Consider the following 56,875-nt stretch of genomic DNA (forward strand, 5'->3'; position numbering starts at 1 on the left):
GACGCGCCGGCCCGGCCGACGTGGCGCAACCGCGCCACGTTCGACGGCGCGGGATTAACTCCCGCGCCGCGGCCGCCTGAGCGAAACAGACCAAAGATAACCTGCCGCTCCTCGTCACAAACCTCACCCGATCCGCCCGCGCCGCATTCCCCCCTCGCATCCGATACCGGCGAGCCCCGATCCAACCCCTTTTCACACCACGTAATCGCGTCCCCGACACGACAACGCCTCCGCCCCGGAACGCCCCCGCTCACGCGCCGTTCGTTGCCACCATGAGGCAAGCGAACCTGACCCGATACTGGCGCGACCTGCCCGACGTCCCGACGTGGCTCGGCGACGTCGGCATCGTCGCGCTGGCGGTGCTCACCGCGATCCTGCTCCACGCGGCGGGCTTCGCGCTGCTCGCGCGCGCCGCGCGTCGCGGGGACAGCGAGGGTGGCGCGACGATCATCGAGCGTTCGCGCGGACTGGCGCGCTGGATATTGATCGCGGTGGCGCTCGCCTCGATCCAGCCGCTGCTCCACCTCACCCGCTCGGAGGCGACATTGTGGGGCCGCGTCGCGGGGCTCGTCATCCCGGGACTGGTCGGCTGGTTCGCGGTGGTGACGCTCGGCAATGTCGTCGATATCCTGTCGCGCAAGGCCGACATCAGCGTCGAGGACAATCTGCGCGCGCGGCGCCGGCGGACGCGGCTGGGCATCCTGCAGCGCATCGGCGCCTTCGCGATCGTGATGGTGACGATCTGCATGATGCTGATGAGCATCCCCAGCGTCCGCGCGCTCGGCGTGACGCTGGCGGCATCGGCAGGCGTAGCGGGCATCGCGGTCGGCGCCGCCGCGCAGCCCGCGCTCAAGAACCTGATCGCGGGCGTGCAGATGGCGATCACCGAACCGATCCGGCTCGACGACGTCGTCATCGTCGAGGGAGAATGGGGGCGGGTCGAGGAAATCCGGCTGACCTACGTCATCGTCAAGATCTGGGACGAGCGCCGCCTGGTGGTGCCCGTGTCCAAGTTCCTGGAGCACAGCTTTCAGAACTGGACGCAGCAATCCGCCAAGCTGATGGGCAGCGTGTTCTGGTACCTCGATCCCGCCGCTGACATCGCACAACTGCGCGAGCAGGCGGGCGCGATCATCACCGCGAACCCGCGCTGGGACGGACGCTTCTGGAACCTGCAGGTGACCGACACCAAGCCCGACGGGTCGATCGAGGTGCGCGGGTTGATGACCGCCAAGGACGCCGCCACGGCGTTCGACCTGCGCTGCGACGTGCGCGAAGCCTTGCTCGACTACGTGAAGCGCGAGATGCCCGACGCGATCCTGCGCCGCCGCGCCGACGTTGCGATCACGCCGGCACGGTCGGACGCGCCTGCTTGAGCGCGTCGAGGAAGCGCGACGCCCACCACGTCACGTCCTCGCGCTGCACGCCGTCCATCAACGCCTGCCAGCGCTGGATGCGCTCCTCCTTGGGCATCCGCAGCGCCTGCTGGATCGCGTCGGCGATCTCCTCCGCGCTGTACGGATTGATCAGCAGCGCCTCGCCCATCTGCTCGGCCGCGCCGGCGAACTTGGACAGGATCAGGACGCCGGGATCCTCCGGGTTCTGCGCCGCGACATATTCCTTGGCGACGAGGTTCATGCCGTCGCGCAACGGCGTCACGAGCCCGATCTTCGCCGCGCGGTAGATGCCGGCCAGCACGTCGCGCGGGTAGCCCTGGTTGACGTAACGGATCGGCACCCAGTCGACGTCGGCATATTCGCCGTTGATCCGCCCCGCGAGCCCTTCCAGCGAGTTGCGGATACGGCGGTAGGTCTCCACCGACACGCGGCTGGGCGGCGCGATCTGGAGCAGGAACACTTCCTTGCGCTCCTCCGGATGCTCGATCAGGAAGCGCTCGTAGCCCGAGAAACGCTCCTCCAGCCCCTTGGAGTAATCGAGCCGGTCGACGCCGACGATCATGTCGCGCCCGTCGGCGGAATCGCGCATGCGCCGGTACGCGAGCCGCGCCTGCACCCCGGCGGACGCTTCGGCGAACTCCTTCGCGTCGATCCCGATCGGATCGGCGATCAACCGCACGCGCCGGTCGCCGAGCGTCGCGCACCCGTCCTCGATCGTCGCGCCCATCTCGTGCGTCGCGTAATCGCAGAACGACTCGAGCCATTCCTGCGTGTGGAACCCGATCAGGTCATACTCGAACATCGACGCGACCAGCGCCTGCGCCCCCGGCAGCGTGCCGAGCAGGCGGCGCGGCGGCCACGGGATGTGGAGAAAGAAACCGATCTGGTTCTGGCACCCCCGCTTGCGCAGCTCGGCGCCGAGCGGGAACATGTGGTAATCCTGTATCCAGATCAGGTCGTCGGGCTCGATCAGCGGGCGCACCGTGTCGGCGAAACGCTCGTTGGTGCGCTGATATCCGCCCGCGAACTCGCGCTCATATTCGGCAAGGTCGATGCGGTAGTGGAACAGCGGCCAGAGCGTCCGGTTGGCGTAGCCCTCGTAATATTCCTCGACGTCCTGTTCTTCCAGGTCGACCACCGCGGTGGTCACCCCCTGCTCGCGCTGGAAGTTGATCTGTCCGGTGAACTGGTCGGTCACCTCGCCCGACCAGCCGAACCAGATGCCGCCATTCTCGCGCAGCGCCGCCGCCAGCGCGACGGCCAGTCCGCCCTGCGATCCCGAATTCGACCCCTTGGGCGCGCTGACGCGGTTGGAGATGACGATCAGGCGGCTCTCGGTCGATCGCGTCATCGTATCGCACTCCACGGCTTGCTGAGCATCCCCGCGCAGTTGATCATGCCGACCAGCGAGTAGGTTTGCGGATAATTGCCCCACAACTCGCCGCTGACGGGGTCGATGTCCTCCGACAACAGCCCGGCGGCGGTGCAGCGCGACAGCATCTCCTCGAACAGCGCGCGCGCCTCGTCGTGGCGGCCGGTCAGGAACAAAGCCTCGATCAGCCAGAAGGTGCACACGTTGAACGCGGTCTCGGGCAGGCCGAAATCATCCTCGGTGTCGTAGCGCAGCATCGTCGAGCCGCGCCGCAGCCCCTTCTCGATTGCCTCCAGCGTGTCGACGAAGCGCGGGTCGTCGGCGGCGAAGAAGCGCAGGTCGAGCAGCTGCAATACGCTCGCATCCAGGTCGTCGCCCGAGAAGGTCGCCGACATCCGCCGCGTGTCCTCGCGCCACGCCGACCGCTCGATCACGTCGCGGATGGTGTTCGCGCGCTCCGCCCACAAGGTCCGGCGCTCGGCGAGCCCCAGCCGCTCGGCCGCGTTCGCCAGCCGGTCGCACGCCGCCCAGCACATCGCGGAGGAATAGGTGTGGACGCTCTGGCGCGTGCGCAGCTCCCACAGGCCGGCATCGGGCTGGTCGTAGAACTTCCACGCGCGCTCGCCGACGTGCTCCAGCCGCTCGAAATCGGCGGCGTCGGCGGGACGGAACAGGCGGTGGTCGAAGAAGGCGTGCACGCTGCACAGCACGATCTGCCCGTAGGCGTCGTGCTGGATCTGCTCCGCCGCCTGGTTGCCGACGCGCACCGGCCCCATCCCGCGATAACCCGGCAGCAGCGGCGCGACGCGCTCGGGCAGGTTGGGCTCGCCGAGCACGCCGTAGAGCGGCTGGATGTGGCCGTCGTCGTCGCCGTCACCGGCCGCATCGACGATGTTGCGCAGGTAGCCGAGATACCCCTCCAGCACGTCGAGCGCGCCCAGCCGGTTGAGCGCCTGCACCGTGTAATAGGCGTCGCGTATCCAGCAGTAGCGATAGTCCCAGTTGCGCTCGGACCCGGCGTGCTCGGGCACCGACGTCGTCAGCGCGGCGACGATCGCACCCGTTTCCTCGTGCTGGCACAGCTTGAGCGTGATGGCGCAGCGGATCACCACTTCCTGCCATTCGAGCGGAACGGCGAGCCCGCGCACCCACTGCTGCCACTCGCCCACCGTGTCGTGCAGCATCAGGTCGAGCGTGCTGGCGAACTCGCCCGCAAAACTCTCGTCGGGGCCGAGGAAGAAGTGCAGCGGCCGCTCGACGCGGAACGAGCGTTCGCCCTGCACCATGCCGATCGGCGCGTCGGTGGTCAGCCGCATCGCCATCGCGTCGAGCAGGAAGCGGACGTGGTTCGATCCGCCCACCTGCTCGCGGCAGGTGCCGCCCCAGCCGCAGGTCGGGCGCAGCCGCATCCGCAGTCGGGGACTGCCCGAGATCGGCTTGACGGTGCGCGCGAAGGCGACCGGGCGATAGGTGCGGCCGTTGCGCATGAAGCGCGGGCAGAAGTCGGTCACCTCGATCACGCCGCCGTGCTTGTCGGTGTGGCGCGACACGAGCACGGGTGTGTTGCGGATGAAATGCTGCTCGACCGACACCGAGTCCTCGACCGCAATGTCCCAGAACCCGCCTTCCGGTTCGTCGCCGCCGAGCAGCGCGGAGAACAACGGGTCGCCGTCGACGCGCGGCACGCACGCCCACACGAAGCGGCCGGCGCGATCGACCAGCGCGCTGACCTGGCAATTGCCGATCGGCCAGAGGTCGAGATCGCTCATGCCAGTGCCTCCGCGCCGGCGCGCAGCCAGGCGAGCGTGGCGGCCACGTCGTCCAATCGGTAGCGCGCGTGCGTCTCGCGCGCCGGGCCGACCAGGATACCGGCTCCACCAAGCTCGCGTGCGGCGGCGAACGCCGCCTCGTCGGTTACGTCATCCCCCATGAACACAGGACGCGTGGCCGCACGTCCGGGTTCCGCCATCAACGTCTTCAACGCGCTGCCCTTGTCCGCGCCGGGCAGGCGCAGCTCGGCGACCATCTTGCCGAGCTGCAGGTGCAGATCGTGCTCAGCGGCCAGTTGCCGTGCCAGCTCGCATGCCTCCGCCTCCTCGGTGGGCGCCTGACGATAGTGCAGCCCGACGCCGAACGGCTTGTCCTCGACCAGCACGCCCGGGCGATCCGCGGCGAAGGCGTTCAGCCGCTCCAGTGCCGCGTCGATCCCGGCGGTCCGCTCGGGCTTGACCGGTGGCTCGCCCGCCGCCGCGATCTCCAGCCCGTGACTGCCCGCGACCGTCAGCGCGACCGGGTCGATCAGCGCGCCGATCTCCGCCACCGACCGCCCGCTGACGATCGCGACGCGGCCACCCATGCGCGCGGACAGGTCGCGCAGCAGTTGCCGCAGCGTCTCGGACACGTCCACCGCGTCGGGTGTCGCGGCGATCTCGACCAATGTGCCGTCGAAATCGAGGAACAGGCTGGCATTCAGCAACAGGTCAGCGGGCGGCGGCGGCAGGATATCGGACATGCGCCGCGCCGTGGCGGCTTCGCGGGCGTGGTGCAAGAGGCGCCTGACCGCGCCCTTCTTCCCCCCCCTCCCTAGAAGGGAGGGGTCGGGGGTGGGTCGGCCCGACACGAAACATCACCGCCGCACTCTCAGCCCCTCATCAGGGGGAGCAGGTCAGCGTCTCGGGCCGATCAGGTCAGGCAGGCTCCGCGAAGCACAGGATGGAGAGGCCGATCGGCATCGGAACGCGCCCGACCAGGTGCCGCTCGACGCGGAAGACGCGCTCGAACAGCGCGTTGACCGGCGCGGCGGGGGGCGAATCGTCGCTGTCGTCGCGGCCCGTCAATCGCCCCGCGATCCGCGCGGCGGCCGCGAGCGGGAACAGGATCGAGTTGAAGTAACCGAGCTTGCGCGGGCGCAGCCCCGCCGCGCGGATCGCCGCGATCAACGTCTTCTTCGAATATCGCCGTTCGTGATGGTTCACGACGTCGTGCGCGCTCCACATCCACTGGTGCGCGGGCACCGCGATCAGGATCTTGCCGCCCGGTGCCAGGCAGTCGCGCATCGCCCTCAGCGCGCCGACGTCGTCGGCGATATGCTCCACCACGTCGAGCACCGCGACCATGTCGTACCTGCCCCGCTCGACGCCGGGCAGCACCGGCAGCGGCGCGTCGCCGACCGGCCGGCCGAGCCGGGCGCTCGCGATGTCGCGCGCGGCGGGATCGATCTCGATCGCTTCCACTTGCCCGAACTGCCCCAGCATCGGCAGATTGTGTCCGGTGCCGCAACCGATCTCCAGGATGCGTGCGTCCTTGGGCAGATGCCCCTCGCGCGTGACGTAGTCAGACAGGATGTCGCGGCGCGCGCGGTACCACCAATGGGTGGAATCATGCTCGGCCATGCGGTCGTAGACGCGGCGATCCATCAGACGAACACCAGATATTTGTTGAGCAGAAAGGTGACGATCGTCGCCAGCGCGACCGCGGGCAACAGCGGCACCCACGGGTCGAGCCCCATCAGCGCGGTGCCGATCCAGGTGACCAGCGCGTTCAGCGCCATGCCGCTCGCCTGCACGCAGAGGAACTTGGCCTGCTGCGCCGGTCCAGCGGACTGCGCGCCCTGGCCCCTGAAGCTCCACCGGCTGTGGAGGAAGAAGCCGCACGTCACCGCGACCAGGAACGACGGCGGCACCGCCCATACGGCCTGCGCGTGCGGCAATACCCACGCGGTCAGCGGCAGGTAGACCGCGGCGTAGATCAGCGTCGAGATGCCGCCGGCGATACCGAAGCGGATCAGTTGCAGCAGCGCCTCGCGCGATCCCGCGCCGCGCCCGTCCGATCCGCCGTCCAACCCGTTGTTCAACCGATCGATGCCCGCCGCCACCATCTTGCCCTTTGTGCATCCCCGCGTCAGGAGCGCGGCGGCGGACCTACTAGCTCCCGTCCGATGAAGGAAGCGTTTTGACCATCCTGCCCCGTGCGCTGCCGCCGCGCCTCGCCACCACGCTCGATCGCCGCTGGATCAACCTCACGTTGATCGCTTGGATCATGATCGCGGCCTGGTACGTCGGGCAGCGCTGGACCGCGATCCAGTGGCTCAGCCTGGGCGACACCGACGACAACATGCGGTTGATGCAGGTGCGCGGGCTGCTCGCCGGTCAGGGCTGGTTCGACTTGACCAACTATCGCCTCAACCCGCCCGCGGGCTTCAACATTCACTGGAGCCGGCTGGTCGACCTGCCGATCGCCGCGCTGATCCTGTTGCTGCGCCCCTTCGTCGGCACGCTCGAGGCCGAGCGGCTGGCGTGCGGCATCGCGCCGCTGATCCCCTTGTCGCTCGCATTACTGGGGCTGGGCGCGACCGTGCGGCGGCTAGTGTCGCCGCTCGCCTGGCCGCTCGCGATCGCGGTGGTGCTCGTCACCAACGTCGCGCTCGGCATGTACATGCCCGATCGGATCGACCACCACGGCTGGCAACTCGCGATGCTGTGCCTGACGGTCGCCGGGCTGTGCGATCCCCAGGGGCCACGTGGCGGGCTGATCGTCGGGCTCGCCAGCGCATACTCGCTCACCATCGGGCTCGAACTGCTGCCCTACGCGGCGATGGCGGGCGCGATCACCGCGCTGCGCTGGATGTGGGACAGGGGCGAGCGCACGCGGCTCGCCGCCTACGCGCTGTCGCTCGGCGGCGGCACCGCGGCGGGGTTCGCGGGCTTCGCCTCCTACGCCAACCGCGTGCTGCGCTGCGACGCGCTGACCCCGGTGTATCTCTCCACGGTCGTGGTCGCCGCGGCGCTGCTGCTCGCGCTCTCCGTCTGGTCGCCGCGCAGCCGGGGAGTGCGGATCGCCGCCGCACTCGCCGCCGGGGGCGTCGTCGCCACCTTCTTCGCCAACACCTACCCCCAATGCCTCGCCCGCCCCGAGCAGGTGTCGCCCGAACTCTACACCAGCTGGCTCGCCAACGTCCGCGAGGCGAAGCCGATCTACCAGCACCCCTTGCGCAGCGCGGCGCCGATCGTCGCGCTGCCGATCATCGGCCTCCTCGGCGCGCTGTTCGCCACTTGGCGCGCGCGTCGCACCCCTGCGCTGCTCGGCTGGACCTGCGTCGCGTTGTTCACCACCTTCTCGTGTCTGATGCTCTTGTGGCAAGCCCGCGCAGGACCCGCGGCGCAGTTGATGGCGGTGCCCGGCGCGGTAGCGCTCGCCGTCGCGATGCTGCCATGGATCGCGTCACCGCGCTGGTGGCCGGCGAAGCTCGCTGCGGCAGCGATGGCCTACGTGCTCGTGTCGGGCTGGTTCATGACGCTGGCGGTGCGCTATCTGCCGATCGATCGGCCCAACGCCTATGTCACGCGCGTCAACCGCGCGACCGGGCGCTGTTTGACGGTTCCTGCGATGGAGCCGCTCAACGCGCTTCCCCGCCAGACCGTGTTCACCTTCGTCGACCTGGGGCCGCGGCTCATCACGCTGACGCATCACGACGCGATCGCGGGTCCGTACCACCGCAACGGCGATGCAATCCTCGATGTGCAGCACGCTTTCAGCCGATCCCCGCGCGAAGCACGCGCGATCATGAAACGCCACGGCGCGACGTTGCTGCTGGTGTGCCCCAACATGGCGGAATCGACCAATTACCGCGCCAAGGCACGTGGCGGATTCTACGACCTGCTGGCGCACGGCAAGGCGTTCGACTGGCTCGAACCCGTGCCGTTGCCCGCCCGGTCGCCGTTCCGCGCCTTCCGCATCAGCTAGGCGGGTCGCGTCTTGCGGCCGTCACGCGCGCGGCTTATCGCCCCGGCATGACAGAAACTCGCGTACCCAGCCGCGTCTTCCCGCGCGCCAAGCAAGATGCCGACGCCGCCCGCCAGAGCGTCTCCACCCCGCAGACCGAGAGCCCCGCTTACTCCCTGGCATTCCAGGACATGGACTTCCTGCTGCGCGAGGACCTGCGTCCGGTCCGCTTCCAGCTCGAGCTGTTGAAAACGCAGCTGATCCTGGAGGAAGCGCACATCGGCTCGACCTTCGTCTTCTACGGCTCGGCGCGCATTCCCGAGCCCGCCAAGGCGCAGGCATTGCTCGACATGGCGACCGACGAGAAAAGCCGCCGCATCGCCGAGAGCCTGGTCGCCAAGTCGAAATACTACGACATGGCGCGCGAGCTGGCGCAGCTATGCTCCAATTTCCCGCGGGACGAGGAGGGGAAGCGCCACTTCGTCGTGTGCTCGGGCGGCGGGCCGTCGATCATGGAAGCGGCCAACCGCGGCGCGACCGACGTGCACGCGGAATCGATCGGGTTGAACATTGTCCTGCCGCACGAGCAGGCGCCCAACCCCTACGTCACCCCGTCCTTGTCGACGCAGTTCCATTATTTCGCGCTCAGGAAGATGCACTTCCTGCTCCACGCGCGCGCACTGGCGGCGTTCCCGGGCGGGTTCGGCACGTTCGACGAATTGTTCGAGCTGCTGACGCTGATCCAGACCGGCAAGATCGAGCCGATGCCCGTGCTGTTGTTCGGGCGCGAGTTCTGGGAGCGGGTCGTCAATTTCGACGCTCTGGTCGAGGAGGGCGTAGTGTCGGAGCGCGACCTGGGCATCTTCCGCTACGTCGAGAGCGCGGCCGAGGGTTGGGCCGTGGTGCAGCAATTCTACCGCGAGCGGCAGGAGAAGGCACCACAGACGGCGCGCTGAGCGCCGCGGGCGGGCCCCTCTCTGCCGCGGGAGGGGCGATGCTACCGGACCGGCTGGACCTGATCGTAGGTGGTCTGCGTCGTCAGCACGCCCGACTTGCCCATCAGCGATCCCGCGGTCCGGCTCGCCACCTCGGCGGGGACGATCGCGCCGCCCGGCATCGCCGCGTAGCGCGCGGTCGCGGTGATGTTCTGCACCGACGCGACCAGCATCATGCGGAACGGCTTGGTGGTGGTGAAGCGCACGCGCTCGACGAACGGCGTCGAGCCCCGCGTGTTGACGATCGCCTCCGCCTGCGCGTCGGCCGACGCGTCGTGCGACCCGATCTTCATCGCGCCCGCGGGCAGCCGCGCGAAGCGGTAGGTGGTGACGCCGTTCGCGTCGACGCGGGTGGCGGGGCCCGCGAACCATTTCGCGTTCTCGGCGTAGGACGGCACGCGATCGCGCTTGATCTTGCGCCATCCCGCCAGGTCCTTGGCCGTGGGCGCGCGCCCGTCGACCGAGACGAGCGACCAGCGCGCATCCGCGGGGCGGCGCGGGTCGAACTGCTCGACCAGAGTCTTGCGCGCCGCGCCGGTGCGCTCGACCGCCGTGGTCTGCCGGAACGCGAAGCCATCGGACCGGGTCGCGCGCATGTCCGCGAGCAGGCGCTCCTGCAACGCGTCGGCGCCGGAAACGCCAGGAAGCGCGAGCACGATCGCCGCACCAACGATGCGCCCGATCACCAAATTGGAGCGCATCAGCGGGGTCAGGGTGCGGCTCAGCGCTCGGCGGCGGGCGGAGTCACGCCCAGCGCCTTCTCGTCCTTGGCGTTCGGGTCCATAGACGGCGCGCCCGACGCGGGGGTTCCGGTGTTGGCGAGGTCGGCGGTATCGCCCTTCACCGCCTCGGTCACGTTGGCGACGGCGGCATCGTTGCCGGCGGGCTCCGCGCCCGGTGCGGGGGCGGCGGGCAGCGGCAGGTTCGATCCCTGCTGGTTCAGATAGGCGATCACGTTGGCGCGGTCCTCGGGGTTGGACAGGCCGGCGAAGGTCATCTTGGTGCCGTTGGCGAACTTGCGCGGGGACGTCAGCCACGCGTTCATGCGCTCGAAATCCCAGTTACCGCCGACCGACTTGAGCGCGTCGGAGAAGGCGTAGCCGCCCTTGCCCTGCGCGATCCCCTCGCCCAGCGTCGCGTACAGGTTCGGGCCGACGCCGTTCGCGCCACCCTGGTTGATCGTGTGGCAGGCGGCGCACTTCTTGAACACCTCGGCGCCCTTCGCCGGGTCCGCGGTCGGGAGCAGCGACGCGATCGGCACCGCCTTCGCCTCGGCACCGCCGCCGGCCTCCTCGACGCCCTCGATCGCGTAGCCCATCTTCTCCGGACGCTCGCCGTGGAAGATCATGCCACCCACGATCGAGAGCCCCAGCGCCGCACCGCAGCCCGCCAGCACCCAGCCCGCAATCGTGTTGTTCCGATCGTCCATGTCGTGAAACCGCCCCTAATTGTGGCCAACCCATAGAAAAGCGTTGGCGGCACCGCAAGCGCACTTGAGCGATGCGCCCTCGCCCCCTACCCGCGGGCCCCGAGCCCATGCAGGATTACGCCGCCCCCGCCCGCCCGATCGTCGAGGCGATGATCGCCGCCGCCGCCGCCGAGCCCGAGCGCGCGGTCTCGTTCCAGGGTGCGCCGGGCGCCAACAGCCACGTCGCGGTGGCCGAAGCGTTCCCCGACGCGCTGCCGCTGCCGTGCTTCGCGTTCGAGGACGCGCTGGACGCGGTGAAAGACGGCCGCGCCGCCCACGCGCTGATCCCGATCGAGAACTCGCTCCACGGCCGCGTCGCCGACATCCACTTCCTGCTGCCCGAATCGGGGCTCGTCATCACCGCCGAGCACTTCCTGCCGATCCGCCACGCGCTGATGGGCGTAGGCAGCCGCGACGAGGTGGCGGAGGCGATGAGCCACCCGCAGGCGCTCGGCCAGTGTCGCCACTGGCTGAAGGCGCACGGCATCCGGCCGGTCAATTATCCCGACACCGCGGGCGCCGCCGCGATCGTCGCCGAACTGGCGGACCCGCGCGTCGCCGCGCTGGCGCCGCCGGGTGCCGCCGCGCTCTACGGGTTGAACCTGCTGGGCGTCGACATCGCGGACGCGGACCACAACATGACGCGCTTCGTCGCACTCGCGCGCGGCAGCCGGCCGGCGGTGGGCGCGGACGCGTGGATGACGACCTTCATCTTCGAGGTGAAGAACGTGCCCGCCGCGCTCTACAAGGCGATGGGCGGGTTCGCGACCAACGGCGTCAACATGACCAAGCTGGAGAGCTACCAGCGCGGCGGCAGCTTCGCGGCGACCGAGTTCTTCTGCGACGTGGAGGGAAAGCCGGGCGAGCCCGGGTTCGACCGCGCGATGGAGGAACTGGGCTTCCACTCCAAATGGGTGCGCGTGCTCGGCACCTACGCGCAGGCGCGCCGCCGCGGCTAGACCGCGGATAAGGGAACGTTGCGCCGCCGCGGCTGAGGCGTCGGCGCCGCGGCGAGGCGCTTCACGGCAGCAGGAACGTGCCCTCGATCACGGTGACGCACGCGCCGCCGAGCACCACGCGGTCGCCGTCCAGTCGGCACGACAGCCGCCCGCCACGCGCCGACGCCTGGTACGCGCTCATCCGGTCGCGGCCGAGCCGCTGGGCCCAGTAGGGCACCATGACTGCGTGGGCGGAGCCGGTGACGGGGTCCTCGTCGATGTCGAACGCGGGGACGAAGACGCGGCTGACCACGTCGGTGGTCTCACCGGGCCCGGCGACGATGATGACGTAGGGACCGAGCGGCGCCAGCGCGCGCATGTCGGGCGCGCACGCGCGCACCTGCGCCTCGTTCTCCACGACCACCAGCGCGTAGCCCTTGTCGTGCCATAGCGTCTCCTGCACCGCACCCTCGGGCAGCTCCAGGCCGGCGACGATCTCGGGCAGCGGTTTCGGCTGCGGTACCCAGGCGGGCAGCGCCATCGCGTAGCGGTGCCCGTCGCGTGACACCTCCAGCACGCCCGCCTGCCGCGTGCGGAAGCGGACGTGCGCGCGGTCGGTGTCGGACGAAAGCACGACGTGCCCGCTCGCCAGCGTCGCATGGCCGCACAGCGCGACCTCGGCGCCGGGCGTGAACCAGCGCAGTTCGTAATCCGCCTCGCCGCTCGCGTCGGGGACGAGAAAGGCGGTTTCCGACAGATTGTTCTCGACCGCAATGGCGAGCAGCGTGTCGTCGTCCAGCCACTTGGTGAGCGGCATTACTGCCGCCGGATTACCCTTGAACGCTTCATCGGCGAAGGCGTCGACCTGGGTGAAGGGGATGCGCATGGGATGTCCTTACGGTCGCTCGGCGGGGAGGTGCTTGCCGCCGCTGACGGCTGACGAGTTTACAGCCGCTTGCCGAACCAGTGCGGCGTCGCGTCGGCCTCGACCAGCGGATTGTCGGTGTCCTCGTGCCCCTCTGGATCGAGGTGGATCAGCGTCTCGACCTTGGGAAAGGTGCGGCGGAGCGCGATCTCGACCGACTCGACGATGTCGTGCGCGTCGCGCACGGTCAGGTCGGGGTCGACCTCCATGTGGAATTGCGCGAAATCGTGGCTGCCGGCGCGGCGCGTGCGGAAATCGTGAATGCCGCGGATGCCGGGCTGGCGCGCGGCGACCTCCATGAAGGCGGCGCGCTGGTCCTCCGACCATTCCTTGTCCATCAGCATGTCGATCGCCTGGCTCGACGCCTGGAACGCGCCCCACACCAGCCACAGCGCGATCGCGATGCCGAACACGGGGTCGGCGCCCGTCACCCCGACATATTGGTCGAGCACCAGCGCCGCGATCACCGCCACGTTGAGCAAGACGTCCGACTGGTAATGGACGTTGTCGGCGAGGATCGCGACCGAGCCGGTCCTGCGGATAACGCTGCGCTGATAGGCGAGCAGCGCCAGCGTCGCGGCGATCGCCAGCACCGACACGCCGATGCCTAGCCCCGCATCCTCGTTGACCTGCGGATTGGAGAAGCGCTCCACCGCGCGCCACGCGATGCCGATCGCGGAGGCGGTGATCAACACCACCTGGAACAAGGCGGCGAGCGCCTCCGCCTTGCCGTGGCCGAAACGGTGGTCGTGGTCGGCGGGCTCGGCGGCGAGCTTGACGCCGTAGAGCGTGACCAGGCTGGCGAGCAGGTCGAGCCCGGTGTCGGCCAGCGAGCCGAGCATCGCGACCGAGCCGGTGGCCCAGGCGGCGTAGCCCTTCACGATCAGCAGGCTGAGCGCCATCGCGACGCTCGCCAGCGCGGCGCGCATCGCGATCGGCAGGACGCGGCGGCGTTCGCTCTCCGTCATGGGAACAGCAGCCCCTCGCTCCACGCGTCGCCCGCCCGGGTGAACAGGCGACGCTCGTGCAGGCGGTGCGCGCGGTCCTGCCAGAACTCGATGCGGTAGGGCGTCACGCGGTAGCCGCCCCAATTGGGCGGGCGCGGCACGTCCTGCCCCTCGAAGCGCGCCTTCATCTCGTCGAAGCGCGCCTCGAACGTGCTGCGCGCGTCGAGCGGGCGCGACTGGTCTGACGCCCAGGCGCCGAGCTGCGAGTCGCGGCCGCGCGTGGCGAAATAAGCGTCGCTCTCCGCGTCGCTGGCGAGGCTGACGGAACCGTCGATGCGTATCTGGCGGCGCAGCGACTTCCAGTGGAAGAGCAGCCCCGCCTGCATGTTCTCAGCAAGCGCCTCCGCCTTGCGGCTGCCGCGGTTGGTGTAGAACACGAAGCCGTCGGACCCGTGGCCTTTCAGCAGCACCATGCGCACCGACGGGCGACCCGCGGCGTCGGCGGTGGCGAGCGCCATCGCGCCCGGATCGTTGGGTTCAGTCTCCTTCGCCTCGGCGTACCAGGCGTCGAACAGGGAGAAGGGATCGTCGGCCATGCGGCATCCCTTAGCGCAAGTCGCGCCGACGCGGAACGACTCCTTCGCCCGCGATTTGAATCGCTTACGCAACGAGAGGGGTGGAGCATGGCCGCGCGCGCTTACTGGCAGGGGCAGATACGGCTCGCGCTGGTCTCGATCCCGGTGGAAATCTATCCAGCGACCAAATCGGGCGCGCAGATCGCGTTTCACCAAATCCACGAACCCTCGGGCGAGCGGATCAAGTACGAGAAGGTCGCGCCGGGCATCGGACCCGTTGACGCCGACGAGATCATCAAGGGCTTCGAGGTCGAGAAGGGCGAGTACGTGCTGCTGGAGCAGGAGGAGATCGACGCGGTGAAGCTCGAGTCGAAGAAGACGCTGGAGCTGACGCAGTTCGTCGACAGTAGCGAGATCGACGTCCTCTATTACGAGAAGCCGTATTTCGTCGTGCCCGCCGACGATCTGGCGGAGGAAGCGTTTGTCGTGCTGCGCGAAGCGCTCAGGCGGACCAAGAAGGTCGGCCTGGGGCAGCTGGCGATGCGCGGGCGCGAGTATATCGTCAGCCTCAAACCATGCGGGCGCGGGCTGATCCTGGAGACGCTCCGCTACGCCGACGAGGTCCACCGCGCGCAGGGTTATTTCCGCGACATACCCGACAGCAAGCCCGACGCCGAGCTGCTCGACCTCGCCGAGGCGCTGATCGACCGCAAGACCGCGGCGTTCGACCCGCAGGAATTCCACAACCGCTACGTCGACGCGCTGAAGGAGCTGATCGAGCGCAAGCGCAAGGCGAAGGGCAAGACCCGGATCATCGAGGAGAAGGACGAGGGCGGACGATCGGCCTCGAACGTCGTCGACCTGATGGCGGCGCTGAAGAAATCGATGGAGGGCAAGTCGGGCAGCGCGCCGGCGAAGAAGGCACCGGCCAAGGCGGCAGCGAAGAAACCCGCCGCCAAGAAGCCGGCGGCCAAGAAGGCCGCGCCGGCGAAGAAGCGCGCCTGATCCGACCATGTCCGAGGCCGACCCGCTCGCCCGCTACAACGCCAAGCGCAATTTCACGCGCACCGCCGAGCCGGCGGGGACGCTGGCGAGCGGTCACGGCAACAGCTTCGTGGTGCAGAAGCACGACGCGACGCGGTTGCACTGGGACTTCCGGCTGGAGGTCGACGGCGTGCTGAAGAGCTGGGCGGTGACGCGCGGGCCGAGCCTCGACCCGGACGAGAAACGGCTGGCGGTCAGGACCGAGGACCATCCGCTCGAATATGGCACGTTCGAGGGGACGATCCCCGCGGGCGAATATGGCGGCGGCACGGTGATGCTGTGGGACCGCGGCACCTGGTCGCCGATCAAGGGCAAGAGCGCGCGCGACTTGGAGGCGGGGCACCTGCACTTCGTGCTGGAGGGCGAGCGGATGCGCGGAGAGTGGCTGCTGATCCGCCTCAAACCGCGCGCGAAGGAGAAGCGCGAGAACTGGCTGCTGCGCAAGATCGGCGATGCGGAGGCGGGTGGCACCGACACGCTGGTCGAGACCGCGCTGACCAGCGTGTCGACTGGGCGCACGATGCAGCAGATCGCCGAGGGCAAGGCACCCGCGAAGCGGAAGCCTGCGCGCAGGAAGGTCGCCAGGAATGCCGCCCCGCCCGCCTTCACCGAGCCGCAGCTTTGCACGCTGGTCGACACGGTGCCGAGCGGATCGGCGTGGCTGCACGAGGTCAAGTACGACGGCTACCGCGCGCTGGTGGCGGTGGCGGGCGGCACGGCCCGGGTGTTCACGCGCAGCGGGCTCGACTGGAGCGACAAGTTCCCCGGCATCGCCGCGGCCGCGGCCGAGCTCGACGTGCAGTCCGCGCTGATCGACGGCGAGATCGTTGCGTTCAAGGACGGGCGTCCCGACTTCTCGACGCTCAAGGACGCGATCTCCTCGGGCGGCGACATGACGATGTTCGCATTCGACCTGCTTTCCCAAGACGGTGAAGACCTGACCGCGCTGCCGTTGACGACACGCAAGGCGCGGCTCCAGGCGATCATCGGCGACGACGCGCGGCTCCATTATGCCGAGCACGTCGTCGGCAGCGGCGAGCAGTTGCTGGACAAGATGTGCGCCGAGGAGCTGGAGGGCGTGGTGTCGAAGCGCGCCGACGCGCGCTACCGCGCCGGGCGCTCGTCCGATTGGCTGAAGATCAAGTGCACGCGGCGGCAGGAGTTCGTCATCGTTGGCTGGCTGCCGTCGACCAAGAAGCGCGGGTTCAAGTCGCTGCTGCTCGGCGTCTACGAAGATGGCAAGCTGCGCTACGCCGGGAAGGTCGGCACCGGGTTCACGCGAGGATTGATGAACGACCTGCGCGCGAAGCTCAACGCCCGCGCGCGCAAGACCGCGCCCGTCGAGGCGCCGCGCGCAATGGTGCGCGGGGCGCACTGGGTCCGCGCCGATCTGGTCGCGGAGATCGCCTTCACCGAGAAGACGCCCGACGGGCTGCTGCGCCACCCGAGCTTCCTCGGCCTGCGCGGCGATAAGCCCGCGCGCGAGGTGGTGGTGGAGCAGCCGCGCGCCGTTCCCGACACGCCCGCCACGGAGGTGGTCAAGATCACCAACCGCGACCGCGTCATCGACCCCGCCGCCAAAGTGACCAAGGGCGACTTGGCCGATTACTACACCGCGGTCGCCGCAATAATGCTGCCGTGGAGCGGCCACCGTCCGATCAGCCTGGTGCGCTGCCCGCAGGGGCGCGCGAAGCAATGCTTCTTCCAGAAGCACGACGCGGGCTCGTTCGGCGAGGCGGTGCACCGCGTCGCGGTCGAAGAGAAGGACGGGTCGAGCGAGGATTACCTGTGGGTCGACGACGCCGCGGGGCTGCTGACCTGCGTACAGATGGGGACGATCGAGTTCCACGGCTGGGGCTCGCGTATCGACGCGCTGGAGCGGCCCGACCGCATGGTCTTCGACCTCGACCCCGACGAGGGGCTCGACTTCGCCGACACGAAGAAGGCGGCGGAGTTCCTGCGCGACCAGTTGGGCGAGATCGGGCTCGCGAGCTTCCCGCTCCTGTCGGGCGGCAAGGGCGTCCACGTCGTCGTGCCGCTGACTCCGCAGGCCGAGTGGTCCGCGGTGCGTGACTTCGCCGAGCGGTTCGCGCGCGCGCTGGCGCAAGCCGAGCCGGAGCGCTTCACCGCGACGATGAGCAAGGCGAAGCGCAAGGGCCGCATCTTCATCGATTACCTGCGCAACGGACGCGGCTCGACTGCGATCATGCCCTATTCCGCGCGGGCGCGCGCCGGTGCGCCGGTGGCGGCCCCCGTCACGTGGAGCGAGCTGCGCGACCTCGACAGCGCGGCGAACTGGCACGTCGGCGACGCGGACGCGCTGATCGCACGCGCGAACGACCGCGCACTGTCGGGCTGGGGCATCGCCGATCAGGTGCTGCCCGACGTTTGAGGCCGGACGTGGTTTACCGCGTGGAAGTGGAAGGAACCGACGCTGCCGCCGGTGCCGCCGCCTGCCCCGGCGCGCCCGGTCCGCGGTAACGGTCGAACCAGGCGAGGATCGCCGACGCCTTCGCCGCCGACTGGCTCGGCCGGGCCGCGATGCCGCCGTGGCTCGCGCCCGGCACCTTGACCAGCGCGGTCGGCACGCCGCGGATCTGCAAGGCGGCGTAATATTGCTCCGCCTCCGACACCGGCGTGCGATAGTCCTCGCTGCCGACCACGACGAGCGTCGGGGTGCGCACGTTGCCGACGAGGCTCAAGGGCGAGTGACGCCAGTAATCCATCGGGTCCTCCCACGGCAGCTTGTTGAACCAGTAGCGTGAGGTGAACAGCGTCGCGTCCATCGTCAGCGCCTCGCTGATCCAGTTGATGACCGGCTTCTGCGTCGCCGCGGCCTTGAAGCGATTGTTCTTGCCGACGATCCACGCGGTCAGCACGCCGCCGCCCGAACCGCCGGTGACGAACAAATTGTTCGGGTCGGCGGTGCCGTCGGCGATCGCGGCGTCGACCGCGGCCATCAGATCGTCGTAGTCGGCGCTGGGGTAATCCTTGTCGATCAGATTGGCGAACTCGGCGCCGTAGCTGGTGGAGCCGCGCGGGTTGGTCCACAAGACCGCGTAGCCGTGCGCGGCGTAGAGTTGCATGTCGGTCGCGAAGCTGGGGCCGTAGGCCGAGTGAGGACCGCCGTGGATCTCCAGGATCAGCGGCACGCGGGTGCCCGGCTGCCAACCCGGCGGGGTGGCGAGCCAGGCGTCGACCGCGCGGCCGTCGGGCGCGGTCACCGCGAGCCTGCGGATCGGCGCCAGCGCCTTCGCCTCCAGCATCGTCGCGTTGAGGTTGGTCAGCCGCCGCTGCTTGCCGCCCGCCGCGACCCAGACATCGGCGGGTGCCTGGCCGTCGCCGCCGGTATAGGCGACCACCCCGCCGCGCGAGACCGAGAAGTCGCCGCCGGTGTACGGCCGGTCGAGCCCGCCGCCCTTCAGATTGTCGGCGAGCACGGTCATGCCGCCGCCGTCGCCGACGCGCGCGACCTTGCGCAGGCCGTGGTCGTCGAAGGTCGCGTAGAGCGTGTTGCCCGCCCACTGCACGTCCTCCACCGAGCGGTCGAGCGCGCGGGTCAGCGCACGCGCGTTGGCGGCGTCGCGGTCGCCGACCCAGATTTCGCTGTTCTCGTAGCCGCGGCGGCGGTCGTCGAAGCCGAGCCAGGCGACGCGCGAGCCGTCGGCCGAGAAGCGCGGGGAGGCGTCGGGGCCGTCGCGCGTGGTCAGCTGCGTTAGCGTGCCCGTGTCGGCGTCGACCGCGTAGAGGTTGCTGTCCATGACGCGGCGGTCGGCGTCCTTGCCGCGGATCGCCGCGAACAGGATGCGCGCACCATCGGCGCTCCACGACAGCGGGCCGGCATCGTCGTAACCGCCGAAGGTCAGCTGCCGCGCGGCACCGCCGTCCGCTGAGACGACGAAGACGTGGTCGCGGCCGGGCTTGATGTAGCCGGGACCATCGGCGCGGTAGGTGATGCGGTCGATCACCTGGAGCGGCTCGGCCCATTTCGCGCCCTCGGGCTTGTCGGGCGCGTGGCCGAGGCGCGTCCCCTCACCCATCACGGTCGCGGTAAAGGCGAGCCGGCGGCCGTCGGGCGACCAGCTGAGCGCGCCCGGGTCGCCGGGCAGCGCGGTGATCCGGGCACTCGCGCCGGTCGCCAGCCAGCGGACGAACAGCTGGCTGCCCTCGCTATCGGAGGCGGCATAGGCGATCCGGGTGCCGTCGGGCGACCAGCGCGGCGAGGAGCCGTTGGCGGCGAAGGGCGACTGGCGACCGGTCGCGACGTCGACCAGCCACAGCGACGATTGCATCCGGTCGGTCATCACGTCGCCCGAGCGGCGGACGTAGACGATCGTGCGCCCGTCCGGGCTGATCTGCGGATCGCTCGCCATCTGCAACCCGAACAGGTCGTTGCCGGTGAAGGCGGGATTGGCGGCGTCGGCGGCGGGTACGGGCCTGTTCTGCGCGAGCGAGGCCGAGGCGAGGGACACGGGGGCGAGCAGCAGGGCAGTGGTCGCGAGCGCGAGGGCGGAGATCGGGCGCAAGGGAGGCTCCATGATGGCGGCTGGCGCGACCATGCCCGAACCACGGCGACGTGCAAGCGCGGTGATGGAGGCCGCGCGGGGTGGTCAGCCGCGGCGAAAGGTGAGGCTAAGGTGAGGCCAACGCGCATCGCACGGCAATGCTGAACGGGTCGCGCCAGTCGGGGCGGGTCGCGATGTGAAAGAGCTTGCCGCACCCTAGCCCGAGAGCGACGCTGTAGGACAGCGGTCGCGCGGGTGATGCCTGGCCAATGCAAGTCGCGGCGGTGTCAGCCCTCGGCGCGAGCGTGGTCGGCGACTGCGCGCCAGGCCGCGACCTCGTCGTCGTAGCGGCGCAGCACCGTCACCTCGCCCGCGCGCTCGGCTGCGAGATCGACCTCGACCTCGCCGTCCCACTCCCAGGTGGCGTTGCCGTGGAGCGTGATCATCGCGTCGACCTCGGCGCGCGCGCGCACCATACCGCCGCGGTTGAGCACGGTGATCTCGCGTCCGAACTCGACGCGCCCGGTGACGCAGGCGGCGTAGGTCGAGGCCGCCATCGCGCTGCCGCAGCTATTGGTGAGGCCGACGCCGCGCTCGAAGGTGCGGACGAACAGCGTATCGGGCGCGCGTACCTCCACGAACGAGACGTTGGCGCGGTTGGGCAGCCAGTCGGGTGCGGCCTCGCACGCCTCGCCCACCGCGACGAGCTCGGCCTCCTCCACCGCGTCGACGAAGGTGACGAAATGCGGGTTGGGGATCGTCACCGCGGTGAACGCGCGCGCGCTCGGCAGGCCGGGGACGACCGCGTCGATCAACCGGTCGGGTACACCGCGGATCGGCCAGTCGGCGGTCGCGAGCGAGGCCGGGCCCGCGGTCTCCGCCACCGTGTACACGCCGGGTGCGAGATCGCCGACGTGCTCGACCTGCGCGTGCGAGGTCATGAGCCGCGTGGTCGCGGTCTCGGCACCCGTCGCGGCGAAGCCGGCGCGCGCGACGCAGCGCAGCCCGTTCAGGCACGTCTCCGCCTCCGAGCCGTCGCTGTTGAACATCCGCATCCCGAACGCCGCGGCGTCGTCGCCCGCGACCAGCGCGAGGATGCCGTCGCCGCCCACGGGCCCGCCGCGCGCGGCGAGCACGCGCGCGAGGCTCGCCCACTCGCCCTCCGAAAGCGACCAGTCGCGCGCGTCGACCAGCGGGAAGTCGTTGCCCGATCCGTGGCACTTGGTGAAGCGCACCAGCATCAGCGGACGGAATCGGTGAGGAACGGAGCGTGCATGACGCTTCCTATCGGCGCGAACGGTCGGTCGGTGCAAGCCGCCTCGGCGCGGCGGTCAGTTCACGGCAGGCGGTAATGGTCCGCGAGCCGGTCGAGCGCGAGGCCGAGCACCAGCCGACCGCTGCGCGCCGGCCAGCCGAGGTCGCGCTCGGCCGCGGGCAGCCCCTCGCCCGCGCAGATCACGCGCCACAGGATGTCGGACAGGCCGCGCCCGGCGCCCGCGATCGCCGCGTCGAAGCGGCGCTTGGCCGCGACCTGCCGCTCGATCGGGGAGAGGCCGTCACCCCCGCCGCCGTCGACGCGCGCGTCCCAGCGCATCGTGACCGCGGGCGTGATCGCCGCGCGTTCATAGTCCGCGCGCAGCCGCTCGCCCGCCTCGCTCTGCCGCGGCGTCACCAGCCCGCGCGCGGCGAGCCACGCCAGCGGCGATTCCGCGACGTTGACGCGGACGCTGCGCCCGCGCGGACGCGTGCCCGGCGCGGGCGTGCTGCGCCGGCCGTTCGCGTCGATCACCTGTTCCATCAATTCGCGCATGTCGCCTCCGCCTCGCTGTCCGGCCGTGCGGTGGCACGGGGACGGGCGTGTAGGACAGACGCGGGTCAATCCGCGCGCGGGACGACCGAGCCGTTCTTAATCACCAATTGCACGCGGCCGAGCGCGGCGAGATCGCGGGTCGGATCGCCCGACACCGCGACCAGGTCGGCGAGCAGCCCCGGCTTCACTGCGCCGAGACGATCGCCCTGCCGCATCCAGCGCGCGTTGCCCGACGTGGCGGCGATCAGCACCTGCGCGGGCGTCATGCCGGCCGCCGCCATCAGCACCATCTCGCGCGCGTTGTCGCCATGCGCGTAGACGCCGACGTCGCCGCCCATGCAGATCGGCACGCCGGCCGCGCGCGCCAGGCGGAAGCTCTCGCGCGCGGCACGGACCGCGGGTGGCGCGGGCTCCGCTCCGCTCCAGCCGCGGTAGCGCGCGCTGGCGTCGGCGGCGGCGAGCGTCGGGCACAAGGCGATCCGCTTCGCCGCCATGGCCGCGAAGACCGCGGGCGTCCCGCCATAGCCGTGCTCGATCGTGTCGACGCCCGCCTCCACCGCGCGGCGCATCCCCTCCGCGGTCGAGGCGTGGACCGCGACCGGTCGCCCGGCGTCGTGCGCGGCGGCGACCGCGGCCTGCATCTCCGCCAGGCTGAGCGTCGCGCGCGCGTCCTCGCCGCTGCGCCAGCGGTAGTCGGCGTAGAGCTTGATCCAGTCGGCACCGGCCGCGATCTGGCGGCGGACCGCGGCGACCATCTGCTCGGTTCCCGACACCTCCTCCGCGCCCTGCGGGATCGTGACGCCGGGTTCAAAGCCCTTGGGACCGTAGGCGCCGAGCGCGACGATCGCGCGCGTCGCGACGCTCAGGCGCGGCCCCTCGACGATGCCCTGGTCGATCGCCTGTTTCAGCCCGACGTCGGCGTAGCCCGCCCCCTCCGTGCCGAGATCGCGCTCGCTGGTGAAGCCGGCGCGCAGCGTCGCGCGCGCGTTGGCGACCGCGCGCGCGGTGCGCAGCGCGAGCGGTTCGTGCAGCACCTGATCGTCCCACGTCGCCTCGTCGTACGGGTGGAGGAACAGGTGGCCGTGCCCCTCGATCATGCCGGGCATCAGCGTGGCGCCCGCGAGGTCGATGACGCGCGCGCCCGCGGGTACGGCGAGCGCGGGGCCGACCGCCGCGATCCGGTCGCCGCGCACCAGCACCTGCCAGCCGGGGTGGACCTGCCCGTCGACCGCGTCGAACACGCCGGCGGGGCGCAGCAGCAGCGGCGCGGGGTCGGCCGGGGGAGCGGTCGCGCCGCCCAGCAGCAGCGTCGCCGCGATCAACAGCCAGCGCATGGTCATCGCCCCTTCCCCGTCCTAGACCGTCGGACATGGATAGGCTCCTTCGCCGCGCGCGCAATCCGCTGCTTCTCGCCACGCTGGCAATCGCGACCGCGGCCGCGCCCGACCCGGAGCTGGCGCGCTGGCGATCGCAGGCCGCGCGGGTTACGATCACGCGCGACGATTGGGGCATCCCGCACATCCGCGGGCGCAGCGACGCCGACGCGGTGTTCGGCATGAGCTACGCGCAGGCGGAGGACGATTTCGCGCGCGTCGAGGCCAATTACCTGACCGCGCTGGGACGCAGCGCGGAGGCGGACGGCGAGACGGCGATCTGGGCCGACCTGCGCCAGCGATTGTTCGTCGACGAGGGTGAGCTGCGCCGCCAATATGCTGCCAGCCCGGATTGGCTGCGCGCGTTGATGCAGGCGTGGGCGGACGGGCTCAACTTCTACCTGGCGACGCACCCGGCGACGAGGCCCAAGGTGCTGACCCGGTTCGAGCCGTGGATGGCGCTGAGCTTTACCGAGGGCAGCATCGGCGGCGACATAGAGCGGATCTCGCTGTCCGAGCTCAAGACCTTCTACGGGCAGCCAACCCCGCCGACGCCCGAGGAGCGCGGCGCGAGCCCGCGCGAGCCGTCGGGATCGAACGGTATCGCGATCGCGCCGAAGCTGACGCGGAACGGCCACGCGCTGCTGCTGATCAACCCGCACACCAGTTTCTACTTCCGGTCCGAAGCACAGGTGACGAGCGACGCGGGGCTGGACGCCTACGGTGCGAGCACCTGGGGGCAGTTCTTCGTCTATCAGGGGTTCAACGCGCACGCCGGGTGGATGCACACCTCGTCCACCGTCGACAACGTCGATCAGTTCGCCGAAGGCGTGACGCGCCGCGCGGGCGGCTGGGCGTATCGCTACGGGCAGGAGACGCGTCCGCTGGTGCAGCGCATCGTCACCGTCCGCTTCCGCCGCGCCGACGGCGGCATGGGGGAGCGCCGCTTCACCACGTGGCGGTCGCACCACGGGCTGATCGTCGCGGCGAAGGACGGGCGCTGGATCGCGACCGCGCTGATGTGGCGACCGATCCCGGCGCTGGAGCAGAGCTGGCTGCGCACCAAGGCGACGAACCTGGCCGATTACCTGACGGTCGCCGAGCGGAAGGCGAATTCGTCCAACGACACGTTGTTCGCCGACGACCGCGGCGAGATCGCGTTCCTGATGCCGCAGTTCATGCCGGTGCGCGACGACCAATTCGATTATACGCGCCCGGTCGACGGCAGCGATCCCGCGACCGATTGGCGCGGGCTGCACACGCTGGCGAGCCTGCCGAGCGTCGCCGACCCGCGCGTCGGATGGGTGCACAACACCAACGACTGGCCGTGGAGCGCGGCCGGGCCGGATAGTCCCAGGGCGAAGGATTACCCGCGCTACATGGACCAGGTCGGCGGCAACGCGCGCGGGGAGCACGCCGACCTGCTGCTGACGGGCAAGCGCGGCTGGACGGCAGAGCGGCTGCGCGCGGCGGCGTACGACCCGTACCTGCCCGCGTTCGCGCGGTTGCTGCCGGGGCTCATTGCCGCGTGGCGCGCGCTGCCGCCGGGCGATCCGCGGCGGGGGCGGCTGGCCGCGCCGATCGCGGTGCTCGAGCGGTGGGATCATCGCTGGAGCTATGCTTCGGTCGCGACCAGCCTGGCGGTGTTCTGGGGCGACGAATTGTGGCGCGAGGTCGGCAGCTTCGCGCAGGCCGAGCGGATGAACGTGGCCGATTACATCGCGACGCGGGTCGATGCCGCGACCAGGCTCGCCGCACTGGACGCGGCGGTCGCGCGGCTCACGCGCGATTTCGGCGATTGGCGGACGCCGTGGCGCGCGATCAACCGATTCCAGCGGCTGGACGACGCGATCCAGCCGCACTTCGACGACGCGCGCGCCTCGACGCCGGTGCCCTTCACCTCCGCGCAATGGGGCAGCCTCGCCTCGTTCGGCGCGAAGGCGTGGCCGGGCACGAAGCGCTATTACGGCACCAGCGGCAACAGCTTCGTCGCGGTGGTCGAGTTCGGCCAGCGGGTGAAGGCGAGCGCGGTGATGGCCGGCGGGCAGAGCGGCGACCCCGCCTCGCCGCATTTCGCCGACCAGATCGACCGCTACGCCACCGGGCGGTTGCGGCCGGTCTATTTCTACCCCGACGAGCTCGCCGGGCACGTCGAGCGGCGATATCACCCCGGCGAGTAGCGCGTCAGCGGCGTTCGGCGTCGGTCTTCGCGCGCTCGGCGAGGAACGGCTCGGACGCGTTCCACGTCGGCCAGCGCGTGCTCTCCGCGATCTCGCGGCCGAGCGCGTAGGCGACGCTGCCCTCCTGCGCCGCGCCGGTCATGTCCCAGCCGGCGTCGAACTCGTCGCAGGTCTGATGGTAGCACTCAGCATTGTAGCGCGCTCGCTTCCGCTCGCCCGCCGCCTTGCCGCCGTTCACCAGATCGCGGCCGGCACGGAAGTAGACGCCGGGCACGCCCTTCTGCGCGAACGCGTAATGGTCGGAGCGATAGTACCAGCCCGCCTCGGTATTCTCCTCGGGCACGATCCTGAGCCCCTGCGTCGCCGCGACGCGGGCCAGGTCGGCCTCCAGCGGCGTGCGCCCGACGCCGATCAGCTCGAGGTCGCGCGTCCGCCCGAGCACGACGTGCGGGTCGAGGTTGAACTGCGCCGCGGTGGTGGCGAGCGCGCGCGCGGGATGGTCGGCGTACCAGCTCGCGCCGAGCAGCCCCTTCTCCTCCGCGGTCCACAGTGCGAACACGACCGAGCGGCGCACCCGCGGCGCGTTGGCGAACGCGCGCGCGATCTCCAGCAGCGTCGCGGTGCCGGTGCCGTTGTCGACCGCGCCGTTGCGGATTCGGTCGGCAGGCGGGTCAAACGCATTCTCGCCGTACGCGTCCCAGTGCGCGCCGTAGAGGATGCTCCCCGCCTTCGGGTCGGTGCCCGGCAGCACGCCGACGACGTTGTGGCTGGTCGCGCGATCTAGGCTGGTGCGCACCTCGGCGGAGAAGGTGACGCCCTTCAGCTCCACGCCGCGGAACGTCGCCGCCTGCGCGGCGCGCTTCGCGGCGGCATAGTCGAGCCCGCCCTGCCGCAGCATCGCGACGCCGACGTCGCCCCGCAGCGTGCCGCGAATACCGAACGCGGGCGGGACGGTCCCGGTGTCGAGCGCGTAGCCCGGCACCGCGTCGCCCTTGGCGAGCTGGAGCCACGGGTAGCTCGACGGGAAGGTGTCGTGAATCTGGAAGAACGCCGCCGCGCCGCGCTTCTGCGCCTCGGCCAGCTTGGTGCGCGCGGCCGGGCTCGACGCGCGGCCGCCGAAGCCCAGGTCGCGCCCGGCCTCCACATCCGGATCACCCGCGAGCGCCACCACCACCTTGCCGCGCACGTCGAGCCCACGATACGGATCGTAGCCGAGCCGGGGTTCGACCACGCCGTAGCCGACGAACACGACGGGCGCGCGGTCGAGCGTGGTGGTGCCGACGATGCGCGACGAGGCCGCGATCTCGGCACCGGGCTCGAGCGCGCGCGTTTCGCCGTTCAGCGACACTCGGAACTGCGCGGCGTCGCGCGTCCAGCGCAGCAACGGCACCGTCTGGCGATACCCCTGGTCGCCCGCCGGCTGGAGCCCGAGCGCCTTGAAGCGCTGTTCGAGGAACGCGAGCGTGACGGGTTCGCCCGGCTGCGTCGGTCCGCGGCCGTGGAAGTCATCGGCGCTGAGCGTCTTCACGTCCGCCTTGATCCGCGCGGGCGAGAGCAGCGGCGCGCGCGGATCGGCGGGGGCGGCCGGAGCGGTCGCGGTGGTGGCGAGGAGCAGGAGCGGGAGCCAGCGGATCATGCGCGCAGCGTGACGCGTCGCGCTGCTCGGCGCAAGCGAGCCGCCCAGCATCGCGCTGAAAAAGCCGCGCGCCTTGCCGTTGGGGCAAGGCACTTGGCACCCACGCGGCGCAGGCTATTGTGAGACAATGTTTCATCATCCTCGATCCACCCCGGCCAATCCGGCGAATGATCCCAGCGCGCGCTTCTTCGGCAGCATCGGCATCGCGCCGGGTGCGCGGGTGCTCGACGTGGGTTGCGGTATCGGCGACCTCAGCCGCTACGTTGCAGCGCTGGCGGGACCGGACGGCGAGGTCGTCGCGATCGACCGGAGCGACGAGGCGCTGGCCGCGGCGCGCGCGAGCGAGGCGGACCCACGCGCCGCGCCGATCCGCTACCGCGCGGTCGACCTGTCGGGCGACCTGCCCGTGCTGGGCCGGTTCGACGCGATCGTCGGGCGGCGCGTGCTGATGTACCTGCCCGACGTGGCCGCGACGCTGGCGCGGCTGGCGGCGATGGCGGCGTCCGGCGGCATCGTGGCGTTCCAGGAGCACGCGCGCGCCGATCTTCCCGCCGCGCCGGGCGACCTCCCGCTGCACCGCCGGCTGTACGATTGGAACTGGCGCACCGTCGCGGCGGAGGGGGGCGACGTGACGCTGGGATTCCGGCTCGCCGAGATGATGCAGCGGCTCGACCTCGACATCGCGGAAGCGCGGGCGGAGGCGATCCTGCTCCACGCCGACCAGCCGTCGTTCGTGCCGATCCTGGCGCAGGCGATGCTGCCCCGCATCGTCGCGCGCGGCGTCGCGACGGTGGCGCAGGTCGAACCCGACACGCTGGCACAGCGGATCGCCGACGAGCAGCGCGCCGCGGGCGGCGCGATCGTATGGGATCTGGCCTTCCTGGTGGCCGCGCGCGCCGCGTCGATTCAGCGCGGCTAGGCGCGCGACCCGAGCATCAGATCTTCAGCCGAAGCGTCGCGCGCGCCGTGCGCGGCGCACCGGGCATGACCCACACGCGCGAGTAGCTGTTGGCGTAGTAACGCTCGTCGAACAGGTTGGTAATATCGCCCGACAATTGCACCCGCTCGGTCAGGTCGATCGCGCCGTGCAGGCGCACGTTGGTGTAGGCCGGAAGCTCGAAGAACGAGCCGTCGGGAAAGCGATAGCCGGTCTCGCCCAGGCGCCGCCCGACGTAGGTGACGCCGGCGCCCAGCGTCAGCGTGCGCGCACCCAGCGCGACGTCCTTGAGCAGCAGCGCGGAACCGCTCGTCTCGGGTATGTTGATCAGCGGATCGCCGACGCGCAACGCGAATCCGAAATTCGGCTCGACCGCGGCCTCGCGGACCTCGGCGTCGATATAGGCGAAGGTCAGCGACACGCGGAAGTCGGCCGGCAGCGACAGATCGGCGTCCGCCTCGATCCCGCGGCTGCGCGCGCGCCCCAGCGAGCGCGAGAAGCCCGGGTTGAGCGGATCGGCGGTGAGCACGTTGGTCTTCCTCGTCTGGAACGCGGCCAGCGTTCCCGTCAGCCGATCATCGAACGCGGCGAACTTCGCCCCGACCTCGTAGCTGTCGGTGTATTCGGGCGCGAACAGCGTGGACGCGCCGTTCGCGTCGGGTGCGCCGGTGCCGGTGTTGGCGCGAAAGCCCTTGCCGTAGCTGGCGTAGAGCGTGAGCGGCGGCGCCACCTCCCACGACAGGCCGACCTGCGGGCTGAAGCGGCGGTTGTCCCGTTGCGCGGCCAGCGGCGTTCGCCCGGCCGCGTCGCGGATGCGGAAATCGACGCGCCGGTCGAGGTGGTCGAAGCGCCCGCCCAATCGCAGCTTGAGCGTTCGTGTCAGGTCGATCAGGTCCTGCGCGTAGATGCCGTAGCTCCACTGCCGCTCGCGCTGGTCGGTGAAGGGAGCGACCGCGGGCAGATTGCCGTAGACCGGATCGAAGACGTCGATCGCATTGCCTGCGCGCAGCTGTGCGGGCGTTGCCGCCGGGGTGAGCGCATTGGCGCTCGCCGCCGGGCGGACGCGGTCCTCGCGCCGGTCGAGCACGAATTCGTTGTAGTCGGCACCGAGGAGGATGTGGTGCGTGAGCGGTCCGGTATCGAAACGCCCGCTCAGCTCGCCGCGTAACACCAGATCGTCGGTCCGATAATCGCGCAGTCGCCGCTGCCGCGACAGGATCGGCGTCGTCAGGGTCGCGTTGTTGCTGAAATACGGTTGGCGCGCGTCGGCATTCTCCGCCTCGGTCGAGTAGCCGCCGAAGCTGGTGTCGCGGTAGGACGCGCCGAGCAGCAGCGACCAGCGACGCGAGAAGTCGTGCTGGAGCTGCACTTGATGGCCGAGCGCGTCGACCGTCACGTCGCCGTCGCCCGGCTCGCCCAGGAAGCGCGAACGCGGCAGCCCGCGCGCACTGCCGTTCACGCTGGCCACGCCGCGGTCGAACGGCAGTTCCTGACGGACATATTCCAGTTCGTACGACAGATTGGTGTCGGGCGCGGGATGGAACAGGATCGACGGGGTGACCGTGTACTTCTTCGTGTGGACGAAGTCGCGGAAGGTGTCGCCTTCCTCGAACGCGCCCGTGACGCGGATGCCCAGCCGGTCGCTCAACGGCGCATTGACGTCGACCTCGCCGCGGAAGCGGTCGAAGCTGCCGTAACCGGTCGTCGCCGCCGCGGCGAAGCGGTCGAGCAGCGGCTTCTTGGTGATGATGTTGATCGTGCCGCCCGGCTCGCCGCGCCCGAACAGCGCGGAGGCGGGGCCTTTCAGTATCTCGATCCGCTCGACGTTGGAGGTGTCGCGCGCGCCGCCGTAACCGCGCGACGCATTGAAGCCGTTCAGCAGGTAGGCACTGGACGTGTTCTCGTCGCCGGCGAAGCCGCGGATCGCGAAACTGTCGAACAGCCCGCCGAAATTGTTCTGCCGCGACACGCCGCTGGCGAAATCGAGCGCGTCGTCCAGCCGGGTCACGCCCGCCTCGGCGAGCTTCTCGGCCGACAGGACCTGCACGCTCTGCGGCAGTTCGCGCAGCGGCACGTCGCCGCGGTATTGCTGGCGCAGGCCGGTGACGGTGATGTCGCCGTCGGCCGTCACCACGTCGGGCGCGTCGCCCAGCGCCGCGTTGGCGGTCTGCGCCCGCGCTGCTCCGGGGGGCAGGAGCCCCGCACCAGCGAGCGCCATCCCGGTCAGCGCGATGCCGCCCAGCGCACGCGCGCGCACCACCTTCTTCATGTTCATGCCCCCAAGATTACGTGACGCAACCGCCGCGATGCGGGATACAAGATCTCATGACAGACCATCGTCGCGTGGCCCTTGGCGGAACACGCGCAGCGACGCAAACGAAATGTTACACTATATCGCGAGCGTTGGTGTAGCAGCGACCAGAGCCGATCACCCGCAACCAGCGGACAACAGGAACTGACACCGTGCGACCGACCAATCCCCACCGCTCCGCCTTCCTGGCCGCCGTCACAGTCGCGCTCGCCAGCCCCGCTCCGGCGCAGCAGGTGCCCCCAGGCGCCCTGTCGCAGGCGATCCTGCCGCCCGCGCTGCCCTGGTCGGGCGCGAGCGAGGCGTTGATCGTGCCGGCGGGGGACGCGTGGATCACACCGGCGGAGGCGTCGAACTTCGCCACCACGCCCCGCTACGCCGAGGTGCGCGCCTGGCTGGAGCGGCTCGACGCGGCCTCCCCGCTCGTCAGCGTGGAAACGTTCGGCCGTACCGCGGAGGGGCGCGAGATGATCTACGTCCGCGCCAGCAAGGATACGGCCAAGCGCGGTGCGAGGAAGCCGGTGGTGCTGGTGCAGGGCGGCATCCATTCGGGCGAGATCGACGGCAAGGATGCGGGGCTGATGCTGCTGCGCGACATCGCGCTGCGCGGCAAGGACAGCCTGCTCGACCAGGTCGATCTGGTGTTCGTGCCGATCTACAATATCGACGGGCACGAGCAGATGAGCCCGTACAATTTCCCGCACATCCGCGGCCCCGCCAACAAGGGGCGCGACGCCAACGCGCGCAACATCGACCTGAATCGCGACTATGCCAAGCTCGACGCGCCGGAATCGCGCGCGATGGTGGCGCTGATCCGCGCACTCGACCCGATCCTGTACGTCGACTGCCACGTCAGCGAAGGCTTCGACATGCAGTATGACGTGACCTTCACCTATGCCGGCTGGGGCCGGTACGCGCGGCACCGCGCGACCGCGGGGTGGCTGGAGCAGCGCTTCGGTCCGGCGGTGTCGCGCGCGCTGACCGCGGCGGGGCACGTGCCGACGATCTATCCCAGCCCGGTCGACACGCGCCATCCCGAGCGCGGCATCCGCTACGCGCCCGAGGGGCCGCGCTACTCGACCGGCTACGGCGACTTCATCGGCGTGCCGACGGTGCTGGTCGAGAACCATATGCTCAAACCCTATCGTCGGCGCGTGCTCGGCACCTACGTGCTGCTGGAGGCGGCGCTGAGGGTCGCGGGCACCGACGCCGCGCGGATCGCCCGCGACAAGGCGACCGACCGCGCGAGCCGCCCCGCCGAGCTGCTGACGCGGTGGACGCCCGCCGCGACGCCGATCGGCTGGATCGACGACTTCAAGGGCGTGGCGTTCGACACCTATCTGTCGCCCGCGTCGGGCAGGCAGGAGCAGCGCTGGACGGCGAAGCCGATCACCTTTCGCATGCCGATCATCGGGCAGACGCCGACCGAGCAGGTGCGCCTGCCCAGGGCGTGGTGGGTGCCGCGCGAGCAGACCGAGGTGATCGAGCGGCTGCGGCTGCACGGCATGGCGTTCGAGGCGATCGCTGCGCCGCGGACGCTCGCCGTCGACCAGGTGCGGCTGATCGACCCCGAGCTGTCGCGGCCGATCGAGGGCCGCTACCCGATCACCGCGCGCGTCGCGCACGCGCGCGCCGAACAGGTGATGCCCGCGGGCAGCGTGCGCGTGCCCGCCGACCAGCCGCTCGGGCTGCTCGCGGCATCGCTGCTGGAGCCGGAGAGCCAGGATTCGTTCCTCGCCTGGGGGTTCTTCCCCGAGATGCTGGCACCGCCGCCGAGCACCGACGCCTTCGTACTGGCCGCACTCGGCGAGCACGTGCTGGCGACCGATCCTGCGACAAAACGTGCGTTCGAGGCCAAGCTGCGTGCCGAGCCCCCCTTCGCCGCCGACCCCGACGCGCGCCTCGCCTGGCTGTACGCGCGTGCGGGGCCGGGGCATCCCTATCCGCTGCGCTACCCGATCACGCGCGAGGTGGACTGAACGGCGCGGGTGGAGATGGGTGAGAGATCTGCACCCGGTCCGCGGATGGTGGGCGCTGACGGGTTCGAACCGCCGACCTACTCGGTGTAAACGAGCCGCTCTACCAGCTGAGCTAAGCGCCCGTCGCCATCGCGACGCGAGCCGGGCGTGTACGGCGGCGCGGCCATGTTCGCAATAGCCGCGGAACGTGGCACGCCGCGGTGTCGTTGATGGCGGACACGCCAGATAAGGATCCGAGCGCGATGAACGACGACGCGAACAAGCCGACGACGGAGACCGAGCGTCCCAATCTGTCGACCGAGCATCAGCGCGGCGGCGACGCGCGCCGGCCGAGCGACACGCTGGACAAGGGACAGCCGAGCCAGGAGACGATCCCGCGCAAGTCGTCGCTGCTGGGCGAGGACTGACGCGCGCGCGCCGTTCATCGTTCGATCGAGCGATGCGGCGTTGAAGGCCCGGTGATCTCAACGAGAGCGTAAGGCTTTACTGGCATCAGGCTCCTTCAGGAGGAGCCGGTGCGACTTTCCATTGCAGCACGCGTGTCGATCGCCTGCGGCGCCGTGATCGTGATGGCGATCATGGTGCTCGCGAGCGGTTTCGCGGTCAGCGACGCGATCGTCCGCGCGGAAGCGCGGATAGTGCGGCTGAGCGAGACGCTGCACGTGCTCGACCGGCAGGATCAGGCGCAGCAGCGACTGCGGCTCGCGATCGGCGAGGCGACGCGCGCGGCGGAGCGCGGCGTGGCCTTGTCGCCCGCGCGCTGGGCGGCACTGACGCGCGAGGCGGATGCGTTCGCCCGGAGCGCGCGCGAGGCCCTGCCGCTGTCGGCGGGCGACGTGAACAGCGCCGAGGCGGCATCGATGGCCGAAACGCGCAACGACGCGCGCGCGTTCGCCGCGGCGGCGACCCGGCTGCTGGTGGTCGCGCGCGACCGGCCTTCGACGATCGGGACCGGACTGCCGCCGTTCGTGACCGCGTTGAAGGCATTGGAGGTCAGTCGCGGGCGGACGCGCGATGCCCTGATTCGCGCGATCTGGCAGGCGGCGGCGCGCAACGGGCGCGAGAGCCAGCGCAACACGCTGGCCGTGCTGCTGGGCGGCGTGGCGATCGCCGCGATCATCGCCGCGCTGAGCGCGTGGCTGCGGCGGCGCGTGCTGACGCCGATCACGCAGGTCGCGGCGCGGTTGCGCGAGTTTCGCGCCGGCGGCAGCGACGATGACGTCCCCGGCCTGTCGCGCGACGACGAGCTTGGCGACCTGGCGCGCGGCCTGTTCGAGTATCGCCGCGCGGTGGAGAGCCGCCGGGCGGCGGAGCGTCGCGCCGATTTCCTGGCGCACCACGACATGCTGACCGGGCTCGCCAATCGCTTGTTGTTCGAGAACCGGCTGGCGCACGAACTCGCCCGCAGCGCGCGCACCGGCGACACGGTGGCGGTGTTCGCGATCGACCTGGACGGCATGAAGGCGATCAACGACCGACTGGGTCATGCCGGCGGCGACCGGGCGTTGCGCCGCGCGGGCAAATTGCTGTCGCGCTGCGCGCGCGGCGACGACCTGGTCGCGCGCGTCGGCGGCGACGAATTCGCGATCATCCAGGTCGCGCGCGCGCAGCCCGCGGCAGCCGAGGCGCTGCTCGCGCGCATCTACAAGGAGGCCGAGGCCGGCGACGCGGACGACGACGAGGCGGCGCTGCGGATGAGCGTCGGCGTGGCGCTGTCCGACGCCGCGCGATCCGACGCGGGTCAGGGTGACGCGGGGCAGAGCGGCGAGCGCCTATACGAACTGGCCGATCTCGCCTTGTACCGCGCCAAGAACGACGGGCGGCACACCGCGCGCTTCTTCAACGACCGATTGAAGGCGGAGGAGAGCCTGCGGCTGCAGCTGTCGCGCGACCTGGAACAGGCGATCGCGGGCGATCAGCTGTGGCTGGCGTTCCAGCCGATCGCGCAGCTGGATGCGCGGCCGGGCGTAGACGCGCGGCCGGACGCGTCGCGCGTGACCGGTTACGAGGCGCTGCTGCGCTGGCATCACCCGGCGCTTGGCGAGATCGGTGCCGAGACGCTGATCCCGATCGCCGAGTCGACCGGGCTGATCGCGCCGATCGGCCAGTGGGTAATCGAGCGCGCGCTCGCCGAGGCGTCGACCTGGGCACCTGATCTGTCGGTCGCGATCAACCTGTCGCCGCTGCAGTTCCGCGCGGGCGACCTGGCCGCCGACATCCGGCGCGCGGCGGCGCGGCACGGCATCGCGCTGGAGCGGATCGAACTGGAGGTGACGGAGAGCGCGACGCTGCTGGAATACCAGCGCGACGACGTGCTGGCGACGTTGAAGGCATTGCAGGCGGACGGCGCGCGCGTCGCGATGGACGATTTCGGCACCGGCCACTCGTCGCTGAGCAACCTCAAGGATTTCTCGTTCAACAAGATCAAGATCGACCGCAGCTTCGTCGCGGCGATGCGCGACCACCCGCCCTCCGCGTCGATCGTCCGCGCGATCATCGGGCTGGGCAAGAGCCTGAAGCTGACGATCGTCGCGGAGGGCGTCGAGACCGAGCAGCAGCTGGCCGATCTGCGACGCTGGGGCTGCGATCAGGTGCAGGGCTATCTGATCGGGCGCCCCTGCGCGCACGTATGCACCGACGGCCGCCCGGCGGCAGCGGCGCAGCGGGTCGGCTAGGCGGGCACCGTCCGACGAGGCGGCGGGCGACCGAGATCGCCCCCCCTCGCCCCACCGCACGCGCCGGCCCGTCGCGAACGGTTACGGCCCGACGTCGGTGGCACCGCTCTCGACGCGGAGCGCTCGGCCAGCCTTGAAACCGAGCGCGGTGCCGACGCGGTCGTCCCAGCCGTAGGGATCGTTGCGCACGATCGGCTCGCCCGCGTCGTCGAACAGCACCGTCTGGTAGAGCATCCGGACCGGGATCTGCCTGGGCAGCTTCACGAACGTTTCCTCGCCGGTCCCGCGCGCCTGCTGCCACTCGCCCGTCACGCCATTGTCGCGTGCCAGCATCTCGGCGAAGCCGAGCGCATCCTCGACGCGGACGCAGCCGTGGCTGCGCTGGCGCTGGATCATCGCGAACAGCGCCTTGGCCGGGGTGTCGTGCAGGTAGATCGCGTGGTCGTTGAGCATGTCGAACTTGACGAGGCCGAGCGAGTTCTTCGGGCCGGGCTGCTGGACGATCCAGCCGTCCTCCCACTTCATGTTGTTGGCCTTGAGATAACCCGATCCCTTGTTCGCCAAGTCCTTTTCCTGGATCGAGCGCGGCACCGTCCATGTCGGGTTGGCGACCAGCCGGAAAATCGGCGAGCCGAGCTGCGGCGTCTCCGTGTCGGGTTCGCCGACCACCACCTTGCGGCTGTCGGCGATCTTGCCGTCGCGCCAGTAGGTCAGCCGCGCCTCGGCGAGGTTGACGTCGATCCGGGTCGCGGGCGGCGTGCGCTCGAGCCAGCGCAACCGCTCCATCGCGACCGCCACCGCGCGCGCGCGGTCGACGTCCGACATGTTGAGGATCGCCAGCGCCTCGCTGCCGATCACGCCGTCGGGCTTCATGCCGTAATCGGCCTGGATGCCCTGCACCGCCTTGACCATGGCGGGGGTATACTGTTGCCCCTGCGCCGCGCCCCCATCGAGATAGTCGAGGATCACCAGCTCGCGCGCGATCGTCGGGATGCGTGGGTCGGTCGCGCCGGGCTTGATCGCGTCGCCGGTCACCGGAATGTTCGCGTGCCGCGCGGGCGGATCGGTGCGCAGCGCGACATAGGCCTTCGACAGGCGCTTGTAATTGTCGTCACCGGGCGTGAGGCTTTCGAGCCAGCCGCGCACGTCGCCCGCGCGCAGCGCGCCCGCCAGCCCGGCGCGCAGGTCCGGGTTCGGGCGCGGCACGGTGTAGACCTCGTACAGCTTGGTCGGATCGGTCGCGCCGCGCGCCAGTGCGCCGGCATAGGCCAGCGCCTGCTTGGTCAACCCGGCCTCGTCCTTGGCCGAGGCGTCGAACGCCATCTGGTCGAGCCCGTGCGCGCCGCGCGCGTTTATCGCGTCGCGCAACTGCTTGGCGGTCGCGTCGCTCCAGCGCGCCGGTCCCGCTGGCTCGCTCGCGGTCGCGGCGGCCTGGTTGTCGGGTGCTACCTCGACGCTGCATCCGGCCAGCAGCAGAACCATTACCGAGGCTTGTCCCCAAGTTTTACGCACACATTACTCCCGTTCTCAAAGAGATCGAACGCGTCGCGGCGCGAACCGCTCCGCCGCGCGGCATCCGAGACCAGTGCGGCGCGCGTGGCAAGCACAATCGGGGCGGCGCATCGGCGCCGGCGACGATTGCTGTTACCCGGACCGAGCGCGCTTGCTACAGGTTATGCAACAACGAGCCGGGAGCAGGCATGGCAGGCGAGGACGGGGAGGACGGCAGGACCGGCGGCATCACGAAGCTGGCCGATGGCCCGCTGCGCACGCCGCGCGGCACGGGTCGCCGTCTGCACGGCGCGATCGCGCACAAGCTGGGCACCGCGATCGTGTCGGGCGAATATGCGCCGGGCGACGTCCTGACCGGCGAGGTCGCCTTCTCCGAAGCGCTCAACGTGTCGCGCAGCGCGTACCGCGAGGCGATGCAGGTGCTCGCCGCCAAGGGCATGGTGGAGAGCCGGCCCAAGGCGGGCACGCGCGTGCTGCCGCGCGAGCGCTGGAACCTGCTCGACCCCGACGTGCTCGGCTGGGCGTTCGCGGGCGAGCCCGACGTGAGTTTCGTCCGCTCGCTGTTCGAGCTGCGCGCGGTGGTGGAGCCCGCCGCCGCGGGCTTCGCGGCGGAGCGGCGCGGCCGCGGCGACCTGAAGGCGATGAAGGACGCGCTCGACGCGATGCACCACCACACGCTGGCGACCGACGCCGGGCGCAGCGCCGACCGCGACTTCCACGCCGCGGTGCTGCGCGCGACGGGCAACGACGCGCTGATGGTGCTGAGCGCCAGCATCGGCGCGGCGGTGAACTGGACCACGCAGTTCAAGCAGCGGCAGCGCGCGCTGCCGCGCAATCCGCTGCCCGACCACGTCAAGGTATTCGACGCGATCGCCGCGGGGGACGCCGCAGCGGCGACGGCGGCGATGCGCGTGCTGGTCGAGCTGGCGCTGGACGACACGCGCAGCGCGATGGCGCGCTGAGCCGCCCCGCGCCGCTACCCCGCCCGACCCGCGTCAGTCGGTGAAGGCGTCGACCTGCACCTGACGGCAGCGCAGGAACGCGTCGGCGACGAGGCGCAGCGGCGTCCGGTCGACGTCGGAGCGCCCTTCCCCGATCAGCCCGGCGAAATGCGCGTAGAGCGCGGGATACTCGCCGCCCGCGCCGACCGGGCGCGCGGTGCCGTCGATCGCCAGCTGCGCGCCGCCGTGCGACAGCGCCATCGTGCCGTCGTCGGTGTCGACCGTGATGTCCCAGGTCTGCGGCCCCTCCTGCCGCCAGTCGAACACCGCGTTGACGGGCGCGCCACCCACGGTGACCATGTCGAGTTCGGCCGCGATCGGCGCGGCGCGGTTGGCGGGCACCTCCAGCGTGCCGTCCCGCAGGAAGAACAGGTCGGGGAGGATCCGCGTCGCGATCGACAGCGCGTTGATGCCGGGATCGAACACGCCGAGGCCGCCCGGCTCCCAAATCCACTGCTGCCCGGGATGCCAGCGGCGGACATCCTCCTTCCACACGATCCGGACGCGGTCGATCCGCCGCTCGGCCAGCCAGGCGCGCGCGTCCGCGACGCCGGATGCGAAGCGCGAGTGCCAGGCGGCGAACAGCGTCGTGCCGGCGCCTTCCGCCAGCCCCACCAATGCCGCCACCTCGGCGAGCGTCGTGCCGGGCGGCTTTTCCAGTAGCACGTGCTTGCCGGCGCGGATCGCCTTGGCCGCGGCGTCGAAGCGGACCTGCGGCGGCTGGCACATCGCGACCGCGTCGAACGCAACGTCCGAGCCGAGCAGGTCGTCGACGTCCCGGAACATCGCGATTCCGGGATAGCTGCCCGCGTGACTGGCACCGGCGACCAGCGCGAACGCGTCGGAGCCGAGGATCGCGGGGATATGCTGGTCGTTGGCGATCTTGCCCAGGCCGACGATGGCGATGCGGAGCGTCACCGCCTAGATCGCCTTGACGCGGACGTTGGCCGCGGCGGCGACGTCGGTCGCGCGGCCGATCGGATTGCGCACCGGCAGCGTGAAGGGCGCGGCCTCGATCTCGAACACGTCGCCACCCTGCGTGCGCACCTCGTCGCTGAACGACAGGGTTGCGGTGCCGAAGAAGTGGACGTGCAGGTCGCCGGGACGGCGGAACAGCGCGTACTTGAAGTGGTGGTGCTCCAGATTCGCGATTGCGTGCGACATGTTCGCCTCGCCCGACACGAACGGCTTCTCCCAGATCGTCTGCCCGTCGCGCACGATGCGGCTGGTGCCCTCGACGTGCGCGGGCAGCTCGCCCAGCAGCAGTTCGGGGCCGAGTGCCGCGGGGCGCAGCTTGGAATGCGCGAGCCACAGGTAATTGCCGCGCTCGGTTACGTGGTCGGAGAATTCGTTGGCGAGCGCGTAGCCGAGCCGCACCGGCGTGCCGTCGGCGGCGATCAGGTACACGCCTGCGATCTCCGGCTCCTCGCCCGCGTCGAGCGCGAAGTCGGGTGACGGCAGCGGCTCGCCGGGTGCTACCAGCGAGGAACCGTCGCCCTTGTAGAACCACTCGGGCTGCGCGCCGACCGCGTCGCCCGCCGGCTTGCCGCCCTCGACGCCCAAGAGGAACATCTTCATCGAATCGGTCTGCTGCGCGGCGTCGTTGATCGCGCGGTGCATCTTGTCGCGGCCTTCCGCCGAGCCGAGATGGGTGAGGCCGGTGCCGGTCAGCAGCAGGTGCGCGCTGTCGGGATGGTCGACCGGCGCGAGCAGGGTGACGCCCGCCAGGTCGATCGGCGCGCCCGCGGCGGCCTGCGCGGTCGCCGCCAGCGTTCGCTCGTCGGCGAGCGCGCGCTCGGCCAGCGCGAGCACGGTGTCGGCGCCCGCGACCACGCGCGCCGCGCCGTCGTGCAGCAGCGCGACCCCGCGTGCGCCATCGGGAGCGCGGAACTGAACCAGCGACAAGGTCATCTTCTCATCCTCTCCCATTCACGCCGGCTCTAGCGGCCGGACCGTGTCAGGCCTGCGTCATGGCTCCGTCGACCCGACGCGCGACGCCGTAAGGGTTGTCGCTGCGCAGCGCGGGCGGGAGCACGCGGTCGGGCAGGTTCTGGTAGCAGACCGGGCGCAGGAAGCGCGCGATCGCGAGCGTGCCCACCGAGGTGGTGCGTCCGTCGCTGGTGGCGGGGAACGGCCCGCCGTGGACCATCGCGTGGCTGACCTCGACGCCGGTCGGCCAGCCGTTGCCGAGCACGCGGCCCGACCGTTCGGCGAGCAGCGGCACGATCTCGGCGACCAGCTCCTCGTCCTCTTCGTCGAACAGCACGGTGGCGGTCAGCTGTCCTTCCAGCCCGCGGATGATGCGCTTGACCTCGTCCATGTCGCGCGCGCGCACCACGATCGAGGACGAGCCGAACACCTCGTGGCCGAGCACCGGATCGCTCGCGAACGCCTCGGCGCTGGCGGCGAAGATTGCGCCCTGCGCCTGGTTGACGCCCTCTCCCACCGGGCCGCGCGCCACCGTTTCCACCGCCGCGTGCGCGGCGAGCGCGTCGACGCCCTTGCTGTAGAGGCCGTGGATCGCGGGGGTCAGCATCTGCCCGGCGGGCGTTTTGCCCATCGCGGCGGCGGCCGACGCCTCGAACGCGGCGAGGTCGCTGCCCTCCAGCGCGATGACGAGACCGGGATTGGTGCAGAACTGCCCGGCGCCCTGCGTCAGCGAGGCGACGTAGGCCTCACCCAGCGCCGCGCCGCGCGCCTTGGCGGCGGCGGGGAACAGCACCACGGGATTGACGCTCGACATCTCGGCATAGACCGGGATCGGCTCCGCGCGTTCGCTCGCGATCTTGACCAATGCGAGGCCCCCGCCGCGCGAGCCGGTGAAGCCCACCGCCTTGATCCGCGGGTCGGCGACCAGCGCGCCGCCCAGCTCGTTGGTGGTGCCCGGCAGATAGGAGAAGACGCCCGTGGGCAGCCCCGCCTTGGCGACCGCGGCGCGGACCGCGCGCGCGACCAGCTCGCCGGTGCCCGGGTGCGCGGGGTGGCCCTTGACGACGACCGGGCAGCCGGCGGCGAGCGCGGAGGCGGTGTCGCCGCCCGCGACCGAGAAGGCGAGCGGGAAGTTCGACGCGCCGAACACCGCGACGGGGCCGAGCGGAACGTTCACGCGGCGCAGGTCGGGGCGCGGCAGCGGCGCGCGGTCGGGCATGGCGGGGTCGATCGTCACGTCCATCCAGCTGCCCTCGCGCAGCACGGCGGCGAACAGCTTCAGCTGCCCCATCGTACGCCCGCGCTCGCCCTCCAGCCGCGCGCGCGGCAACCCGCTCTCGGCCATCGCGCGGACGATCAGGTCGTCGCCGATGGCGGCGATCTCCCCCGCGACACTTTCGAGGAACGCGGCGCGCGCCTCGGGTGCGAGGTCGCGAAAGGTCGGGAACGCCTCCGCGGCGAGCGCGCAGGCGGCGTCGACGTCGGCGGGTGAGGCCTCGTGGAAGGCAGGCGACAGCGTGTCACCGCTCGCCGGGTCGACGGCCTGGAAGGTGGTGCCGCCGGTGCGGTCGTCCGCGCCCACCATTATCGCGCCCGTGATCTGCATCGCTCACCTATTTAGTCGGACAAGTAGTGCGCGCCGGTTCGCACGTGCCGCCCGACGCGTCAAGGAAGCTGCGCCCGTCCGGCGCCCGGCCGTACGTCGGTTCAGCGCGCGGGTGCGTGCGCGCCCGACACCACCGGCTTCGACCCCCAGAGCGCGTAGAACAGGATGTAGAGCTCGCACAGCGCGGTCAGGATGAACGATTGCTGCAGGCCGTAGGCGTCGGCGAGCCAGCCCTGCACCGCGACCAGCGCGCCGCCCGCGATCGCCATGATGAGCAGCCCCGAGCCTTCCTCGGTCAACGGGCCCAGCCCCTTGATGCCGAGCGTGAAGATCGTCGGGAACATGATCGAGTGGAACAGCCCCACGGCGATCAGCGACCACATCGCGACCGGTCCGCTCGCGACCACGGTCACGCCCATGACGACGAACGCGCCGACCGAGAACACCGCCAGCACCAGCCCCGCGTCGACCTTCTGCATGATGGCGGAGCCGACGAAGCGGCCGACCATCATCCCGCCCCACAACAGCGTCAGGTAGCGCCCGGCCTGCTCGGTGGTCATGTTGCCGATGTCGGGGCGGCTGACGAAGTTCACGAACAGATTGCCGACGCCGATCTCCGCGATCAGGTAGATGAAGATCGCGGGGATGCCCCAGACGAGATTGCGGTGGCGCCACAGCGAGTGGCCGCGCCGCTCCTCCTTCGCCAGCCGGCTGGTCGCCGCGCCCATCGCGGGCAGCGGGAAGCGCGCGATCACGACCGCGAGCACGATCAGCACGCCCGCGACCAGCGCGTAGGGCAGCATCACCGATTGCGCGTCCGCCAGTCGCTCGGCCGGGGTCAGCACGGTGCCCGCGACCGCGGTGCCGCCCTTCGAGCGGCCGAGGATCAGGTAGGCGCCGAACAGCGGCGCGAGCATCGTGCCCGCGGAGTTCATCGCCTGCACCAGGTTCAACCGCGACGAGGCGGTCTCGGCCGGGCCGATCACCGCGACGTACGGGTTCGCCGCGACCTGCAGCAGCGTGATGCCGCTGGCGATCACGAACAGCATGAACAAGGTGACGCCGTAGGACGGCAGGCTCGCCGCCAGGATCATGCCCAGCGCACCCGCCGCCATGACCAAGAGCCCCGTCACCAGAGATTTCTGATAGCCGATCCGCTCGATCAGCTTGGCCGAGGGGATCGAGGCGACGAAATAGGCGATGAACCACACGCTCTCGATCAGCGCGGCCTGAAAATAGCTCAGCTCGAACACGCTGCGCAGGTGCGGCAGCAGCGTGCCGTTGATGACGGTGATGAAGCCCCACATGAAGAACAGGCTGGCGAGCAGCGTCAAGGCGGGGCGGTAGCTCGCCGAACCGGCGGGGTCGGACGTCGCCGCACCCCCTGCGGTCGACACGGCGGTTGGCGTGACTGCCATGAACCTCTCCTGAGAACATCGCGTGACCGGCGCCAACTGGCGGTTGCTCCGGCGGTATTTGTCCGACTATATAAAGCCCAAGCGGCGCGTCAACGCCGTTGGAGGGGACTTTCTATGCGCCGACACGCACGCCTGACCACCCATTTCGTCGCCGCCGCGTGCGCGCCCGTGCTGGTGGGCGGGTTCGTCTCCGCCGCTGAGGCCGCGACCGCGAAGCGCGAAGCGTTCGGCGCCTTGTCCGACGGTACCCGGATCGACGCGGTGGTGCTGACCGGCAGGAACGGCGTCAGCGCGCGCGTCATCACGCTGGGCGCGACCTTGCAGGCGCTGAACGCGCCCGACCGCGCCGGGAAAGTCGCGGACGTGACGCTCGGCTACGACGACGCGGCGAGCTACATCGACCGGCCCAACTTCTGGGGGCAGACGGTCGGGCGCTACGCCAACCGGATCGCGGGCGGGCGCTTCACGCTCGACGGCAAGCAGTTCCAGCTGCCGCTCAACGACAAGACCAATTCGCTCCACGGCGGGACCACCGGCTTCGACAAGCGCGTGTGGCGGATCAGCGACGTGTCGGAGAAGAACGGGGTCGCGCGCGTCGCGATGACGCTGACCAGCCCGGCGGGCGACCAGGGTTATCCCGGCACGCTCGCGGTCACCGTCACCTACATGCTGGACGACCGCGGCGCGCTGACCATCGACTATGACGCGAGGACCGACGCGCCGACGATCGTCAACATGACCAACCACGCGCTGTTCAACATGGCGGGCGAGGGACAGCCGGGCGCGCTGGCGCAGCGGATGACGATACCCGCGAGCCGCTACACCCCCGTCAACGCCGCGCTGATCCCGACCGGCGCGCTCGCACCGGTGGCGGGCACGCCGTTCGACTTCCGCACGGCCCGCGCGATCGACGAGGTGGTGCGCGACGGGCGCGATCCGCAGATCGTCATCGGGCGCGGGATCGACCATAATTTCGTGCTCGACGGCGGGCGCAGCGCCGAGCCGAAGCTGGCGGTCCGGCTGGAGGACCCAGGCTCGGGCCGCGTGCTGGAGGTGTTGACCGACCAGCCGGGGGTGCAGGTCTACACCGGCAACTTCCTCGACGGCGCGCTGGTGGGCAAGAGCGGGCACCTCTACCGCATGGGTGACGGCGTCGCGCTGGAGCCGCAGCTGTTCCCCGACACGCCCAACCAGCCCGCGTTCGGCTCGGCGCGGGTCGATCCGGGCAAGCCGTACCACCACCGCATGATCTACCGCGTCTCCGTCGCGCGCTGATCCGCACCGTTTCACGCGAGAATATTCTTCGATGACCGACAAGCCCGTCACCAAGCTGCGTTCCCGCGCCTGGTTCGACAATCCCGACAACATCGACATGACGTCGCTGTACCTGGAGCGGTACCTGAACTTCGGGCTCAGCCTGGAGGAATTGCGCTCGGGCAAGCCGATCATCGGCATCGCGCAGACCGGCAGCGACCTGTCGCCGTGCAACCGCCACCACCTGGTGCTGGCGGAGCGCGTGCGCGAGGGCATTCGCGAGGCGGGCGGCATCGCGCTAGAATTCCCGGTCCACCCGATCCAGGAAACGGGCAAGCGCCCGACCGCCGGGCTCGACCGCAACCTCGCCTATCTCGGGCTGGTCGAGGCGATCTACGGCTACCCGCTCGACGGCGTGGTGCTGACCACCGGCTGCGACAAGACGACGCCCGCGCTCTTGATGGCGGCCGCCACCGTCAACCTGCCCGCGATCGCGCTGTCGGTCGGGCCGATGCTCAACGGCTGGCACAAGGGCGAGCGCACCGGGTCGGGCACGATCGTGTGGAAGGGCCGGCAGATGCTGGCGGCGGGCGAGATCGACGACGAAGGCTTCATCAAGCTGGTCGCCTCGTCGGCGCCGTCGACCGGTTACTGCAACACCATGGGCACCGCGACGACGATGAACAGCCTCGCCGAGGCGCTGGGCATGATGCTGCCGGGCTCCGCCGCGATCCCCGCACCCTACCGCGACCGGCAGGAGGTGGCGTGGCGCACCGGCAAGCGCATCGTCGACATGGTGCACGAGGACCTGAAACCCTCCGACATCATGACGCGCGAGGCGTTCCTGAACGCGATCGTGGTCAATTCGGCGATCGGCGGGTCGACCAACGCGCCGATTCACCTGGCGGCGATCGCGCGCCACGTCGGCGCGGAGCTCGCGCTCGAAGACTGGCAGACGCACGGCCACAAGGTGCCGCTGCTGGTCAACCTGCAACCCGCGGGCGAGTATCTGGGCGAGGATTACTACCGCGCCGGCGGCGTGCCCGCGGTGGTCGCGCAGCTGATGCGTCACGGGCTGATCCACGAGGGCGTGATGACGGTCAACGGCCAGACTATGGGCGACAATTGCCGCGACGTCGCGATCGAGGACGAGCGCGTCATCCGCCCGTTCGAGCAGCCGCTGGTCGAGGAAGCCGGCTTCATCGTGCTGCACGGCAATCTGTTCGACGCCGCGGTGATGAAGACCAGCGTGATCGGGCCGGAGTTCCGCGAACGCTACCTGTCCAACCCCGACGATCCCAACGCGTTCGAGGGGCCGGCCGTGGTGTTCGACGGACCGGAGGATTACCACCGCCGCATCGACGACCCCGCAACCCGCATCACCGCGGACACGCTGATGTTCATGCGCGGCGCGGGGCCGATCGGCTATCCGGGCGCCGCCGAGGTCGTCAACATGCGCCCGCCCGCCTATCTGATCCGCGAGGGGGTTCACGCGCTGCCGTGCATCGGCGACGGGCGGCAGTCGGGCACCTCGGCCTCGCCGTCGATCCTGAACGCCAGCCCCGAGGCGGCGGCGGGCGGCGCGCTGGCGCTGATCCGCAGCGGCGACCGCGTGCGGATGGACCTGAACACGGGCACCGTGAACGTGCTGATCGGCGACGAGGAGCTCGCCGAGCGGCGGCGCCGGCTGGAGGAAGCCGGCGGCTTCGCCTACCCGGCCTCGCAGACGCCGTGGCAGGCGATGCAGCGCGCGGTGGTGGGCCAGATGAACACCGGCGCGATCCTGGAAGGCGCGGAGCAGTTCCAGCGCATCGCGCAAACCGCCGGGCTGCCGCGCGATAACCACTGATCGTTGACCTGGCCGCGCGACGCGGCATCCATTGCGTCGCGCGGCGAAGCCTCGCATGATGCTGGCGCAGGGGGGGACGGAACATGCGGGAGATCTGGGCGGGCGCGATGATGCTGGCGTGGCCGGTGGCGGCGGACGCGCAGCAGCCGCCCGCGACCGTTCCGCCGCCCGCCGCCGCACCCGGCGCGAACAGCGCGCAGGGAGATTTGTCCGTCGCGATCTACAACAACGACGTCGCGCTGATCCAGGACGTGCGCACGCTCAACCTCGCCAACGGACGCGTGCGGCAGGACTTTCCCGACGTGTCGGCGCAGATCCGCGCGGAAACGGTATCGCTGTCGGTGCCCGACGCGACGATCGTCGAGCAGAATTTCGACTACGATCTGCTCAGCCCGACGAGCCTGATGGAGAAAGCGGTCGGCGAAACGATCACCATGATCCGCACCAACCCCGCGACCGGCGCGGAAACGCGCGAGCGCGCGCGGGTGCTGGCGGTCAACGGCGGCGTGGTGCTCGACATCGCGGGCCGGATCGAGGTGCTGCGCGACGACGGGCTGCCGGTGCGCGCGGTGTTCGACCGCGTGCCCGACAGCCTGCGCGCGCGCCCGACGCTGTCGGTGACGCTGGCGAGCACGCGCAGCGGCGCGCGGCCCGCGCGGCTGTCGTACCTGAGCCGAGGGCTGGGCTGGAGCGCCGATTACGTGGCGCTGTTCGACGACAAGAGCGGCCGCGTCGACGTGCAGGGCTGGGTGACGCTGCGCAACACCAGCGGCACAACGTTCAACGATGCGCGTACCCTGCTGGTCGCGGGCGAGGTCGGCGGGTCCGACGACGGCGACGATTACCGCCCGCGCCCGCGCCGTCCGGTCAGGATGCAGGCGGGCACCGAGGCGTCGTCGCGCGAGCAGCTCGGCGACTTCTACCTCTATCCGCTAGCCGAGCGGACCACGATCGCGGACAAGCAGACCAAGCAGGTCAGCTTCCTCGACGTGAAGGGTGCGGCGGCGAGTTCGGGCTACCGGTTCGAGAACGCGTGGCTCGGCAGCAGCGACGAGCCGCGCGGCGCGCAGAGCGTGCTGCGCTTCGCCAATTCGGGTGCGGCGGGCCTGGGTGATGCGCTGCCCGCGGGTGTGGTGCGCGTCTACGTCCGCGACGCGCGCGGGCAGCCGCAGTTCATCGGCGAGAACCGCATCGACCACACGCCGCAGGGCTCGACGATCGCGCTGCCGACCGGCGACGCGTTCGACGTCAAGGTGCAGCCGACCACGTTGTCGCGCACGCGCCAGGGGAGCGGGCGCTGGCGCACGCAGGTCCGCTATCGCCTGACCAACGCGCGGGCGCGCGGCGTCACGGTGGAGCTGGTGCAGAACGGGCTCGACTGGGCCGACACCCGCGTGATCGAGGAGAGCCGACCGAGCGAGCGCCCCAGCGCGGGTAGTGCGCGGTGGCAGGTGCCGGTGCCCGCCAACGGGGAAGCGGTGGTGACCGCGACGTTCGACACGCGCTACTGATGCGCCGGCTGCTCGCGCCGTGGCTGTTCGCGGCGGCCTGGCCCGGCGCCGCCGCGGCGCAGGCGGTGGTGACCTCGCCCGCGCCCGACCGCGTCGCGCTGACCGTGTACCGCGCGCCCGATGCCCGCGGCGCGATCGACCTAGGCCAGCTCGGCGGGTTCGCGCTGGTCACCGAGCTGCGGCGCGTGCGGCTGCCGCGCGGCCCCGCGGTGCTGCGGCTGGAGGGCGTGGCCGACGGGATCGTCCCGGTCAGCGCCTTGGTCGAGAATCTGCCCGGCGGCGTGGCCGAGAAGAACCGCGACGCGCGGCTGCTGTCGCCCGCCGCGCTGATCGACGGAACGCTCGGGCGGCAGGTGACGCTGACCCGCACCGACCGCGCCACGGGAGCCGTGACCAGCGAGCAGGCGACGATCGTCGCCGCGCCGGCGAGCGGTGCGGGGCCGCGCACCAGGGTCGGCGGCGTGGTGCTGCGCACCGCGGCGGGCATCGAGACGTTGCGCTGCGCCGGCCTGGCCGAACGGCTGAGCTTCGCGGGCGTGCCGGCGGGACTGTCGAGCAAGCCGGTGCTGAGCGTCGCGACGAACAGCCCGCGCGCGCGCACCGTGACGGTGCGGGTCAGCTATCTGGCATCGGGGTTCGACTGGCGCGCGAGCTACGTCGCGACCGTCGCCGCGGACGGCCGCGCGCTCGACCTGTTCGCGTGGCTGACGCTCGCCAACGGAAATCCGGAGACGTTCGCGCGCGCCGAGGTGTCTGCGGTCGCGGGGCGGCTCAACCGTGTCGCCCCGCCGTCGCTGCGGCGCGCGATGGAGACGCTGTCGCTGCGCTGCTTCCCGCTCGGCACCACTACCTCCGACCTGCCCGAGGAGACGTTCGAGCCGGCGGAGGAGATCGTGGTGACGGGCTCGCGGATGGCCGCGATGTTCGCGCCGCCGCCACCTCCCCCGCCGCCGGCACCGCCACCGCCCCCGCCACCCGAGGACCTGGGCGACCTCAAGCTGTACCGTGTGCCGGAGGCCGTGACGGTGTCGCCGCGCGGGCAGAAGCAGGTCGCGCTGCTCGCGCGGACCGCCGTGCCGTTCGAGCGACGCTATCGCCTGCATGTGTTACCCTATCAGGCGATCGCGTCGTCGCCGACCGCGATCGTGCTGCGCGTGCGCAACAGCGAGGACGACCGACTCGGTATCGCGCTGCCATCGGGCAGCGCCGCTACCTACGCGCAGGGGGGCGGCGAGCGGCTGCTGCTCGGGCTCGGTGCGCTGGGCGACCGCGCGGAGGGCGAGACGTTCCGCCTCGCGGCGGGCACCAGCGCACAGGTGCTGGTCGAGCAGGTGACCACCGCGCCCAAGGAGGCGGTGCTGCGCGCCAGCAACGCCGGCCGCGCACCCGCGACGCTCGACGTGCCGATCGGTGTCGCCGGGCAGAAGATCACCAGCGACGACTCCGGCCTCGCGCAGGTCGACGGGGTCGCCACCTGGACGGTGACGCTGCCGCCGGGCGGTCGCGCCGAATTGCGCTACCGCTTTTGACGATCGAGGCGAGAACCACGCGGCCTCTGGATCGTTGAGCGCGCACCAGGCGAAGCGGGGAGTGACGATGGACTATACCAAGCTCGGCCAGACCGGCCTCGACGTGTCGCGCCTGTGCCTGGGGTGCATGACCTTCGGCGTGCCCGATCGCGGCAACCACGCCTGGACGCTCGACGAGGAGGCGAGCCGCCCGATCCTGCGCCGCGCGATGGAGGCGGGGATCAACTTCTTCGACACCGCCAACGTCTATTCCGACGGCACGTCGGAGGAGATCGTCGGGCGCGCGCTGAAGGAATTCACGCGCCGCGAGGAGGTGGTGATCGCGAGCAAGGTCCACGGCCGGATGCGCCCGGGTCCGAACGGCGCGGGGCTCAGCCGCAAGGCGATCATGACCGAGATCGACGCGAGCCTCACCCGGCTCGGCACCGACTACGTCGACCTCTATCAGATTCACCGCTTCGATTACGACGTCCCGATCGAGGAAACGCTCGAAGCGCTGCACGACGTCGTGAAGGCGGGCAAGGCACGCTACATCGGCGCGTCGTCGATGTACGCATGGCAGTTCGCGACCATGCTCCACGTCGCCGAGGCGAACGGCTGGACGCGGTTCGCCACCATGCAGAACTACCTCAACCTGCTCTACCGCGAGGAGGAGCGCGAGATGCTGCCTTTGTGCGACGCGGAAGGCATCGGCGTGATCCCGTGGAGCCCGCTGGCGCGCGGGCGGCTGACGCGCGACTGGGACGACACGACCGAGCGGTCCGAGACCGACGAATTCGGCAAGACGCTGTACGCGCACACCGCCGACGCCGACCGCCGCGTCGTCGAGGAAGTCGCCGCGATCGCCGCCGAGCGCGGCGTGCCGCGCGCGCAGGTCGCGCTCGCCTGGGTGCTCGCCAAGTCCGAGGTGTCCGCGCCGATCGTCGGCGCGTCGAAGGCCGCGCACCTGGACGATGCGATCGCCGCGCTGGAATTGGGGCTGACCGAGGGCGAGATCGCGCGGCTGGAGGCGCCCTACGTTCCGCACGCCGTGGTGGGGTTCAGGTGATCGCCGCGACCGACGCGCTCGTCATCGTCGACCCGCAGATCGACTTCTGCCCCGGCGGCAGCCTGGCGGTGACGGGCGGCGACGCGGTGATGGCGCCGATCGCCGCGCTGTCGCGGCGGTTCGCGCACGTCGTCGTGACGCAGGACTGGCACCCGGCGGGGCACTTGTCGTTCGCGAGCAGCCAACCGGGCAGACAGCCGTTCGAGACGATCGCGATGCCTTACGGCGAGCAGGTGCTGTGGCCCGACCATTGCGTCCAGGGCACGCCCGGTGCCGACTTCCACCCGGCGATCGCCGACGCGGTGGCGCGTGCCGACCTGATCGTGCGCAAGGGAGCGAACCCCGTGGTCGACAGCTATTCCGCCTTCTTCGAGAACGATCGCGCGACGCGTACCGGTCTTGCGGGCGCGCTGCGCGACCGCGGCGTGACGCGCTGCGTGTTCGTCGGGCTCGCCTACGACTTCTGCGTCGCCTGGTCCGCGCTCGACGCGCGCGCTGAGGGGTTCGAGGCGGTGGTGCTGAGGGAGCACGCGCGCGCCATCGCGATGCCGCGTCCACGCGGAACCAGCGTCGACGCGGCGGAGGAGCAGTTCGCCGCGCGCGGTGTCGCCGCCAGCATGTGATTGCGCGCGGGGACGCGGGCGGTAAAGCAGCGGCGTGCGCTCGCTTCTCTCGCTCGCCGCGCTGCTGTTCGCCGCGCCCGCCGCCGCGCAGGGCAATGCATTCGACCTGACCGGGCCGTCGCTGCGCGTGACGGTCACGCACGCGGGCGCCACGCTGCCGCTATCGCAGGTGCCCAATCTCTCCGCGGGCGACCGGCTGCGCGTGTCCGCCGCGCTGCCCGCCGATCAGGGCGCGCACTACCGCATGGTGCTCGCCTTCCTGCGCGGCGCGACCAACCCGCCGCCCGAGCAGTGGCTGAGCGAGGCGCGCACCTGGAAGCCGAAGGAGGCGACCATCGACGCGGTCGTGCCCGCGGGCGCGCAGCAGGCGGTCGTGTTCCTGGTGCCCGACACCGGCGGCGCCTTCTCCGCGATCAAGTCGGCGGTGCGCCAGCGCCCCGGCGCGTTCGTGCGCGCGTCGCAGGACCTCAATCAGGCGATGCTCGACCGTACCCGGCTGGAGGCGTTCGTGTCACAGCTGCGCCACCGCTCGGCCGACGAGGTCGCGCAATTGTCGCCGGTGCTGGCGCGCAGCTTGGCGGTGAAGCTCGACCCCACGTGCGTGCAACCCGGCGAGGACTCCCGCGCCGCCTGCCTGACGCCGGGGCAGAGCGCGGCGGTGCTCGCCGACGCGCAGACCAGCTCGATCGCCCAGACGCTTTCGGGCGCGCCCGCGAACATCGCGCTGCAACTCGCCGCCACGCCGCAGGCGGGCTACGGTTACTACAGCGCCTATATCGGCGTATTCCGCGACCTGGCGCGGATGCTGGGCGCGTTCCAGTCGGCGCAGCTGCAGTTCATCCCGGCGCTGAACGTGCAACGCGGTGACACCACCGACCTGCTGCTCAACACCGTGCCGTCGTTCCGCAAGCCGCAGTCGGTGCTGGTCGCGGCGCTGCCCACGGTGTCGCCGCCCGCGCGTCCGCCGCTGGAGGCGGGCACGCGCGACGCCTTGTGCCTGGCGCGCCCGCAGCTGGTGTTGCCGGTGACGGGCGCGCCGCTGCTGTTCTCGACCAGCTACGCGCGCGACATGCGGCTGCGCGTGACGACACAGGCCGGCGCGGTCGACCTGCCCGTCACCGCCGACGCGGCGCGCGGCGGCTTCGTGGTCGGCGACGATCGCCCGGCGATGACGCCCGAGGCCGCCATGACCGGCCGGCTGCACGGATCGTGGGGGTTCGCCGCGTTTGACGGCCCCGAGTTCCGGCTCGCCGCCGCGACCGCGAGCAACTGGAGCGCGGGCGACGCGACGTTGGTGGTCGGGCGCGACACGCCGCTGACGCTGACCGGGGGCGCGGCGGCGTGCGTCGCCGAGGTGCGGCTGGAGCGCGGCGGCGCCGAGCGCGCGGTGCCGTTCGAGGGCACGGGCGACGCGCTCGCGCTCAAGGTGCCGCTCGTCGGCCTCAAGCCCGGGCCGCTGGTGCTGAGCATCCGCAGCCACGGCGTCGCCGAGCCGCAGCGCCTGACGCTCAGCGCCTACGCCGAGGCGAGCCGGATCGACGGATTCGTGCTCCACGCGGGCGACCGCGCGGGCGTGCTGCGCGGCACGCGGCTCGACCAGGTCGCCGCGCTCGACGTCGCCGGCACCATGTTCCGCCCCGGCGCGCTGACGCGCGAGGGAAGCAGCGACCGGCTGACGCTCGGCGCCGAGGCGGCGTCGTTCCGCGCCGGTCAGACGCCCGCCGCGCGCGCGACGCTGGCGGACGGGCGCAGCGTGGCGGTCGCCGTCACGATCGCCCCGCCCCGCCCCGCCGCGACGCTGATCGGCCGCTCGGTCGCGCCGGCCGCGTCCGCGGTGCCAATCCGATTGTCGGGCGATCGCGTCGCGCAGGACGCGCGCGTCACCTTCTCGCTGCGCGCCGACGCGGGCACCGGCTTCGCCGCGGGTGACATGGTCGAGGTCAGGGCGGGCGCGAGCAGCGTGCGCTTGCCGCTGCGGTTGCAGGACGCGCGGGTCGCATTGGCGACGCTCGATCCGGCGGCGCTGGGCGACGCGGCGCGAGGGAGCCTCGACTACCGCGTGGTGCGCGGCGACGTCGCGGGCGACTGGCGCGCGCTCGCCACGTTGGTCCGCCTGCCGCAGTTGCGCGCGCTCACCTGCGCGGACGCAACGTGCCGGGTCAGCGGCGACGGGCTGTTCCTGCTGCGCAGCATCGGCGGGGTCGACCTGCCCGACGGCTTCACCGGCGCGACGATCGAATTTCCTCGCGCCGAGACAACGGCGCTGACGCTGCGCGACGATCCCACCGCCACCGCGACGATCGACCTGCCCGCGGCGAAGGCGTCGGGCGCGGACTGACGATCGCCCGCGCCCAGCGCGGTCAGCGACGCGCCTTCTTGCCCGCCAGCGCGGAGAGCACGCCACGCATCGTGCGCACCTCCTGGCTCGACCACGCGGGCTTGGTCAGCATGGTACGGATCGTCCGCTTAGAGGTCGGCACGCGGTCTGGCGGGAAGAAGAAGTTCGCCTCCTCCAGCATTGCGTCCAGCTGCCCGATCATGCCCTCCAGCTCGCCCTGCGGCGCGGGCGGGTCGAGTTCGACGTCGGGCGGGCTGGCGAGCGCGACGTGCTTCGACCATTCGTAGGCGACCAGGATCACCGCCTGCGCGAGGTTCAGGCTGCCGAACTCGGCGTTGATCGGCACCGTCACGATGGTGCGCGCCAGCGCGACGTCGTCCGTCTCCAGCCCCGAGCGCTCGGGACCGAACAGGATCGCCGAACCGCCCGGCTCGGCGTGGATGGCGCGCGCGGCGACCTCGGGCGTCACGACCGGCTTGGTGACGCCGCGCTTCCTCACCGTGGTCGCGTAGACGTGCGCGCGGTCGGCGACCGCGTCCGCCACCGTGTCGAACACGCGCGCGCGTTCCAGCACCACGTCCGCGCCCGACGCGGCGGGACCGGCGGCGGGGTTGGGCCAGCCGTCGCGCGGGGATACGAGCCGCAGGTCGGTCAGCCCGAAATTGAGCATCGCGCGCGCGGCCTTGCCGATATTCTCGCCCAGCTGCGGGCGCACGAGCACGATCGCAGGAGGCGGTACGGTACCGCCGGCCGCAGGCGGGGACACGTCGCTCATCCGCGCGCCGCTTCCTCGACGCTGCCGGCGAATTCCTCGAAATCGCGCGCCTCGCTGAAATCGCGGTACACGCTCGCGAAACGGATATAGGCGACCGAGTCGAGCACCTTCAGCCCATCCATCACCATCTCGCCGATCCGCTTGGAAGTGACCTCGCCGTCGCCGGTCGTCTCCAGTTGGCGCTGGATGCCGCTGACCAGTTTCTCGATCCCCAGCGCGTCGATCGGGCGCTTGCGCGCGGCGATCGAGACCGAGCGGAGCAGCTTCTCGCGGTCGAACGGCTCGCGCCGGTGCTCGCTCTTGACCACCACCAGGTCGCGCAACTGGATCCGCTCAAACGTCGTGAAGCGCGCGGCGCAGCCCTCGCACTGGCGACGGCGCCGGATCGCGGCGCCGTCGTCGGTCGGGCGACTGTCCTTTACCTGGCTGGCCTCATGGCCGCAGAACGGACAGCGCAATCTTAGCCCTTGCGCTTCGCATAGGCGACCGCGGCGCCGGCGAGCGCGCCAAAGATCGGTCCGACCACCGGCACGGGGATCGCGATGATCGCGCCCACCGCGCTGTACTTCGCCATCTTCTTGCCCAGCCCCGGCGTGGTCTTGATCTCGCCCTGGATTTCATCGAACTTCGACACGTGCATCACCCTTCGTAGATCGGAAAGCGTGCGCACAGGTTGCGCACCCGGTCACGAACGTTCGCCTCGACGTCCGGGTCCCCGTGCTCGCCCTTCTTCGCCAGACCGTCGAGCACGTCGGCGACCATGTGGCCAATCTCGCGGAATTCGGCCGGGCCGAACCCGCGCGTGGTGCCCGCGGGTGAGCCGACGCGGATGCCGCTGGTCTTGACCGGGGGCAGCGGATCGTTGGGAATGCCGTTCTTGTTGCAGGTGATGCCCGCACGCTCCAGCGCCTCGTCCGCGTCGCGCCCGGTGACGCCTAGCGGGGTCAGGTCGACCAGCGCCAGATGCGTGTCGGTGCCGCCCGAGACGAGGTCGGCGCCGCGCTCCTTCATCGTCGCGGCGAGCACCTTGGCATTCTCGACCACCGCCGCCGCATACGCCTTGAAGTCGGGGCGCAGCGCCTCGCCGAACGCGACCGCCTTGGCGGCGACGACGTGCATCAGCGGACCACCCTGCAGCCCCGGGAACACCGCCGAGTTGATCTTCTTGGCTACGCCCTCGTCATCGGTCATCACCATGCCGCCGCGGGGCCCACGCAGCGTCTTATGCGTGGTGGTGGTGACGACGTGCGCGTGGCCGAACGGCGTCGGGTGGACGCCGCCCGCGACTAAACCGGCGAAATGCGCCATGTCGACCATGAAGGTCGCGCCGACCTTGTCCGCGATGGCGCGGAAGCGCGCGAAGTCGATGTGGCGCGGATAGGCCGATCCGCCGGTGATCAGGATGCGCGGCTTGTGCTCAATCGCCAGCGCCTCGACCTGGTCGTAGTCGATCAGGTGCGTGTCGGCCGACACGCCGTACTGTACCGCGTTGAACCACTTGCCGCTCATCGCCGCGCGCGCGCCGTGCGTCAGGTGTCCGCCCGCATCGAGGCTCAGCCCCATGATCGTATCGCCCGGCTTGGCGAGCGCAAGCATCACCGCGCCGTTCGCCTGCGCGCCCGAGTGCGGCTGGACGTTGACGTAGCCGCAGCCGAACAACTGCTTGGCGCGCTCGATCGCCAGCATTTCGACCTCGTCCGACGGCGCACAGCCCTGGTAGTAGCGCTTGCCCGGATAGCCCTCGGCGTATTTGTTGGTGAAGACGCTGCCCTGCGCCTCCAGCACCGCGCGGCTGACGATGTTCTCGCTCGCGATCAACTCGATCTGCGTCTGCTCGCGCGTCAGCTCGTGCTCGATCCCGGCGAACACCGCCGCGTCGGCGTCGGCCAGGCCGCGGGTGAAGAAGCCGTCTGGCTGGACGTCGTTGGCGACGATGGGATTGCTGCTCATGCGGGGTCCTTCAGCTTGTCGACGCGCGCGCAGTGGCGGCCGCCGAGAAAATCGGTGGACAGGAACGCGGACACGCAGGCGCGCGCCATCTCGGGGCCGATCAGCCGCGCGCCCATCGCGATCGCGTTGGCGTCGTTGTGGCTGCGCGCGAGGCTCGCCGACATCGGCTCGGCGACGAGCGCGCAGCGCACCGCCGGATTGCGATTGGCCGCGATCATGATGCCGATCCCCGATCCGCACAGCGCGATCCCGCGCTCGGCGCGCCCGTCCGCCAGTGCGTCGGCCAGCGCGTAGCCGTAGTCGGGATAGTCGACGCTGGCCTGATCGTGCGTGCCGAGATCGAGCAATTCATGCCCCTCGTCGCGCAGCCACTGGACGAGATCGGCCTTCATTGAGACGGCCGCGTGATCGGATGCGATGACGATGCGCAAAGGAGGTGGACGCCTTCGTGGTCGATAGGATCGGGATGCGCCGCCCTTTACCCCGGCGCGCGCGCGAGCGCTACCCGGAACGCTTGCCCGCGCCGCCGTGTTTGGGACGGCGATGAAACAGTTCGCTCCGACCGCCGCCCTCATCCTGTCGCTCGCCGCCTGCAACGGCGCGCCGCCGTCGACGACCGCCAACAGCATGACCAGCATGGGTGCGATCGAGCCCGCGGCGGACAATATCGCCGCGCCTGTCGCGACGCCGGCACCGATCGCGGCGCCCATGCCAACTGCGTCTCTCACCATCGCGAAGACCGCGCGCGATTATGCCGGCCGCTGGATCGGAGTCGAGGGCACGATGCTGACGGTGAAGCCGACCGGCGCGGCGACCGTCGACCTCGACATGCGCTGGGGCCTCGACGCCGACATGGCCGGCACCTACCCCGCGACCGTGACGCCCGACGGGCTGCGCTTCACCCGCGGTGGCGAGACGCTGCTGCTGCGCCCGAGCGACGGCGACGCCACCGGGCTCAAGTGGCTCGCGGGCAAGAAGAACTGCCTGACCGTGAAGCCGGGCGAGGGTTACTGCCGCGCCTGAACCGCGGCGGCGAGCGCCAGCGTGCGACGCGCCTCCTCCAGGTGGAGCCGCTCGACCATCTTGCCCTCGACGCGGATCGCGCCGCGCGGGGCGTGCTCGGGGAGGTCGAAGGCGGCGACGATCTTCTCCGCCCAGGCGACCTCCTCGTCCCTGGGCGAGAACACGCGGTTGGCGGCGGCAATCTGCGCCGGGTGGATCAGCGTCTTGCCGTCGAACCCCCATTCGAGCCCCTGCGCGCACTCCGCCGCGATCGCGTCCTGATCGTCGAGCACGTTGCTGACGCCGTCGAGCGCGACCAGCCCCGCCATCCGCGCGGCGAGCACCACCTGCGCGAGGATCGGCAGCAGCGGCGCGCGCGTCGCACCTGGGCGGCAGCGCAGTTCCTTGGCGAGGTCGTTGGTCCCGACCACCAGCGCGGCGAGCCCGACCTCGCGGCTCGCGTCGACGATCTCGGGTAGATTTACGACACCGCGCGCGGTCTCGACCATCGCCCATAACGGCGTGTCGTCGCCCAGCGCCTGCCGCGCCGCGCGCAGCGTCGCCACGTCGGACACCTTGGGCAGCAGCACCGCGTCCGCCCCGCTCCCCCGCAGCGCCGCCAGATCGTCCGCGCCCCACTCGGTGTCGAGCGCGTTGGCGCGCACCACCAGCTCGCGGTGCCCGAACCCGCCCGCGCGCACGGCGGCGACCGCCGCATCCCGCGCGGCCGCCTTCTGCTCGGGCG

Annotated in this window: 47 protein-coding genes and 1 tRNA gene (1 of these 48 only partly in view); 20 read left to right on the top strand and 28 right to left on the bottom strand. The window is 71.0% G+C overall.

Features of this window, described 5'->3' with window-relative positions; translation table 11 throughout:
• Positions 1–272 precede the first annotated feature (272 nt).
• Positions 273–1,376, top strand: a complete 1,104-nt coding sequence (locus ACFDS6_RS02455) for a mechanosensitive ion channel family protein (RefSeq protein ID WP_375270523.1) — start codon at positions 273–275, stop codon at positions 1,374–1,376.
• Here the strand turns inward: ACFDS6_RS02455 and otsA are convergent.
• The 5 genes from otsA to ACFDS6_RS02480 all read right to left on the bottom strand — a co-directional run bounded on the left by otsA (position 1,345) and on the right by ACFDS6_RS02480 (position 6,643).
• Positions 1,345–2,748, bottom strand: a complete 1,404-nt coding sequence (gene otsA / locus ACFDS6_RS02460; RefSeq protein WP_375270524.1) for an alpha,alpha-trehalose-phosphate synthase (UDP-forming) — start codon at positions 2,746–2,748, stop codon at positions 1,345–1,347. The two genes, ACFDS6_RS02455 and otsA, sit on opposite strands and share 32 nt — an antisense overlap.
• On the bottom strand, positions 2,745–4,538 hold the full coding sequence (locus ACFDS6_RS02465) for a glycoside hydrolase family 15 protein (protein WP_375270525.1): 1,794 nt from the start codon (positions 4,536–4,538) through the stop codon (positions 2,745–2,747). Before ACFDS6_RS02465 ends, otsA begins: the two co-directional genes overlap by 4 nt.
• Complete coding sequence (gene otsB / locus ACFDS6_RS02470; RefSeq protein ID WP_375270526.1) at positions 4,535–5,281, bottom strand: trehalose-phosphatase; 747 nt, start codon at positions 5,279–5,281, stop codon at positions 4,535–4,537. Before otsB ends, ACFDS6_RS02465 begins: the two co-directional genes overlap by 4 nt.
• A gap of 175 nt (positions 5,282–5,456) precedes the next feature.
• Positions 5,457–6,185: a class I SAM-dependent methyltransferase gene (locus tag ACFDS6_RS02475; protein ID WP_375270527.1), complete on the bottom strand. Its 729-nt coding sequence runs from the start codon at positions 6,183–6,185 to the stop codon at positions 5,457–5,459.
• Positions 6,185–6,643 (bottom strand): GtrA family protein, encoded by a 459-nt coding sequence (locus tag ACFDS6_RS02480; protein ID WP_375270528.1) that lies wholly within the window; start codon positions 6,641–6,643, stop codon positions 6,185–6,187. The genes ACFDS6_RS02475 and ACFDS6_RS02480 overlap by 1 nt, the downstream gene beginning before the upstream one ends.
• 77 nt (positions 6,644–6,720) lie before the next feature.
• Between ACFDS6_RS02480 and ACFDS6_RS02485 the strand changes: the two genes are divergently transcribed.
• Both ACFDS6_RS02485 and ACFDS6_RS02490 read left to right on the top strand, forming a co-directional pair.
• The gene (locus ACFDS6_RS02485; RefSeq protein ID WP_375270529.1) at positions 6,721–8,511 is read left to right on the top strand and encodes an AcrB/AcrD/AcrF family protein; all 1,791 of its coding nucleotides are present in this window, start codon (positions 6,721–6,723) and stop codon (positions 8,509–8,511) included.
• Positions 8,512–8,558: 47 nt separating this feature from the next.
• On the top strand, positions 8,559–9,446 hold the full coding sequence (locus tag ACFDS6_RS02490) for an LOG family protein (RefSeq protein WP_375270530.1): 888 nt from the start codon (positions 8,559–8,561) through the stop codon (positions 9,444–9,446).
• Between the two features lie 41 nt (positions 9,447–9,487).
• Here the strand turns inward: ACFDS6_RS02490 and ACFDS6_RS02495 are convergent, their stop codons facing one another.
• Together ACFDS6_RS02495 and ACFDS6_RS02500 are read right to left on the bottom strand one after the other, a co-directional pair.
• Positions 9,488–10,186, bottom strand: a complete 699-nt coding sequence (locus ACFDS6_RS02495) for a hypothetical protein (protein ID WP_375270531.1) — start codon at positions 10,184–10,186, stop codon at positions 9,488–9,490.
• 20 nt (positions 10,187–10,206) lie between these two features.
• Complete coding sequence (locus ACFDS6_RS02500) at positions 10,207–10,914, bottom strand: c-type cytochrome (protein ID WP_375270532.1); 708 nt, start codon at positions 10,912–10,914, stop codon at positions 10,207–10,209.
• Positions 10,915–11,021: 107 nt separating this feature from the next.
• Between ACFDS6_RS02500 and ACFDS6_RS02505 the strand changes: the two genes are divergently transcribed.
• On the top strand, positions 11,022–11,912 hold the full coding sequence (locus ACFDS6_RS02505) for a prephenate dehydratase (RefSeq protein WP_375270616.1): 891 nt from the start codon (positions 11,022–11,024) through the stop codon (positions 11,910–11,912).
• A 61-nt stretch (positions 11,913–11,973) separates the two neighbouring features.
• Here ACFDS6_RS02505 and ACFDS6_RS02510 read toward each other — a convergent pair whose 3' ends face one another.
• The 3 genes from ACFDS6_RS02510 to pdxH are packed head-to-tail and all read right to left on the bottom strand — an operon-like array spanning position 11,974 to position 14,359.
• Complete coding sequence (locus ACFDS6_RS02510) at positions 11,974–12,777, bottom strand: PhzF family phenazine biosynthesis protein (protein ID WP_375270533.1); 804 nt, start codon at positions 12,775–12,777, stop codon at positions 11,974–11,976.
• Between the two features lie 59 nt (positions 12,778–12,836).
• Entirely contained in the window at positions 12,837–13,784 is a 948-nt protein-coding gene (locus tag ACFDS6_RS02515; RefSeq protein ID WP_375270534.1) for a cation diffusion facilitator family transporter, read from the bottom strand.
• Positions 13,781–14,359: a pyridoxamine 5'-phosphate oxidase gene (gene pdxH / locus ACFDS6_RS02520; RefSeq protein WP_375270535.1), complete on the bottom strand. Its 579-nt coding sequence runs from the start codon at positions 14,357–14,359 to the stop codon at positions 13,781–13,783. Before pdxH ends, ACFDS6_RS02515 begins: the two co-directional genes overlap by 4 nt.
• 87 nt (positions 14,360–14,446) lie before the next feature.
• Between pdxH and ACFDS6_RS02525 the strand changes: the two genes are divergently transcribed.
• Together ACFDS6_RS02525 and ligD are read left to right on the top strand one after the other, a co-directional pair.
• A complete protein-coding gene (locus ACFDS6_RS02525) occupies positions 14,447–15,343 on the top strand; it encodes a Ku protein (RefSeq protein WP_375270536.1) in 897 nt (298 codons plus the stop codon).
• Between the two features lie 7 nt (positions 15,344–15,350).
• A complete protein-coding gene (gene ligD / locus ACFDS6_RS02530; RefSeq protein WP_375270537.1) occupies positions 15,351–17,774 on the top strand; it encodes a DNA ligase D in 2,424 nt (807 codons plus the stop codon).
• Positions 17,775–17,787: 13 nt separating this feature from the next.
• On the opposite strand, the gene ACFDS6_RS02535 is transcribed toward ligD, so the two are convergent.
• From ACFDS6_RS02535 to ACFDS6_RS02550, 4 genes are all read right to left on the bottom strand, one after another.
• A complete protein-coding gene (locus ACFDS6_RS02535) occupies positions 17,788–19,920 on the bottom strand; it encodes a prolyl oligopeptidase family serine peptidase (RefSeq protein ID WP_375270617.1) in 2,133 nt (710 codons plus the stop codon).
• 254 nt (positions 19,921–20,174) lie between these two features.
• Positions 20,175–21,128, bottom strand: a complete 954-nt coding sequence (gene dapF / locus ACFDS6_RS02540; RefSeq protein WP_375270538.1) for a diaminopimelate epimerase — start codon at positions 21,126–21,128, stop codon at positions 20,175–20,177.
• 95 nt (positions 21,129–21,223) lie between these two features.
• Positions 21,224–21,697 (bottom strand): DUF6456 domain-containing protein, encoded by a 474-nt coding sequence (locus ACFDS6_RS02545; RefSeq protein ID WP_375270539.1) that lies wholly within the window; start codon positions 21,695–21,697, stop codon positions 21,224–21,226.
• A gap of 65 nt (positions 21,698–21,762) precedes the next feature.
• On the bottom strand, positions 21,763–23,031 hold the full coding sequence (locus ACFDS6_RS02550) for an amidohydrolase family protein (RefSeq protein ID WP_375270618.1): 1,269 nt from the start codon (positions 23,029–23,031) through the stop codon (positions 21,763–21,765).
• Positions 23,032–23,066: 35 nt separating this feature from the next.
• On the opposite strand from ACFDS6_RS02550, the gene ACFDS6_RS02555 reads away from it, so the two are divergent.
• On the top strand, positions 23,067–25,250 hold the full coding sequence (locus ACFDS6_RS02555; protein WP_375270540.1) for a penicillin acylase family protein: 2,184 nt from the start codon (positions 23,067–23,069) through the stop codon (positions 25,248–25,250).
• A 4-nt stretch (positions 25,251–25,254) separates the two neighbouring features.
• Here the strand turns inward: ACFDS6_RS02555 and ACFDS6_RS02560 are convergent, their stop codons facing one another.
• Positions 25,255–26,886: a M28 family peptidase gene (locus ACFDS6_RS02560; protein ID WP_375270541.1), complete on the bottom strand. Its 1,632-nt coding sequence runs from the start codon at positions 26,884–26,886 to the stop codon at positions 25,255–25,257.
• Positions 26,887–27,013: 127 nt separating this feature from the next.
• Here ACFDS6_RS02560 and ACFDS6_RS02565 point away from each other — a divergent pair, with 127 nt between their 5' ends.
• A complete protein-coding gene (locus ACFDS6_RS02565; RefSeq protein WP_375270542.1) occupies positions 27,014–27,805 on the top strand; it encodes a class I SAM-dependent methyltransferase in 792 nt (263 codons plus the stop codon).
• A 16-nt stretch (positions 27,806–27,821) separates the two neighbouring features.
• Here ACFDS6_RS02565 and ACFDS6_RS02570 read toward each other — a convergent pair whose 3' ends face one another.
• Positions 27,822–30,098 (bottom strand): TonB-dependent siderophore receptor, encoded by a 2,277-nt coding sequence (locus ACFDS6_RS02570; RefSeq protein ID WP_375270543.1) that lies wholly within the window; start codon positions 30,096–30,098, stop codon positions 27,822–27,824.
• A 188-nt stretch (positions 30,099–30,286) separates the two neighbouring features.
• Here ACFDS6_RS02570 and ACFDS6_RS02575 point away from each other — a divergent pair, with 188 nt between their 5' ends.
• Positions 30,287–32,110, top strand: a complete 1,824-nt coding sequence (locus tag ACFDS6_RS02575) for a M14 family metallopeptidase (RefSeq protein WP_375270544.1) — start codon at positions 30,287–30,289, stop codon at positions 32,108–32,110.
• A gap of 46 nt (positions 32,111–32,156) precedes the next feature.
• Here ACFDS6_RS02575 and ACFDS6_RS02580 read toward each other — a convergent pair.
• Positions 32,157–32,232: transfer RNA gene (locus ACFDS6_RS02580), tRNA-Val, on the bottom strand.
• A 120-nt stretch (positions 32,233–32,352) separates the two neighbouring features.
• Here ACFDS6_RS02580 and ACFDS6_RS02585 point away from each other — a divergent pair.
• Together ACFDS6_RS02585 and ACFDS6_RS02590 are read left to right on the top strand one after the other, a co-directional pair.
• Positions 32,353–32,517, top strand: coding sequence for a hypothetical protein (locus ACFDS6_RS02585; RefSeq protein WP_375270545.1), 165 nt, complete (start codon positions 32,353–32,355; stop codon positions 32,515–32,517).
• Between the two features lie 108 nt (positions 32,518–32,625).
• Positions 32,626–34,785, top strand: coding sequence for a putative bifunctional diguanylate cyclase/phosphodiesterase (locus ACFDS6_RS02590; protein ID WP_375270546.1), 2,160 nt, complete (start codon positions 32,626–32,628; stop codon positions 34,783–34,785).
• A gap of 81 nt (positions 34,786–34,866) precedes the next feature.
• Here the strand turns inward: ACFDS6_RS02590 and ACFDS6_RS02595 are convergent, their stop codons facing one another.
• On the bottom strand, positions 34,867–36,267 hold the full coding sequence (locus ACFDS6_RS02595; RefSeq protein ID WP_375270547.1) for a L,D-transpeptidase family protein: 1,401 nt from the start codon (positions 36,265–36,267) through the stop codon (positions 34,867–34,869).
• Between the two features lie 218 nt (positions 36,268–36,485).
• On the opposite strand from ACFDS6_RS02595, the gene ACFDS6_RS02600 reads away from it, so the two are divergent.
• Positions 36,486–37,259 carry a FadR/GntR family transcriptional regulator gene (locus tag ACFDS6_RS02600; RefSeq protein ID WP_375270548.1) on the top strand — a complete coding sequence of 258 codons (774 nt, stop codon included), beginning with the start codon at positions 36,486–36,488 and terminating at the stop codon, positions 37,257–37,259.
• Positions 37,260–37,292: 33 nt separating this feature from the next.
• Here the strand turns inward: ACFDS6_RS02600 and ACFDS6_RS02605 are convergent, their stop codons facing one another.
• The 4 genes from ACFDS6_RS02605 to ACFDS6_RS02620 form a co-directional block, all read right to left on the bottom strand.
• Positions 37,293–38,216 (bottom strand): Gfo/Idh/MocA family protein, encoded by a 924-nt coding sequence (locus tag ACFDS6_RS02605; RefSeq protein WP_375270549.1) that lies wholly within the window; start codon positions 38,214–38,216, stop codon positions 37,293–37,295.
• 3 nt (positions 38,217–38,219) lie between these two features.
• Complete coding sequence (gene araD1, locus ACFDS6_RS02610) at positions 38,220–39,209, bottom strand: AraD1 family protein (RefSeq protein WP_375270550.1); 990 nt, start codon at positions 39,207–39,209, stop codon at positions 38,220–38,222.
• A gap of 46 nt (positions 39,210–39,255) precedes the next feature.
• Positions 39,256–40,833 (bottom strand): aldehyde dehydrogenase (NADP(+)), encoded by a 1,578-nt coding sequence (locus ACFDS6_RS02615; protein WP_375270551.1) that lies wholly within the window; start codon positions 40,831–40,833, stop codon positions 39,256–39,258.
• Between the two features lie 101 nt (positions 40,834–40,934).
• On the bottom strand, positions 40,935–42,251 hold the full coding sequence (locus tag ACFDS6_RS02620) for a sugar MFS transporter (protein WP_375270552.1): 1,317 nt from the start codon (positions 42,249–42,251) through the stop codon (positions 40,935–40,937).
• Between the two features lie 114 nt (positions 42,252–42,365).
• Between ACFDS6_RS02620 and ACFDS6_RS02625 the strand changes: the two genes are divergently transcribed.
• The 7 genes from ACFDS6_RS02625 (at position 42,366) to ACFDS6_RS02655 (ending at position 52,403) form a co-directional block, all read left to right on the top strand.
• The gene (locus tag ACFDS6_RS02625) at positions 42,366–43,526 is read left to right on the top strand and encodes an aldose epimerase family protein (RefSeq protein ID WP_375270553.1); all 1,161 of its coding nucleotides are present in this window, start codon (positions 42,366–42,368) and stop codon (positions 43,524–43,526) included.
• Positions 43,527–43,557: 31 nt separating this feature from the next.
• On the top strand, positions 43,558–45,354 hold the full coding sequence (locus ACFDS6_RS02630) for an IlvD/Edd family dehydratase (RefSeq protein ID WP_375270554.1): 1,797 nt from the start codon (positions 43,558–43,560) through the stop codon (positions 45,352–45,354).
• A 107-nt stretch (positions 45,355–45,461) separates the two neighbouring features.
• On the top strand, positions 45,462–46,865 hold the full coding sequence (locus tag ACFDS6_RS02635) for a DUF4139 domain-containing protein (protein ID WP_375270619.1): 1,404 nt from the start codon (positions 45,462–45,464) through the stop codon (positions 46,863–46,865).
• Positions 46,865–48,394: a DUF4139 domain-containing protein gene (locus ACFDS6_RS02640; protein WP_375270555.1), complete on the top strand. Its 1,530-nt coding sequence runs from the start codon at positions 46,865–46,867 to the stop codon at positions 48,392–48,394. The genes ACFDS6_RS02635 and ACFDS6_RS02640 overlap by 1 nt, the downstream gene beginning before the upstream one ends.
• Positions 48,395–48,461: 67 nt before the next feature.
• Positions 48,462–49,442 (top strand): aldo/keto reductase, encoded by a 981-nt coding sequence (locus ACFDS6_RS02645; RefSeq protein ID WP_375270556.1) that lies wholly within the window; start codon positions 48,462–48,464, stop codon positions 49,440–49,442.
• Positions 49,439–50,065, top strand: a complete 627-nt coding sequence (locus ACFDS6_RS02650) for a nicotinamidase (protein ID WP_375270557.1) — start codon at positions 49,439–49,441, stop codon at positions 50,063–50,065. The genes ACFDS6_RS02645 and ACFDS6_RS02650 overlap by 4 nt, the downstream gene beginning before the upstream one ends.
• A 34-nt stretch (positions 50,066–50,099) precedes the next feature.
• On the top strand, positions 50,100–52,403 hold the full coding sequence (locus ACFDS6_RS02655; RefSeq protein ID WP_375270558.1) for a hypothetical protein: 2,304 nt from the start codon (positions 50,100–50,102) through the stop codon (positions 52,401–52,403).
• Positions 52,404–52,425: 22 nt separating this feature from the next.
• Here the strand turns inward: ACFDS6_RS02655 and ACFDS6_RS02660 are convergent, their stop codons facing one another.
• From ACFDS6_RS02660 to rpiB, 5 genes are read right to left on the bottom strand one after another with little or no spacing between them, the layout of a single operon-like run.
• Positions 52,426–53,178, bottom strand: coding sequence for an RNA methyltransferase (locus ACFDS6_RS02660; protein WP_375270559.1), 753 nt, complete (start codon positions 53,176–53,178; stop codon positions 52,426–52,428).
• A complete protein-coding gene (gene nrdR, locus ACFDS6_RS02665; protein ID WP_375270560.1) occupies positions 53,175–53,636 on the bottom strand; it encodes a transcriptional regulator NrdR in 462 nt (153 codons plus the stop codon). Before nrdR ends, ACFDS6_RS02660 begins: the two co-directional genes overlap by 4 nt.
• Positions 53,637–53,638: 2 nt before the next feature.
• Positions 53,639–53,812, bottom strand: a complete 174-nt coding sequence (locus tag ACFDS6_RS02670; protein ID WP_375270561.1) for a hypothetical protein — start codon at positions 53,810–53,812, stop codon at positions 53,639–53,641.
• A gap of 5 nt (positions 53,813–53,817) precedes the next feature.
• Positions 53,818–55,128, bottom strand: coding sequence for a serine hydroxymethyltransferase (gene glyA / locus ACFDS6_RS02675; RefSeq protein ID WP_375270562.1), 1,311 nt, complete (start codon positions 55,126–55,128; stop codon positions 53,818–53,820).
• Positions 55,125–55,559 (bottom strand): ribose 5-phosphate isomerase B, encoded by a 435-nt coding sequence (rpiB, locus tag ACFDS6_RS02680; protein ID WP_375270563.1) that lies wholly within the window; start codon positions 55,557–55,559, stop codon positions 55,125–55,127. The genes glyA and rpiB overlap by 4 nt, the downstream gene beginning before the upstream one ends.
• Positions 55,560–55,671: 112 nt before the next feature.
• On the opposite strand from rpiB, the gene ACFDS6_RS02685 reads away from it, so the two are divergent.
• Positions 55,672–56,151, top strand: coding sequence for a hypothetical protein (locus tag ACFDS6_RS02685; protein WP_375270564.1), 480 nt, complete (start codon positions 55,672–55,674; stop codon positions 56,149–56,151).
• On the opposite strand, the gene ACFDS6_RS02690 is transcribed toward ACFDS6_RS02685, so the two are convergent.
• On the bottom strand, positions 56,136–56,875 hold the 3' portion of the coding sequence (locus ACFDS6_RS02690) for an HpcH/HpaI aldolase/citrate lyase family protein (protein ID WP_375270565.1). The gene runs 133 nt beyond the window's last position; the window shows 740 of its 873 coding nt (coding positions 134–873); its start codon lies beyond the right edge, outside the window; the stop codon is at positions 56,136–56,138. The two genes, ACFDS6_RS02685 and ACFDS6_RS02690, sit on opposite strands and share 16 nt — an antisense overlap.

The organism is Sphingomonas sp., assembly GCF_042095875.1.
Taxonomy (GTDB): domain Bacteria; phylum Pseudomonadota; class Alphaproteobacteria; order Sphingomonadales; family Sphingomonadaceae; genus Sphingomonas.

Bases quoted from the DNA above. Each gene is read 5' to 3' on its own strand.
- araD1 (WP_375270550.1), bottom strand. From the start codon at position 39,209: ATGACCTTGTCGCTGGTTCAGTTCCGCGCTCCCGATGGCGCACGCGGG.
- otsB (WP_375270526.1), bottom strand. From the start codon at position 5,281: ATGTCCGATATCCTGCCGCCGCCGCCCGCTGACCTGTTGCTGAATGCC.
- dapF (WP_375270538.1), bottom strand. From the start codon at position 21,128: ATGCTGGTGCGCTTCACCAAGTGCCACGGATCGGGCAACGACTTCCCG.
- ACFDS6_RS02505 (WP_375270616.1), top strand. From the start codon at position 11,022: ATGCAGGATTACGCCGCCCCCGCCCGCCCGATCGTCGAGGCGATGATC.
- otsA (WP_375270524.1), bottom strand. From the start codon at position 2,748: ATGACGCGATCGACCGAGAGCCGCCTGATCGTCATCTCCAACCGCGTC.
- ACFDS6_RS02640 (WP_375270555.1), top strand. From the start codon at position 46,865: ATGCGCCGGCTGCTCGCGCCGTGGCTGTTCGCGGCGGCCTGGCCCGGC.
- ACFDS6_RS02625 (WP_375270553.1), top strand. From the start codon at position 42,366: ATGCGCCGACACGCACGCCTGACCACCCATTTCGTCGCCGCCGCGTGC.
- ACFDS6_RS02600 (WP_375270548.1), top strand. From the start codon at position 36,486: ATGGCAGGCGAGGACGGGGAGGACGGCAGGACCGGCGGCATCACGAAG.
- ACFDS6_RS02570 (WP_375270543.1), bottom strand. From the start codon at position 30,098: ATGAACATGAAGAAGGTGGTGCGCGCGCGTGCGCTGGGCGGCATCGCG.
- ACFDS6_RS02685 (WP_375270564.1), top strand. From the start codon at position 55,672: ATGAAACAGTTCGCTCCGACCGCCGCCCTCATCCTGTCGCTCGCCGCC.
- ACFDS6_RS02595 (WP_375270547.1), bottom strand. From the start codon at position 36,267: ATGGTTCTGCTGCTGGCCGGATGCAGCGTCGAGGTAGCACCCGACAAC.
- ACFDS6_RS02645 (WP_375270556.1), top strand. From the start codon at position 48,462: ATGGACTATACCAAGCTCGGCCAGACCGGCCTCGACGTGTCGCGCCTG.
- ACFDS6_RS02630 (WP_375270554.1), top strand. From the start codon at position 43,558: ATGACCGACAAGCCCGTCACCAAGCTGCGTTCCCGCGCCTGGTTCGAC.
- ACFDS6_RS02620 (WP_375270552.1), bottom strand. From the start codon at position 42,251: ATGGCAGTCACGCCAACCGCCGTGTCGACCGCAGGGGGTGCGGCGACG.
- ACFDS6_RS02585 (WP_375270545.1), top strand. From the start codon at position 32,353: ATGAACGACGACGCGAACAAGCCGACGACGGAGACCGAGCGTCCCAAT.
- ACFDS6_RS02615 (WP_375270551.1), bottom strand. From the start codon at position 40,833: ATGCAGATCACGGGCGCGATAATGGTGGGCGCGGACGACCGCACCGGC.
- ACFDS6_RS02490 (WP_375270530.1), top strand. From the start codon at position 8,559: ATGACAGAAACTCGCGTACCCAGCCGCGTCTTCCCGCGCGCCAAGCAA.
- ACFDS6_RS02545 (WP_375270539.1), bottom strand. From the start codon at position 21,697: ATGCGCGAATTGATGGAACAGGTGATCGACGCGAACGGCCGGCGCAGC.
- ACFDS6_RS02535 (WP_375270617.1), bottom strand. From the start codon at position 19,920: ATGGAGCCTCCCTTGCGCCCGATCTCCGCCCTCGCGCTCGCGACCACT.
- ACFDS6_RS02560 (WP_375270541.1), bottom strand. From the start codon at position 26,886: ATGATCCGCTGGCTCCCGCTCCTGCTCCTCGCCACCACCGCGACCGCT.
- ACFDS6_RS02465 (WP_375270525.1), bottom strand. From the start codon at position 4,538: ATGAGCGATCTCGACCTCTGGCCGATCGGCAATTGCCAGGTCAGCGCG.
- ACFDS6_RS02635 (WP_375270619.1), top strand. From the start codon at position 45,462: ATGATGCTGGCGTGGCCGGTGGCGGCGGACGCGCAGCAGCCGCCCGCG.
- ligD (WP_375270537.1), top strand. From the start codon at position 15,351: ATGTCCGAGGCCGACCCGCTCGCCCGCTACAACGCCAAGCGCAATTTC.
- ACFDS6_RS02555 (WP_375270540.1), top strand. From the start codon at position 23,067: ATGGATAGGCTCCTTCGCCGCGCGCGCAATCCGCTGCTTCTCGCCACG.
- pdxH (WP_375270535.1), bottom strand. From the start codon at position 14,359: ATGGCCGACGATCCCTTCTCCCTGTTCGACGCCTGGTACGCCGAGGCG.
- ACFDS6_RS02515 (WP_375270534.1), bottom strand. From the start codon at position 13,784: ATGACGGAGAGCGAACGCCGCCGCGTCCTGCCGATCGCGATGCGCGCC.
- glyA (WP_375270562.1), bottom strand. From the start codon at position 55,128: ATGAGCAGCAATCCCATCGTCGCCAACGACGTCCAGCCAGACGGCTTC.
- ACFDS6_RS02525 (WP_375270536.1), top strand. From the start codon at position 14,447: ATGGCCGCGCGCGCTTACTGGCAGGGGCAGATACGGCTCGCGCTGGTC.
- ACFDS6_RS02565 (WP_375270542.1), top strand. From the start codon at position 27,014: ATGTTTCATCATCCTCGATCCACCCCGGCCAATCCGGCGAATGATCCC.
- ACFDS6_RS02500 (WP_375270532.1), bottom strand. From the start codon at position 10,914: ATGGACGATCGGAACAACACGATTGCGGGCTGGGTGCTGGCGGGCTGC.
- ACFDS6_RS02550 (WP_375270618.1), bottom strand. From the start codon at position 23,031: ATGCGCTGGCTGTTGATCGCGGCGACGCTGCTGCTGGGCGGCGCGACC.
- ACFDS6_RS02455 (WP_375270523.1), top strand. From the start codon at position 273: ATGAGGCAAGCGAACCTGACCCGATACTGGCGCGACCTGCCCGACGTC.
- ACFDS6_RS02660 (WP_375270559.1), bottom strand. From the start codon at position 53,178: ATGAGCGACGTGTCCCCGCCTGCGGCCGGCGGTACCGTACCGCCTCCT.
- ACFDS6_RS02495 (WP_375270531.1), bottom strand. From the start codon at position 10,186: ATGCGCTCCAATTTGGTGATCGGGCGCATCGTTGGTGCGGCGATCGTG.
- ACFDS6_RS02510 (WP_375270533.1), bottom strand. From the start codon at position 12,777: ATGCGCATCCCCTTCACCCAGGTCGACGCCTTCGCCGATGAAGCGTTC.
- ACFDS6_RS02475 (WP_375270527.1), bottom strand. From the start codon at position 6,185: ATGGATCGCCGCGTCTACGACCGCATGGCCGAGCATGATTCCACCCAT.